Raw genomic sequence first — 41,545 nt, forward strand, 5'->3', positions numbered from 1 at the left:
GGCTGACGCCGCGGGGCCCGGNGCACCGTCGNCCGACGGTGCCNCNNCNCCCTGTTCGACGGTGCCGACCACGACCTTGCGCGTGCGCCGCATCGCGAAGGTCACCTCCTCGACCTCCTCGTACGACTGCTGCACGACGCGGGTCCCACCGCCTCCGCCGGGCAGCACGCGCGCCACGATGGGCGGCATCAGCGGCCGGACGAAGCCGGCGATCGTCCGCGCGGCGTCGTCGAGCACGGGCGGCACGAACGGGTTGGGCCTGCGCTCCACCTCGCGGGCCGGGATCGCCGGAGCCGCCTCGTCGACCCGGGCCGGCAGATTCGTCTCGTCGGGCACAGCGGCCTCCTCGGCGGGCTCGGGTTCGGTCGTCGTGAGCGGGATCTCGCCGGTCGGCGTGTCATCGGCGGGCGGCTGCCCCGCCGCGGCGAGGCTGGCGGCCTCCGCGGCNGCGGCGATGGGCAGGAAGTCGTCGTTCACGGCGGGGATCTCCTGTCGGTAGCGCCGGGCGGTCACCGCGACCGGCTCGAACCCGGCGGCCTCCAGCGCCGCCGCGCCCGCCGCGGCGCCGCCGAGGGCGGGCAGCAGCTCGGTGGGCCGGTCGTCCGCCATGGCGAGCTCGACGCGGCGCTCGTGATCGCGCCGCTCGATCGCGAGCTGCGCCGCCGCGGCGAGCCGCTCGCTCTCCAGGTCCCGACGGTGCCGGATGTCGCGGACGGTCTCGCCGCGCCACAGCCGCAGGAGCAGCGGCAGCAGGGCGAGCACCGCGCAGACCAGGTCCACCGCGATCCGGAGCGCGGCGGCGGGCAGCGAGTGCGCGGTGACGCCGTTCAGCGCGACCCAGCGGGCGCCGACGCCGTCGCCGGCGCCCGCGATGGCGTCCTGCCGGGCGACGGCGACCTCGGTCCGCGCCGTCGCGACGCGGGCGTCGCGGCCGGGCGCGTCCTTCGCCCGGGACGCGGTCGCGCGGTCGAGGTCGGTCTGCGCCGCGGCCAGCCGCTCGTTCGCGGTGCCGGCCTCCGGCCCCCGGCCGGGGACGCCGGTGATCGACGTCTGCGGGCACGCGGGGCCCGGCCGGTACTCGCAGCGGGCGACGACGAGCGCCTGGTCGCGCCGCGTCGCCGCTTCCGCGACCGCGCTGTCGAGGGCGGTCCGGTCCGCACGGGCGGCGTCGAGCTCGGCCTGCGCGGCGCGCACCGCGGGCGCCGTGCCCGCGGCGCGATCGGCGTCCGCCCGGAGGCGATCCTCGATCGCGCCGCCCAGCGCGAGCATGGACACGAGTTCACCTACGACGAGCCCGACGAGCACGGCGACGGCGAACCTGCTCGGGAGGGCGGCCCGCCGCCCGGGGCCGGCGATCGCGACGCAGATCGCGCCGCCCAGGACGGCCGCGAGCAACGCGAGGACGAGCACCGTCGTCATGTCGCCTCCTTCGCCGCGATAGAACTCGGTCGGTCTTCTCTCACACGAGAATCGCAGCCCGCCGCGCCTCGCGCCCAATCGTGTGGCGGCTCTCACAGCGCGAAGTACCCATCCCGAACGGGTAGTCCTACTCATCCGCAGCGCTGGCCCGGACGGCACGCTGAGTCCATGACCACGATCACACCGGCACCCAAGCCGACCGCCGCCTTCTTCGTCCAGTCCGCGATCGCGTTCGCCGTCTCCTCGGGCAGCCTGCTCGTCGGCGCGTTCTACCTGCCCATCGACACCTGGCAGCGGGGCTTCCTGCTCGTGGGAGCCCTGTTCCTCATCACCAGCACCTTCAACCTCGCGAAGGTCGTCCGCGACCAGCAGGAGGCGAACAGCGTCCGCGTGCGCGTCGACGAGGCCCGGATCGACAAGCTCATGGCCGAGCACGACCCGCTGCGCGCCGTCTGATCCGGACATCTCTAGCTGCTCCGGACATCTCTAGCTGATCTGGACATCTCTAGACCGCATGGTCTATGTTTAGACCATGCGGTCTAGAGAGACGTTCACCTCGGAGCAGCGGCGCGCCCAGCTGGTCGACGCCGCCATCGCCGTGATCGCCGAGAACGGCTACCCCGCGGCGTCGGTCGCCAAGATCGCCGAGCACGTCGGCATCGCGAAATCCGTCGCGCTCTATCACTTCCGCACGAAGGACGAGCTCGTCGCCGCCGTCACGACAGCGGTCTTCGCCGCCGCGGCCGGGTACATCGTCCCCGCGATCGCCGCGGCGGACACGGCAGCCGACAAGCTCACCGCGTACATCCGCAGCAACACCGCCTTCCTCGCCGAGCACCGCGCGGAGACGGTCGCGCTGCGCGAGATCGCGACGTCGTACCGCTCGGCCGCGGGCCGCCGGTTCGACGAGGCCGTCACCGAGGACGTCGCCGCGAACCCTCCCCAGGGGGACCTCGCCCTTCTCGACCCCGCCGCGATCTTCACCCTGGGCGTCGCGAGCGGCGAGTTCCGGCCCGACCTCGACCCCGTCCGGGCGGGGTCGGCGCTGCGGGGCGCGCTCGACGGCGCGGCGTCCGACCTCGCGCGCCTGGGAGCTATCGGCGTCGACTACGACCCCGTCGCATACGGCGAGACGCTGGTCGAGATCTTCACCCGCGGGGTGCGCGCATGAGGACCGCGATCCTGGCCTTCGGCACCCGCGGCGACGTCGTCCCGCTCACCGGACTGGCCCGTCGCCTGCGGTCGGGCGGCCTCGACGTCGTGCTCGCCGCGCAGGAGCCCTACCGCGCCGAGGTCACCGGCGCCGGCGTCGAGTACGCGCCGCTTCCCAAGGACATTCGCGCCGAGACCCTCGCCTCCCCGGCCGCGCAGGCCCTCGTCGACGGCCGGGCGATGCGGCCGTCGAAGGAGTCCTTGGAGGAGATGCGCGAGGGCCTGCGCGGCGTCGGCCAGGCGATGGCCGCCGCGGCCGAAGGCAGCGACGTGCTGTTGCTCGAAGGCCCCGTCGGCGCGCTGCTGGGGCGGCACGTCGCGGCCGCGCTGGGCGTGCCCAGCGCCGGCGTGATGTTCCAGCCCGCCTCCCCCACCGGCGATTTCAGCCCGCCGGCGCTCGGCGTCCGCTCGTACGGGCGCCTCGGCAACCGATTCGCCTGGTGGGCGGGCGGTTTCGCCGAACGCGTCTGTGCGCCCGTGATCGCCGAGCTGCGCCGCGACCTCGGCCTGCCCGTGAAAACCACACGCGCCGAACGGGCCCGGGACTGGCCGGTGCTCCACGCGTTCAGCGAGCACGTCCTCCCGCGGCCCGCCGACTGGCCCGCGCACGTGCGCGTCACCGGCTATCTCCGCCCCGAGCCGGTGGGCGCGGTGAGCCCGGACCTGCAGGCCTTCCTCGCCGACGGTCCGCCGCCCGTCGCCGTCACGCTCGGCAGCACCGCGACGGCGCAGGGCGACACGCTGTCCCGGATCATCACCGAGGCCACCGCGGCGGCCGGACTGCGCGCCGTCGTCCAGCGCGGGTGGGCCGGCCTGGCGCCGACGGGCGACCACATCAGGGTCGTTGACGAGGTACCGCACGCGCTGCTCTTCCCCCACTGCGCGGCGGTGATCCACCACTGCGGCGCCGGCACCACGGCTGCGGCGCTGCACGCGGGCGCACCGTCGGTCCCCGTGCCCGGAATCATGGACCAGCCCTTCTGGGCCCGCCGCCTGCACCGCCTGGGCGCGGGCACCGCCCCGCTCCCCCGGCACTCGCTCACCGCCGACGGGCTGACGGAGGCGCTCCGCACCGTCGGGCAGCACCGGCCGGCGGCCGAGCGCCTGGGTGCCGTCCTCCGCGCGGAGGACGGCGCCGCCTGCGCCGCCGCCGCGATCACCGACCTGTTCCACTCGAGTTAGGACGCTCTCGTCGTCTTCGCCACGCCGGTCTCCGCGGGCTGGTTCTGCGCCATGATGGAGCCATGACCTCCACGATGCGCGCGCAGCGGTTCCACGCCGAGACGAAGACCGTCACCGTCGAGGACGTGCCGATTCCGGAACCCGGCCCCGGTGAGGTGCTGGTGAAGGTGGCGTTCTGCGGCATCTGCCACTCGGACCTCAGCCTGATCAACGGCACGTTCCCGGCGATGCTGCCGGAGGTGACGCAGGGACACGAGGCGTCGGGCACCATCGCGAAGCTCGGCCCCGGCGTCACCGGATGGGCCGAGGGCGACCGGGTGATCGTCGCCGCCGGCCGGCCGTGCACGACCTGCCCCGACTGCCGGCGCGGGAACACCGCCGACTGCACGCAGGTCGAGATCATGGCGTTCGCCTACGACGGGGCGTGGGCGGAGTACACCGTCGCCCAGGCGGCCGGGCTGACGCGCGTCCCGGACAACGTCCCCCTCGAGCAGGCGGCGATCCTCGCCGACGCGGTCTCGACCCCGTACGGCGCCGTGGTGCGGACCGGGAAGGTCGGCATCGGGGAGTCCGTCGGCGTGTGGGGCCTCGGCGGGGTCGGCACGCACGTCGTGCAGCTGGCGCGCCTCGTCGGCGCGGCGCCGATCATCGCGGTCGACATCAACCCCGCGGTGCTCGAGCGGGCGCTGGACCTCGGCGCCGACCACGCCTTCGACTCCCGCGACGAGCAGCTCGGCGCGAAGATCGCGGAGGTCACCGGCGGCCGGGGGCTCGACGTCGCCTTCGACGCCGTCGGCCTCAAGGCGACGTTCGAACAGGCGCTGAGCCACCTCACCGTCGGCGGGCGCCTGATCTCCGTCGGGATGAGCGATCAGGAACCGACCGTCGGGTCCACGACGATGCTCGGGCTGACCAAGAAGCAGGTGCTCGGCCACCTCGGGTACAAGAACATCGACATCGAGACCCTCGCGACCCTGGTCTCGCTGGGACGCCTGGACCTGTCCCGCTCGATCAGCGGCATCGTGCCGCTGGAGGACATCGCCGCCGGGATCGAGCGGCTCGAACGCCACGAGGGCAACCCGATCCGCCTGCTCGTGCAGCCCTAGAGCACCCCGGCGAGGTCTCCGCGCAGCGAGTCCAGCGCGGGCGTGGCGCGCGGCGTCATCGCGCGCCACGCATCGAGGATCCGCAGGCTCTGGTCCGCGTGGCGGACGAAGTGGTTACCGGCGAACTTCGGGAAGTCGAAGGGCGCCGTCCGGCAGAGCTGCCGCAGCACCGCACGGACCACGACCGGGGGCGGCGCGAAGGCGGGCAATCCGACGTCCGCCCGCATCGCCTCCGCCATCGCGCGACCGGGACGGCGCAGCCGACGCAGGAAAGTCGGCCAGTCGCCGCCGACGATCGCCAGCTCCGCCGCGTACGGCACCATGAGCACGCCCACGGCGGCCGCGGCCTTCGCGGGCGCCCGCCCGATGACGGTCGGATACTGCGCGGCGAGGCGCTTGGGCAGGTCCCGCGAAGACCCCTCCACCGCGACCGCGGAGAGGGCGGGGGTCAGCGGCGGCACCCAGTACTCGGCGCGGGTCTCGATTCCCCGGGAGGTCGCGAAGGACAGCAGACCCGGTGCCAGCGTGACGACATCGGCCTCTGGAAAGGTCCGCTGGGCGATCGCCGCATCGCCGATGACGGGGCTCGTGACGCCGACGACCGTCGGGCGGGCCGCGATCAGCGCGCTCACCGTGGCAGAGTCGAGCTCGCCGGGCGCGGACGTCAGGATCGCCAGGTCGACGGTGCCCGGCTCGACGTCCGCGTAGCGCACCACCGGGACGTGCAGCACGTCGCCACCGGGGCCGACGGCGGTGAGGACGGCGCCGTCCCTCCGCGAGGCGGCGCGCACGTCGGCGCCGGTGCCCGCGAGCAGCGCGCCCGCCGCCGCGGCAACCGCCCCGGCACCCTGGATCAGGACCCGCCTGCTCTCACTCATACCCCAGTCATACCCCGGCGTCGCCCCGCAGGCCGCTCGCCCGCAACACCTGCCGCTCGACTCCCGCACGCAGCGCCTCCTCGCCGCCGACGAGCCGCACCCGCTGCCGGGCGCGGGTGATGGCGGTGTACAGCAGCTCGCGGGTGAGCAGCCGGGACTCGGCGGGCGGGATCACCACGGACACGGCCTCGTACTGGCTGCCCTGGCTGCGGTGGATCGTCATGGCGTAGACGGTGCGCACCGCGACCAGCTGATTCGGGTACAGCAGCGCCACATCGGCGCCGCGCGCGAACGCCGCCCGCAGGTCCGCGGGGTCGCCGTCGTGCGCGATCACCACGCCGACGTCGCCGTTGTAGACCTTGGTGTCGTAGTCGTTGGCGGTCACGAGCAGGGGTTGGCCCGCGTACCAACCGAAGCCGCCGCGCACGCCCGCCCACTCCTCCGCGAGCTGCGCCCACCGGGTCACGCCCGACGGGCCCTCCGAGTGCGCGCACAGCACCCGGTGCAGCTGCACGCCGGTGGCCGCCTCGGCCGCGACGCCGCGCTGGGCGGCGCCGACCGTCACCGCGCTCGCCCGCTCCACATCGGCCCGCAGGCCCGCGAGGTCGTCGGAGTCGCACCACTCGATGGCACCGTCTCCGCCCGCACGCGCCAGCTCGACCACGCGGTCGGCATCGCCGCGCCGCACCGCGTCCGCGAGGTCCCCGAGCGCACCCGCGAACCGGCGCCCACGCTGCAGCCGGACGACCCCGCGGGCGGCGTCCGCCAGCTCTCCGGCCTGGAGCGGCGCCTCGTGCTCTCCCGCGCGCCCGGCCTCGTCCGCGAGCAGCGTCTCGAGCTCGGGCGACGGTGCGGTGGTCACCCCGCGCGCGACGAGGTCGCCGAGCACCGCGCCCGCGTCGACGGAGGCCAGCTGGTCGGGGTCGCCGACGAGGATCAGCCGCGCCTCGGGCCGGAGCGCCTCCAGTAGCCGGCACATGATCGTCAGCGAGACCATCGAGGTCTCGTCGACCACCACGACGTCGTAGGGCAGGTGGTTGCCGGCGTCGTGCCGGAAGCGGCTGGCGTTGCCCGGTTTGAAGCCGAGCATCCGGTGGATGGTCTGCGCGGGGATGTCCCGCGGGAGCCCGAGCGCCGCTCCCTGCGTGCGGACCTCGCCCGCCAACTGGGCCGCGGCCCGGCCGGTGGGCGCGGCCAGCCCCACGCGCAGCTCCGGACCGTGCTGGTCGAAGAGCAGGGCCAGGATCCGTGCCACGGTGTAGGTCTTGCCCGTCCCGGGTCCACCGGCGAGCACCGTCGTCTGGCCGAGGACCGAGGCCGCCGCCGCGAGCCGCTGCCGGTCCGGCCCCGGTTCGGGGAAGCGCTCGAGCAGTCCGCGACGCAGCCGCGCGGCATCGACCCCGGGCGCGGCGCCGGCGCGGGCGTCCAGGATCGCGCGGACCGTCTCCTCCTGCCGGTGGTAGCGGTCGAGGTACAGCAGTTCGTCGCCGACGAGCCGCAGCGGGCGCAGCGGGCCCGACGCGGCGCCCACCACGAGCGGGCTGCGGCGCAGACCCGCCAGCACGGCGTCGTGCTCGGGCCACGGCAGCGCGGCCACGTCGATCTCGGCCTCCCCGTCGACCGCGACGTCGCGCAACCGGGAGAGTTCGAGGCACACGGACCCGAGCCGCACGGCGCGGGTGGCGAGCGCCGTCGCGAGCAGCACGGCCTGGTCGGCCTCGCCGCCCAGCCGGCCCACCGTGGCCGCGACGTGCACATCGGCGGGACCGAGCACGCCCGCCTCGGCGAAGGTCTCGAGGAGGGTCTTCTCGGGCGTACTCATGCCGCACCTCCCGCGAGTGCCTCGGAGACCGCGACGACGAGCGCCGCGGGCGGCTGCCACTCGAAGACGCCCGCGCCGGGGGGACTCTCGGGGCCGATCATGGCGCGGACGAAGTGGTACTGCACCACGCCGAGGTGCGTCTGCGGCGCGTAGCCGGGCACGCGCCAGGACAGGAAGCGGTGCAGCGCCACGGAGTACAGCAGCGCCTGCAACACGTAGTGCGAGGAGATCATCTCCCGCGCCATCGCCGCCGCGGTGTAGTCGGCGGTCGTCAGATCGCCGCGCGCGAGCCGGTTGGTCTTGTAGTCGACCACCGTGAACCGCGGGCCGTCCGGCGTCGCGACGCGCAGCACCGAGTCGATGCTGCCGGTGAGGTACCCGCGCAGCGCGGCGCCCGGCACCTCGCGCAGCCGCTCCGCGTACGGCGCCAGCGGATCGCCCGGGGGCAGGTGCTCGTCGAGCAGGTCGGCGATCGCGCCGAGCGTCGCGGCGCGGGCGTCGTCGTTCTCCGCCAGCGGCAGTTCGAAGTCCAGCTCGGCGAGGTGGTCCCCGGGCGCGACCTCCGCGAGGGTGAGGTGCGCGAGATCCCCGGTGCCGAGCGGGGTGTGCAGCACCGCGACGAGCGCGGCCGCGACCTCGGCGGGATCGTCCGGGGTGGCCCCGTACTCGGCCGCCTCGCGGCAGCGCGCGAGGACCTCCGCCGCGAGATCGGGCGCGCCGGTGTCGACGTGCTCGAGGATCTCGTGCACGAGGGTGCCGAAGACGGCGCCGCCCGACAGCCCGTTCATCAGCGACGACGGTGCGTCGCCGGGCGCGGCCGGTGCGTCCATGGGCTCCTCGGTCGGCTCGTCGTCGGTGACGGGCTCCTCCGGCTCGCTGCCGGTGTCGGGGGCGGCGTCCGCCGGTCCGTGGGCGGCGTCGGCGACGAGCGCCGAGTAGCTGGTGCGCCGCCACGTGGGGTCGATCCGGCGGGCGGCGCGGCCGAGTTCGAGGGCCGGGTACGCGCGGTCCTCGGGGCGCCACGGAGCCGGCTTCGGCGCCGCGAGGTCGACCGCCTCGATCGAGACCGCGGCCGCGACGGGCGCGGCCCACTCCCGCAGCCTCGGCCCCACGTCGGCATCGCGCGGGATCGGCGCCTGCGCGGCGGGCACCCGGCCGCCGCCGACATCGCCGGAGAACAGCAGCCGGTGCAGCGGGGAGCTGCGGGTGGTGGTGCCCGGCGCCCACCACAGCACGAGCCGCGACTGCGCGCGGGTGGCGCCCACGTAGAACAGGCGCAGTTCCTCGCCCGCCGCCTCCTTCTGGGACACGGCGTACCGGTCGGCGTAGCCCGGCGCGTACTCGCCGCCCACGTCGATGAGGCGCTCGCCCTTCTCGTCGTGGAAGACGAAGGTCTTCTTGCCGCCGAAGGACCCGTCGTCCCAGCCGAAGGGCAGGTACACCACCGGGAACTGCAGTCCCTTGCTCGCGTGCACGGTCATGAGCTGGACCGCGGCGGTATCGGTCGCGAGCCGCCGGGCGGGGTCGGCGGTGCCGCCGAGGCCCGGGTCGGCGATGCGGTCGGCCAGCCACCGGGTGGCCGCAGCCAGGCCGAGTCCGAGGGTGACGGTCGCGTGCTGCACGAGCTCGGCGACGTGCCGCAGATCGGTGAGCACCCGCTCGCCGCCGACCCGGCCGAGCAGCCGCTCGTCGAACCGCGAGCGCGTGGCGAGCGCGTCGAACATCGCCGCGAAGCCGGAGCGGGCGAAGATCCCGGCGAGCGTGCGGAGCCGGCCGCTGATGGCGGAGACCAGCTCGTCGCCGCGTTCGTCCAGGTCGCGGGCGGTGAACTCGAAGAGTGGGGTGAGCGCCGCGAGGCGGGCGCGGTCGCTCCGGCCGGGGTTCTCCAGGGCCTGCAGCACGCGCAGCCAGTCGACCGCGGCGGCCGTCGTGAAGACGCTGGCGCCGCCCGCTGCCACGGCGGGCACGCCGTGGTCCTGCAGCAGCGACTGCAGCTCGGCCACGTGGGCGTTCTTGCGCACGAGCACCGCGACGTCGCCGGGGCGGAGCGCGCGGCTCTCGCCGGGGGCCGTCTCCAGCTGCTCGCCCGCGGTGAGCGTGCGGGTGATGTCGGCGGCGGCGTCGCGCAGCACGGCGGGGCGGACGTTCCGGACGTACGGCGTGCCGGACTGGGTCTTCGGGCCGAGGCCGTTCGATCCGAGGTGCCGCAGCCGCAGCGGCGCTCCGCCGGGGAGCCGCGACGTCGCGCGGTGCGCCTCGACGGCGCCCGCGACGATGAGCGGATCCCCCAGCGCGACATCGCCGTACAGGTACTGCAGCGCGTCGACGAGCGGCGCGTCGGAGCGGTGGTTGACGGTGAGCGCCTGATGCCGGTCCGCGGCGGTGGCGGCGCTGAGGTAGCTGTAGACCTCCGCGCCGCGGAAGGCGTAGATCGCCTGCTTCGGGTCGCCGACCAGCACGAGGGTGCTCGTGCGGTGGAACGCCGCGTGCAGGATGTCCCACTGCACGGGGTCGGTGTCCTGGAACTCGTCCACGAGGACCACGGAGTAGAGCGCCTGCAGTCGGGTGCACGCGCGGTGCCCGTGCACCCGGTCGGTGAGCGCGTCGCGCAGCAGCCCCTGCAGGTCGTCGTAGTCGCGGAGCCGACCCATCCGCTTGCGGCGGTCCACTTCGCGGCGCACGATCCGCGCGTAGTCCACACGCAGCCCCGTTTCCGAGCCCGGCTCCGCGTCGGCGGGGGTGATGTCCGCCCGCGGGTTGGCGACCACGGTGCGGGCGTAGATCAGGGCATCGGCCAGTGGGAAGGGCGCGCGCTCGCGGCCGGCGAACATGCCGAGATAGACGTCCTCGGCGACCTCCTGGACGAGGTCGTCCACGTCCTCGACGAAGGTCGCACCCGGTTCGAGATCACCCGCGAGGCCGAGCGCGTCGAGCATGCGCTGGCAGAAGCCGTGCGTGGTGGTGATGGTGGCCGCGTCGAAGTCGGAGAGCGCGGTGACCAGCCGGCGGTGCCGGGCCGCGATCTCGGCGGGCTCGCCGGTCGCGAGGTGACGGATCAGCTCGTCGGCGGATCCCGCCGCCGCGCCGGGGTCGCGCAGGGCCCGCTCGACGGACAGCAGTCGGGCCCGGGCGCGCTCGCGCAGCTCCTGCGTCGCCGCGCGGGAGAAGGTGATGAGCAGCATCTCCCCCAGCTCCGCGACGCCCTCCGCGACGTACCGCGCCAGCAGCCCGACGATCGCGTACGTCTTGCCGGTGCCGGCGCTGGCCTCCAGGACCGTGGTCGTGGGCCCCGCGGGCAGCGGGCCCGTGAGCTCGAAGGGGACGGCGCCGAGCACCGGTTCGCGTGCACTCATCAGGTGGTCTCCTCACAGGCGAGGATCGGCACCCACAACCGGGCGGCGAGGGTGCCGAACCGGCTGCGCTCGAAGGAGAAGTCCATCTCCCCCTCGTGCGGCCGGCCCTGCGCGTCGGCGAAGGCGTTCTCCCCCAGGGCGAACCGGATCGAGCGGTCGGTCGTGTCGCCGAAGGCGTCGTCGAAGGCCCGCTGCGCGGCCTCGGTCGCGGCGGCCTGATCGTCGCCGTTCTGGCGCCGCTCCGCGTACAGCGCCGACGCCTGCGGGAACAGTGGCAGCGGCTCTCGCAGGCCGCGGTCCCGCAGGTCGACGAGCGCGCGCAGCACGGCCGTGGGGTCCGGCGGCACCTGCAGCCGCGAGGTGAGCACGCCGCGGAACCGGGCCCGCCCGATCGCGACGGCGGAGACCCCGTCGTTGCCGGCGCCCGCGAGCGCCAGCAGCGCGATCCACGCGGCGATCCGGTGCTTCGGCGCCAGCCGCGAGAACGAGGCGCGGACCACCCCGCCGGGCCGGACGGCCGGCACGGAGCCGACGAGCCTGCGCCCGTCGCCGACGTCGACCGTCACGTCGACGGTCGACGCGGCGCCGGTCATCAGCGGCCCGGCGACACGGGAGAGCTCCGCGACGGTGGCGCCGATGTCGCCCAGCACGGCCGAGCCGAGCGCGAAGGGCGGGAGCGTGCCGCGGCGCACCTCGGCGGCCGCGAACTTCTCCGGCGGCACGCCGGCCAGCGCCGACGCCAGCATCCGCTCCCCGATGTCCCACTTCTGCAGGCCGTCGGGCGCGATGGTCAGCGCCTCGGCCAGTTCCTCGTCGGCGTCGGGCACGGTGAAGCCGAGGCGCTGCCGCAGGAAGGCCTTCACGGGATGCTCGCAGAACCGCACCAGCGCATCGAGGTCCACGTCCTCGACCGCGGAGGCGAGCAGCGGCGCCGCCAGGAACGGTTCGGGTGGGGCCGGCGGCGCGAGGGCCGCGACGGCGCCCGCGTAGGCCGCGGGGTCGAAGGAGAACGGCGCGTGCAGCCCGAACGCCTCGGGCTCGAAGTTGACGGGATCGAAGGGCTGCAACGGATGCCGGAACTCCAGGCCCGCGGCCGCCGGGTCGGCGAGCAGCGCCTGCGCGGCGTCCCGCAGCTCCGAGGCGGGCACCGCGGGCGGCCGGCGGGTGCCCTTGACCGGGTCGGCGCCGGTGTAGAAGACGAGCAACCGGTCGCTCGCGCTGGTCACGGCGTCGAGGAAGAGCTCGCGATCCTCGGCGCGCGGATCCCGCTCCCCGACGCAGGGGGTGCGGCCCAGCACGTCGTCGCCCGAGTAGCGGGTCGAGCGCGGGAAGACCTCGTCGTCGAGGCCCAGCAGCACGACCACGCGGTGCGGCACTGACCGCATGGGCACCAGCGTGCACACCGTCAGCTCGCCGGTGCGGAAGTTCGCGCGGGTGGGCTTGGCCGAGAGCCGCGAGCCGAGCATCGCCCGGACCTCGGCGAGGGTGAGGTCGCGGTCGGCGCCGTCGCGCAGCGCCGCGGTGAGCTCGCGCCCGGCCTGCGTGACCTGCCAGGAGTCGGCGGCGGGCACCGCACCCACCTCGCCGAGCAGCCGCTGCAGGGACTCGGCCCAGGCCCGGGCCGAGCGCCGGCCGCGGCTGTCGGCGGCCGCCCGTGCGAGTACGGCCTGGAACTCGGCGAAGCGACCCACGAGGTCTATGTCGGTGGAGTCCACGTCGTCGAGCGGCAGGCCGAGGCCGAGCCACTCCCCCGCGGATTCGTCGGCGACCACGCCCAGCACGATGCGGTCGAGGGCGGTGGCGAGGGTGTTCTGCGGGAAGCCGCCGAGGCCGTAGCGCTCGCGGCCCGCGGCGTCGAGACCCCACCGGGCGCCCGACGGCCCGGCCCACGCCCGCAACCGCTCGATCTCGGAGTCGCCGAAGCGGTATCGGCGACGCACCGGCTCGGTGGCGGCGAGGTCGAGCACCTGGGCCACGGTGGCGCGGCCGTCGGCGATCTCCAGCACGGTCACCAGGGTGTCGAGCAACGGGTTGGTGAACCGCAGCGCGCGGTCCGCGAGGCGCACCCGCAGCCGCTGCGCCGGGTGCACCTGCTCGGCGCCCGACAGCGGCTCCGGGGCCGCGGCCCCGGCGACGGCCTGCCCGAACGCGGAGCGGATCAGCGGCGCGTAGGTCTCGATGTCCGGGCAGGTGACGAGCACGTCGCGGGGCTGGAGCGTGGGATCGTCCTCGAACAGCCGCACCAGCCGCTCCCGCAGGACCTCGATCATGCGGGCCGGGCCGTGGCAGGCGTGGAACTCGACGGAGCCGTCCGGCACGTGCGCCCCGGCCAGCGGAGCGTCGTCGGCGACCGACGCCTGCAGCGCACCCAGGAGCGTCGCGGGTCGGGCCGGCGCCGGGTGGTGCAGGTCGGCGTCCGCGAGCGGCGCGACGCGCTGCTGCAGCTCGCGGGCCTCCCGGCCGAGCGAGGCGAGCAGCGGGTTCGCCGCCGGCGCGGCCGCGATCCGGGGCACCGGGGCGGGCACCGGGCCGGNCGNGGCGGCACCGTCGGACGCGGCGGTCCAGAGCGCCGGGCTGGGGTGCGGGAGCCACAGGTGCACCTCGCGCCTCGCGGCGAGCGCGGACAGCACCGCGACCTGGTCCGACGGGAGCCGGGTGGGGCCGTACACCGACAGCCGGTCGGGTAGGCCGACGAGGCCGGGCTCGGCGCGCAGCCGGACGCAGGCGCCCTCGAGGCGCTCCGCGGGGCTGGGGACGCCCGCCAGGTCACGGACGCGGCGGAACAGCTCCGCCTGCCAGCGCAGGTCCTCGGGCAGCTCGGCGCCGAGGCCGTCGGTGTCCCGGCCGGCGGCCCAGTCTGCGAGCATGCCGGGGCGGTTCGCGCCGTAGGACCGGAGCAGGCCCGCGATCAGCTCGGCGGTCGGGTACCGGCGCCGCGGCCGGTGGCCGGGCTGATCCGCCCAGCCGCCCTCCCGCACCACGCCCAGGTGCCGGGCCAGCACCGCCCCGCCGGGCTCGAAGGCCATCGCGTCGATCGCGGCGAGCACGAGCCACAGCAGGCGTTCGCCGCGCCACGGGTCGTCGTCCGGCGCGATGCCCGAGGCGGCACCTACCGCGTCGGCGACGAGTGCTGCGGGCGTGGGGAAGTCGATGTTCGCGGCGATGCCCAGCCGGGAGGCGAGGCCCTGGACGATCCACCGCTCGACCCCGCGCGCGGGGACCGCGATCAGATCGGGGACGAAGGGATCGGCGCCGGGCACCGCGAGGACCTCGGCCAGCGCGTCCAGCAGGACGTCGCCGCGTTCGGAGCGGTGCACGGTGAGCATGGGGGCAGTTCTAACACGGACCACCGACAGCTCAGACCGCCCGGGTCAGGGCCGCCGGGAGCTCGGCGAGCGAGCGAATGGTCGGCGGCTCGCCTCCGGTGCCCCGCCCGGACCGGTCGAGCCACAGGCCCCGCAGCCCCGCGTTCCGCGCGGCCGCCACGTCGTTGGCGTAGTTGTCGCCCACCGCGACGCAGGCCTCGGGCGCCGCCCCGGCGAGCTCGCAGGCGTGGAGGAAGATGCTGGGGTCCGGCTTGCCGACGCCGAGCGTGTCCGTGGTGACGACGTGCTCGAACCGGTCCGAGACGCCGAGGACCTGCAGCTTCATCCGGGTCGCGGGCGACGACGAGTTGGTGAGCAGGACGACGGTGATCCCCCACCGCTCGGCGGCCTCGACCGCCGGCATCGCGTCCGGGAAGAGGTGCTGCGCCGCGGCGAAGGCCGGGTCGAAGCCGCTGCAGAACCGGCGGTACCGCCGGGCCTCCCAGAGCAGGCCGGACCGGTCGGCCGCGACGGCGATCCGCGCCTTGCGCATCTCGTGGAAGCGCAGCTCCCCCGCCGTGTAGCGCCCGAAGACGCCCTCGGGGTCGGACAGGAACAGTTCGGCGAAGCCGTCCCGGACCGTCGTGTTCGACGTGGGCCACACTTCGAGCGCGGCCGCCCGGGCCGCCGCCCGGAGGGCCGCGTCGGTGTCGACGAGCGTGTCGTCGACGTCGAGGATCAGGCCGTCACAGGGCCGCGGACCGTCGAATCCGGCGCGCTGCCGCAACCGGGCCATGGTGTGCGCACCCCAGCCGAGGCCGCCGCGGACCGCGGCACCGACCAGATCCGTGAGCTCCACGCGCCGCCCCTCCCGTACGCCGCTACTGCTCGTACATCCGCTTGTAGGTCGCGAGGGACTCCGCGATGTCGCCCTTGAGGGCCCGCGCCACCGTCGCGCCGATGGGACCGAACAGCGGCGCGCCACCCAGATCCGCGCGCAGCGAGATCGTCGAGCCGCTCCCCTTCGGGGCGATCGTCACGGTGAGCTTGTACTTCGTGCCCGCGACGCCCTTGCCGTCGAGCACCAGCGTGTGGGGCGGGTCGTACGCGGTGATGGTCCAGTCGACCCGGTTGCGGAAGTTCTTGACCTTCACCACGCACGCGATCTTCGCGCCCTTCGCGAGCTCGGGCAGGGGGCCGCGCCAGCCGTCGTGCAGGGTCACCCACTGCGGGAGCGTTTCCAGGTCCGCCGCCTTGGCCCACGCCTCCTCCGGGGGGAGTGCCACCTCGACGGTGCTCTCGACCTTCGCCACGATCACTCCTTCACAGTGCTCCACTGAAGAACTTGATGAAGAACTTAGCGTGCGTCGCGACGGCCGCCCGCCCGAGCGTAGATTTCACGCGTGTCCGCCACCGCCGGCTCGGTCGTGCTCGCCCTGATCGCCGCGTTCCTCTTCGCGTGCGGCTCAGCCGCGCAACAGGTGGAGGCGGCGAGCGTCGACGAGGGCGGCGCGCTCATCGCCGAACTCGTCCGGCGGCCCCGGTGGTGGCTCGGCCTCCTCGGTGATCTGGGCGGCTACGCCTTTCAGGCCTGGGCCCTGGCACTCGGCCCGGTGCTCGTGGTGCAGCCCCTGATCGTGGCCGCCCTGCTGTTCGCGCTCCCGGTCTCGGCGCTGCTCAACCACACCCGGGTCACCGGGCGCGAGTGGGCCTACGCCGCGGTGCTCGCCGCCGCGTTGGCGGTCTTCCTGATCGCGGGGCGGCCGACCGACGGCGTGCCCGACGCGCCGGGCGCCACCTGGCTCCCGGCCCTCGTCGTCGTGGGGCTGGTCGCGGCGGTCGCCACCGGGATCGGCCTCGTCCGTGCGCTGCCCGGGCGGACGCGCGCCCTCTCGTTCGGCGTCGCCACGGGCGTGCTGTTCGGCGTGGCGACCGTGCTGACCAAGCCGGTCCTCACCTCGTACGAGCACGCGGACTTCCTCACCAATACGATCCGCCTGCTCACCGACTGGCGGACGGCCGTCCTCGTCCTCAGTGGGCTCGGCGCGATGTACCTCCAGCAGCGCGCGTTCCAGCCCGCGCCGATCTCCGCCTCGCTGCCCGCGATCACCCTCGCCGAGCCGGTGTGCGCGGCGGCGCTCGGCGCCGTCGTGCTGGGCGAGACCGTGACGATGACCGGCGCGCACGGTGTCGCGGTCGTGGCCTCGGCGCTCGTCGGAGGGCTCGCCGCCGCCCGCCTCGCCGCCCGCTGACGGCGTACCGTCGGTCGGTATGACGGACCTCGCGGCGCTGGCGCACGCGCCCCTCACCTACGCCGAGGTCGGCGCGACCCGCGGCACCCCGCCGGCCGACGCGCACGTCGTGCGGGCGGAGCGCGTCGTCGGGCACGGACGGGACGACTTCGCCGCCGTGCGGGCGGCGATCCTGGCCTACGGCATGCAGCGCGGCGCGGGGCTGCGCGTGCGCGCGAGCACGCCGGCCGCCGAGGTCGGCACCGTCCTCGCGCTGACGACGCCGCTGTTCGGCCCGATCCGGATCCCGTGTCGTGTCGTCTACGTCCTCGACGAGCCGGACCGCGCCGGCTTCGCCTACGGCACGCTGCCCGGACATCCGGAGAGCGGTGAGGAGCTCTTCTCCGTGGAGCTCCGCCCCGACGGTGCGGTGGTCGCCGTGGTCGCGGCGTTCTCCCGTCCGGGGCGCTGGTACAGCCGCCTGGGCGGCCCCGTCGCCCGCGCACTGCAGTGGGTGATGACGCGGCGCTACCTGGCCGCGATGGTCCGCCGGGACTAGGCGGTGATGCGGCGCCGCCGGAAGGGCACCGGATCGCCGACCATCCCGGCGAGCTGCGTGCGCAGCTCCGCGGGCAGCGGCGCCGGGCGGCCGGCACCGTCGACCACGACCATGGAGGTCTCGGCGATCGCGGCGGCGGCGCCGTCGGACCCGATCACCTCGTAGCCCAGGTCGAATCCGGAGCGACCGATCCGCGTGACGCTCAAGAGGATCCGCACCGGTTCGGGCGAGTACAGCAGCGGCGTGAGGTAGTCGATCTCCTGATGCGCGACGAACATCGTCACCCTCCTGGTGTCGCCCGGCTGCTCCAGCGTCCGCGTGATGAAGCGGATCCGCGCCTCCTCCAGCAGCCGCAGCATCGCGACGTTGTTGATGTGCTGGAGCGCGTCCATGTCGGCCCAACGCATCGGGACCGCCACCTCGTGAGTTGCCATGGGGATAGTGTCGACCATCGGAAGCCGTCCACCGTCACCGGGAGTTGCCATGCGCGCCACACGTGCCCTGACCGCCGCTCTCCTCGTGGCGAGCGTGACCGCCTGCTCGACGTCGACGTCCCCCGAGACCTCGACGTCCTCGTCCGCGGGCTCCGGCACGGTGATCGTCTACGCCGCCGCCAGCCTGCAGGCGACGTTCGAGAAGCTGGGCGGTTCGTTCTCCGCGGCCAACCCCGGCACCACGGTGAAGTTCTCCTTCGGCGGCTCCTCGGGCCTGCTCGCCCAGCTCACCCAGGGCGCCCCGGCCGACGTCTTCGCGACCGCCGACACCCCCACCATGGACAAGGCCCGGACGGCGGGCCTCGTCGCCCGGGCCGAGCCCTTCGCCACCAACGTGCTCACCATCGCCACCGCGCCCGGCAACCCGAAGCGCATCGCCGGCCTCGCCGACCTCGCGAAACCCGGCGTCTCGGTCGTGGTGTGCGCGAAGCCCGTCCCGTGCGGCGCCGCGACCGCGAAGGTCACCGAGGCCGCCGGCGTCACCCTCGCCCCGGTCAGCGAGGAGGACTCCGTCTCCAGCGTGCTCGCCAAGGTCCGGCACGGCCAGGCCGACGCGGGGCTCGTCTACCGCACGGACGTCGAGGGGGCGAAGGGCGCCGTCGCGTCCGTCGACTTCCCGCAGGCCGACGGGGCGGTCAACGTCTATCCCATCGCGCCGCTGTCCGGCGCGAAGAACGCCGAGGGAGCGCGCCGGTTCGTGGACTTCGTCCGCGGCTCCGAGGGACGGGCGGCGTTGGCGGACGCCGGATTCGGGGCACCGAACTGACGCCGCGCACCCGCTCCGCGCCGATGCCGGGATACCCCCGCTGGGTCGCCGTCCCGGCCGCCCTCGGCGCCGCCTTCGTACTGATCCCACTGGTCGCGATCGTGGCGAAGGTCGACTGGCCGCGGTTCGGCGCGCTGGTCACCTCGGAGGACTCGCGCACCGCACTGGTGCTGTCGCTCCAGACGTCGCTCGCCGCGACCGTGGTGTGCATCGTGCTCGGCGTGCCGCTCGGCGTCATCCTGGCGCGCAGCCGGTCCCGTTTCGTGGGCGTGCTGCGCCCGCTGGTGCTGCTGCCGCTGGTGCTGCCGCCGGTGGTCGGGGGCATCGCGCTGCTGTACGCCTTCGGGCGACGCGGGCTGGTGGGCCAGTACGGCGGGATCGGCGGTCACGTTGCGTTCACGACGGTGGCCGTCGTGCTCGCGCAGGCCTTCGTGGCGCTGCCCTTCCTGGTGCTGGCCGTGGAGGGCGCGCTCCGCACGCTGGGAACGGATTTCGAACACGCGGCGGCGACGCTGGGCGCGCCGCCGTCGGTCGTGCTGCGCCGCGTCACGCTCCCGCTGGTGCTGCCGTCGATCGCGTCGGGCGTGGTGCTGACCTTCGCGCGGGCGCTCGGCGAGTTCGGCGCGACACTCACCTTCGCGGGATCCCTCGCCGGAACGACGCGCACACTGCCGCTGGAGATCTACCTGCGCAACGAGACCGATCCGCAGGCGGCGGTGGCACTGTCGCTGGTGCTGCTCGCGGTGGCCGCGGTCATCGTCTCCGGGGTGTACGGGGTGCGCGCATGGCGGAGGTGACGGGCGCCCCGGCGACCGCGGGGCTCGAGGTGGACGTCACCGTCGCCGACCGCGGCGTCGACGCCGTCTTCACGGTGCCGCAGGGGCGGACCCTGGCCCTGCTCGGGCCCAACGGCACGGGCAAGTCGACGGTGGCGGCCGCCGTGGCCGGCCTGGTGCGGCCCGGCGCGGGGCGGATCGCCGTCGGGGGCCGGACGGTCTTCGACGGCACGACGTGGGTACCGGCGCACCGTCGGCGGGTGGCGTTGCTGGGCCAGACGGCGCGCCTCTTCCCGCACCTGCGGGTGCGCGCGAACGTCGCCTTCGCGCCCCGCAGCGCGGGCGCGGACCGGCGGACCGCGTCCGCCGCGGCGGACCAGTGGCTCGCCGCCGTGGGCGTCGAGCACCTCGCGGACCGTCGGCCCACGGAACTGAGCGGCGGACAGGCGCAGCGCGTCGCGCTGGCCCGCGCCCTGGCCGCGGAGCCGGAGGTGCTCCTGCTCGACGAGCCCCTCTCGGCGCTCGACGTCTCGGCGCGGGCCGAGGTGCGGGCACTGCTCCGGGCGCTCCTGCGGGACCGGACGTGCGTCGTGATCACGCACGACGCCGCCGATGTCGTGGCCCTCGCGGACGAGGCCGCGGTGCTCGAGGACGGCCGCGTGGCCGATCACCGCCCCGCGACCGAGCTGCTGCTCTCCCCCGCGACGCCCTTCGCCGCCCGGCTGGCGGGGATGAACCTGCTGCCGGACGGCGACGGGGTGTGGGTCTTCCCGCCGGACGCGCTGCGCCTCGGCGGGCCGGACGGCGACGGGATGGCCGCGACCGTGGTCGAGGTGACGGTGGCGGGCGGGCACTGCCGCGTGACCGCGACCGTCGCGGACGGGACGGCGCTGGTCGCGGAGCTGCCGGCGGACCGCTACCGGGATCTGCATCCCGGCGACGCCGTCCGGCTGCGCCCCGACCCGGCGCGGGCCCAGCGGGCGGCTACTGCTCGTCCGGCTGCGCCGGATCCTCGGTAGCCGCGGCGGGGGGCGTGCGGTCCACCCCGGCGAGCAGCAGGTAGACCTGCTTGATCGCGTCGCCGAGGATGCCGTCGACGGCGGCCGTCTGCTCAGCGGTGCCGGTGCGGGCCACGCGGCGAGTGACCTCGTGGAGTTCGCGGAGCGTCTCGCGGAGATGGCCCCGCTCGGCCGAGCCGCCGTCGAATCCGGCGAACGGATCCGGTGCGTCGGCGAGGGCGGTGGCGATGTACTCGCGGCCCGCGTCGGTGAGTGTGGCGACCTTGCGACCGTTCTCCCGCTCGATGGTGATCAGCCCCTCGTCCTCGAGCTGGCTGAGCGTGGGGTAGATGGCGCCGGGGCTGGGCTTCCAGGCCCCGGCCGTGCGCTCCTCGATCGAGGAGACGAGCTGGTAGCCGTGCATGGGCTCGGCCTCCAGCAGCTTGAGGACCGCGATACGGACGTCGCCGCGCTGGACGCCGCGCCGCCCCCGGCCCCGGTGGCCGCCGCGTCCGTGTCCGCCGGGACCCCCGGGGCCCGGGCCGCCGGGCCCGAACGGACCGGGGCCGCCCGGGCCGAAGCCGGGCCCGCCCGGGAATCCGCCCTGGCGGAACCGGCCGTCGAAGCGGCCCTCGAACCGGTCGTCGCAGGGGCCGCCGCGGCCCTGGAATCGCTGATCATCGTGAGTGTGCCTACGCATGGTGGCACTCCTTTCGGTAGGGGGCCGCATGTTTCGCGACCCGATGCGTTCACGATATATCGCGATAGATTCTTTGGCAACCCCTCTTCGCGGACGACCTCCACCGACGAAGCCCCCGCCCGGATCTCCGGACGGGGGCTTCGAGGAACGTCTGTCTGTCGGTCAGGCCTTCTCGGCCCCGACGCGCGCGAGGACGGCCTGCGCGAACTTCTCCGCGCCGCCGTCGACCCGCTCGAGATGCAGATCGGGCTGCACGACCTGGACCTCGAGGATCACGGGCTCGCCGCCCGCGGTCCGGACCACGTCGATGCGCACGTACAGCGGCGGGTTGGCCGGGTCGATCGGCTTGAGCGCGGCCTCGGCGACGGCGCGCTCGGCGTCCGTGGGCTCCGCGTCGATGAGCACCTCGGCGGGGCGCCCGTCGCCGGGCTCGGCGTTGACCTCGGCGGCGAGGTCGCGGCCGAAGGCGTGGCTGTACTCGCCGCCGATGTAGACCAGCGAGACGCCGCCGGCCTCGACCGAGTACGGGAAGACCATGACACTGCTGCCGGAGGCCTTGATCTCCTCCAGCTTGGCGCGACTCGCGTCGTCGTCGCCGGGGCCGAACCGGAAGGACTGCGCAAGGCCGCCGCTGATCGACGGGCGCACCACGTGATCGGTGCCCAGGTAGTCGTGGTCGAGCGTCGCGTCGTGCACCGTGATGAACTGGGTCGGCACGATCGGGATGCCCTCGGACTCGTAGTCGCGCAGGTACCGCTTGTCGGCGTACCAGCGGACGAGCGGCTCCGGGTTCAGGACGAGCGTCTGCGCAGCGGCGCGCCAGGCCCACCCGAGGAAGTCGTCGTAGCGCTGCGCGTAGTCCCAGGCGCCGGCGATCACGACCGCGTCGAACTGCTCCCAGTCGACGGCGGAATCGGACCACACGGCGGCCTCGGCCTCGTGACCGGCGGCGCGCAGGGCGGCGAGGATCTCCTGGCCGCGGTCGTCGGTGTCCGGCTGCGCCGCGGAGGTGGCAAGAGCGATTCGGTACGTCACGCCGGACAGTATGGCAGCCATCGGCGCGCCACCGTCGCGACACCCGCGTGAACTGCGCCGTGATCGGGCCCCGAAACGATACGCTGAGCCCTGTGAGGGGTGATTTGCACATGCACATCGAGACGGCGCGCCTGCACCTCTCCCCTGCCGCCGTCGGCGCCGGCGAGTTCGACGGCCGCTTCCACATCGTCGATCGGCACAGCCGCCGCACCCTCGGCCGGATCGCGCTGCGCGCCTCCCGGCACAGTCGCGCCCGCGGGTTGGAGTTGAGCTACGCGGTCGCGGACACGCACCGTCGACGGGGTTTCTGCGCCGAGGCCGCGCACGCCCTGGTGGGCCACGCCTTCGAGCACGGCCTCACCGGGCGCGTCTACGCCTCCACCGCGTGGTCGAACCTCGCCTCGCGGCGCGTGCTCGCGGGACTGGGCATGCAGCAGTTGGACATCGCCATGCTCGACTGGGAGTCGCTCCAGGGCGATGTGGACCTCGACGACGAGGCCGCGGCCGATCTCACGCCCTACGCACGGGTGGAGTACGAACTCCATCGTGCGGATTGGTCTGCGCGACGGGCCGCGGAACGTCCGGCGTTCCGCTCCGTTCGCCCCGCTTGACGGCGATCACCCCCGCGACGATCGCCACGGCGCCGACGATCTGCACCGGGGTGAGCGCCTCGCCCAACATCACCCAGGCCACCACGCCCGACGCGATCACCTCGGAGAAGCCGAGGAACGACGCCAGCGTGGGGCCGACCATGTTGATGGCCAGGATCCCGGCGACGTACGCCAGCCCGGTGGCGACCGCGCCGATCACGACGGCCGGCACCCACCACGGCGTGGTGCCGAGCCCGCCCAGGACGACGGGCGCGGTCGAGATGCGCACGGGGGTCAGCCCGGCGAGCGAGGTCAGGGACAGCACGACCGCACCCACGAGCAGGCCGCCCACGGCGAGCGCGAGCTGGTCCACCGCGGGCTTGCCGCCCTCGATGCTCGCGACGTCGATGTCGTCGGCGCGCGTGCCGTCCTCCGCGAGCAGGAAGTACGCGGCGAGGCCGACGAGCGAGACGAAGGCCCAGGCCAGGCCGATGGGCGTGACCACGGCACCGCCGGAGGCCGCGCCGACGACCGCGACGAGCCCCGCGACCGCCAACGCCGCACCGAGCGTGGTGCGCAGCGTCGGACGCCGCCCGAATCGCGCCCACAGGTACACGAGTACCAGCAGCGGCGCCGAGAACTCGATGAGCAGCGCGACGGTGACCGACATGTGGGCGATGGCGTTGAAGTACGCGAGCTGCACACCGATCACGGCGAGCAGGCCGTACGCCAGGACGGTGAACGGCGCGCGCCGCAGGGTGGCCAGGCGGGCGCGCCCGACGACGAGCATCGGGATCAGCGTGACGATCGCCGCGATCCAGATGCGCACCAGCACGACCCCGGCCGGGCTCCACCCGGCGGCGAGCAGCGGCTTGCCGAACGGGCCGGACATCGCGAATGCGAAGCCCGACAGTAGTGCGATTGCGATGCCCCGACCCATGCGTCACCTCCGTGTATGCGCGATTCGTAAGGAGTCAAGTGAAGTACACTGGTGACAGTAGCGGCCGCCGCCGTAAGGAGTCAAATGAAATTCGCACATGACACCGAGCCGTCCCTCGTCATGGCCGCCGACCTGGTGAACACCGGCTACGGCGACGAGGAACGCCTCGGCACCCTCGGCGCGCTCAAGGAGTACCTGCGCCGGCACGAGTTCACCGGATGGAACAGCGCGCAGGCGCGCGACGTCGGCCCGATCCACGAGCTGCGCACCGAACTGGCGCGCGTGTTCGCCGCGCGGCACCCCGACGCCGTGGCCGCGATCGTCAACGAGATGCTCGCGGCCACCCCGCAGCAGCCCCGGCTGACCCGGCACGGCAACTGGGACTGGCACCTGCACTTCACCGACGACGACGCCCCGATCCCCGTGCGCGTCCGCGTGGAGTGCGCGATGGCCCTCGTCGACCTGGTGCGCAGCGGCAACGTCGACCGGCTCAAGACCTGCGCGGCGGAGGATTGTGACCGAGTTCTCGTGGACCTGTCGAAGAACCGCTCACGGCGCTTCTGCGCCGAGGGGAACTGCGGCAATCGGACGCACGTCGCCGCCTATCGGGAGCGTCGGGCCACGAGTTCCGGCACGCGACGCGACGAGATTTGAACGGCGGACTACGGTAGGACTGCACACGCCGGGGATCCCGGCTTCGACGCGAACCAGGAGCGACGAGAGTAATGAGCGAGGCAGCGCACCGCCACAAGGTGGTCGTCATCGGATCGGGGTTCGGCGGCCTCTTCGGCACGCGCGCCCTCAAGCGCACGGACGTCGACGTGACGATGATCGCGAAGACGACCCACCACCTGTTCCAGCCGCTGCTCTACCAGGTCGCGACCGGCATCCTCTCCGAGGGCGAGATCGCCCCCGCCACCCGCATGATCCTGCGCAAGCAGCGCAACGCCGAGGTCCTGCTGGGCGAGGTCACCGATATCGACCTCGAGAACCGCACGGTCACCAGCCACCTGCTCGAGCGCGTCACCGTGACCCCGTTCGACAGCCTCATCGTCGCCGCCGGCGCCGATCAGTCGTACTTCGGCAACGACCAGTTCGCCGAGTTCGCGCCCGGCATGAAGACCATCGACGACGCCCTCGAGCTGCGCGGCCGCATCCTCGGCGCCTTCGAGCAGGCCGAGCTGTCGCACGACCACGAGGAGCGCATGCGCCTGCTCACCTTCGTGGTGATCGGCGCCGGCCCCACGGGCGTCGAGCTCGCCGGGCAGATCGCCGAGATGTCGGACAACACGCTCAAGGGCGCGTTCCGCAACATCGATCCCACCGAGGCGCGCGTGATCCTCCTGGACGCCGCCCCCGCCGTGCTCCCGCCGATGGGCGAGAAGCTGGGCACCATGGCCGCGAAGCGGCTGGAGAAGATGGGCGTCGAGATCCAGCTCAACGCGATGGTCGTCGACGTCGACGCCGACGGCCTGGTCGTCAAGGAGAAGGACGGCACCGAGCGGCGCATCGAGGCGCAATGCAAGGTGTGGTCCGCCGGCGTCGCCGCCAGCAAGCTCGGCAAGATCCTGGCCGAGCAGTCCGGCGCCGAGACCGACCGCGCCGGCCGCGTGCGGGTGCTGCCCGACCTCACCATCCCGGGCAACCCGAACGTCTTCGTCGTCGGCGACATGATGCTGGTCGACGGTGTCCCGGGCATGGCGCAGGGCGCCATCCAGGGCGCGACGTACGCGGCCAAGGCGATCAAGGCCGGCCTCGAGGGCCAGTCCCCCGCCGACCGCAAGCCCTTCTCGTACTTCGACAAGGGCTCGATGGCCACCGTGTCGCGGGCCAGCGCGGTCGCGAAGGTCGGCAAGCTGGAGTTCGGCGGCTTCCTCGCCTGGCTCGGCTGGCTCGCGCTGCACCTCTGGTACATCGTGGGCTACCAGAACCGCGTCATCACGCTGACCTCGTGGGCGATCACGTTCCTCACCAACAAGCGCGGCCAGATGACGATCACCGAGCAGCAGGTGTACGCGCGCACCGCGCTCGACGCGCTGCAGACCGGCGCGAAGCCCGCCATCCCGCCGGTGCACACCAGCTCGCCGACGAAGGCACTGCCGAAGTCCGCGCCGAAGGCGGACGTCCAGGTGGAGGCCCCGGGCGCACCGTCGACCGCGAAGGACAAGGCCGAGAAGGCCGGCTGACACCGGCTCCGTACGACGACCGAGCGCGCCACCCGACCGGGTGGCGCGCTCGTCGCGTTTCCGGGCCGCTGCGGCTAGGCCTCGATGTTCTGCAGCCGCACCTGGCCGCGCGCGACGGCCTTGCCGTCCTCCGAGTCGATCTCGACGAGCCACAGCTGCTGCCGACGCCCGCGATGGATCGGGGTCGACCGGATGGACAGCACGCCGCTCGAGAGCGCGCGCAGGAAGTCGGTGTTGTTGTTCACGCCCACGACGTGCCCCGCGCCGCCGAGCCACACCACGCCCGAGACGCTGGCGACGGACTCGACGATCGCGCAGTACACGCCGCCATGGGTGATGCCGAAGGGCTGGTGCAGCTCCGGACGCAGGGTGAGCGTCGCCTCCACGCCGTCGGCGGTGACGGCCGTGTACTTCAGGCCGAGGATCGAATCGAAACCGGCGGTGCCGCCGGCGAGGATCTGGTCGATGGCCTGCTGCTGTCCGGGTGTCGGTTGCGTCATGGAGACACCCTAGAACCGGGCGCGGACGGCCCGTCCTCCGGGCCGGAAGATCCGGGCCGGAGTCCGGGAAGACCCCGATGCGGGATCCACCGTCGTGCAGGCACTGTGGAGACATGACCGAGAACTCGCCCTTCGCCCAGAACCCCTACCAGCCCGCCCCGCAGAAGCGCTTCGCCCGCGACGTCCAGAACAACTGGATCGGCGGCGTGTGCGCCGGCATCGCACGCTACTTCGGCATCGACGCGACGCTGGTCCGCGTGCTCTTCGTGGTGTCGTGCCTGCTGCCCGGCCCGCAGTTCCTGCTGTACCTGCTACTGTGGCTCGTGATGCCCAAGGACTGATCCGCGACGCGGAGAGGAAGAAGTCGGCGGGTCCGGGGGCTCAGCCATCCCCCGGACCCGCCGTGGCACAGACCGGCGGATTACTGCAGCCCTCAGTTCGCGTCACGGTCCGATGTGGTTTCGGTGTCGCTCTCGGCGACGAGACTCACTCTAGGACAGGCTGGCCTAACTTAGCAAGCCCTCATCGGTGTGGCGTGGATTACGACAGGTCGTCGTAGCGACGCGGACCATCCCGAGTAGAATCGGAGCAATGGCGGCATTGGGAGATCTGGAACGCGCGGTCATGGACCACCTGTGGGCGTCCACTGAACCGCAGACCGTGCGACAGGTGCACGAGTCGCTCGCCGCTGACCGCGAGCTGGCGTACACGACGGTGATGACGGTGCTGCAGCGACTCGCGAAGAAGAAGCTGGTGAGCCAGATCCGCACCGACCGGGCGCACCGTTACGCCGCGAGCTTCGGCCGCGACGAGCTCGTCGCCGACCTCATGTTCGACGCGCTGGCCCAGGCCGAGAGCTCCCGCGAGGCCGCGCTGGTGCACTTCGTGGAGCGCGTGGGTGCGGACGAGGCGCAGGCCCTGCGGCGCGCGCTCGCCAAGCTCGAGGCCGGCGAAGCCGCTCGTCGCGCCGAGTCCTGATCACCCAGTAGGCTCGTCCCCATGGCGGCCTTCATCTTCGGAGCGCTGGCCCTGCTGCTCGCGGGGCCGGTGCCCCTCTGGCTCTCCCGGGCGGCCTGGCCGCTGCGCGCGCCGCGCGCCGCACTCGTGTTGTGGCAGGCGATCGCCCTGGCCGCGGTGCTCTCCGCGTTCAGCGCGGGCCTCGTGATCGCGAGTCGCCTGCTCGTTCCCGGCCCCGACGGCCGGCCCACCACCAACCCCATCGACGAGATCCGCCAACTCGGCGTCGTCCCGTGGATCGTCGCCGTCGTGGCCTTCGCGCTCACCCTGCTGGTCGGTGCCCGGCTCATCACGTCCACCGTCCGGCTCGCGGTCCGCACCCGCCGGCGCCGGGCCCGGCACCGCACCGTCGTGGACATCCTGTCGCACGCGGTCGACGGCGACCACCCCGTCTCGAGCGCCGACCTGCGCGTCCTGGGCGTCGACCAGCCCCTCGCCTACTGCCTCCCCGGGCTGCGACACCGCGTGGTGCTCAGCGTCGGCACGATCAACCAGCTCAGCCACGAGGAGCTCACCGCGGTGCTCGCGCACGAGCGGGCGCACCTGCGGTCCCGGCACGACCTGGTGCTCGAGGCCTTCACCGCCGTCCACCACGCCTTTCCGAAGTTCGTCCGCTCGTCCGCGGCCCTCGATTCGGTGAAGCTGCTCGTGGAGCTGCTCGCCGACGACGAGGCCGTGGCCGCCGCCGGCCCGGTCCCGCTCGCCAACGCCCTGGTGACCTGCGCGCAGAGCCCCGCGCCGCGCGGCGCCCTCGCGGTCGGCGCGACGGGGACCGTCGTCCGGGTGGAGCGGCTGTCGATGCCCCCGGCCAGCAACCTTTTCAGCGCGTCGGTGTACCTGCTCGCGGGGCTGATCCTGGTGGTGCCGACTGTGGCCGTGGCAGTGCCCTGGCTCACCGAGCTCTCCCGCCTGCTCCAGCACTGACGGCGCGTCGGTACGCTGGGCGCCCCAGGGGGAATCGAGGGAGGACCACCATGACCGATCCGCAGCAGCCGTACGGCCAGCAGTACGGCCAGCAGTACGACCCGTACGCCCAGCAGGGCTACCAGCAGCAGCCGTACGGTCAGCCCGGGTACGGCCAGCCGCAGCCCGCGTTCGCGTACGGCCAGCCCTTCGGCGCCGATCCGGCCGCGCCGTACGGCCGTGACCCGCAGACCGGCGAGCCCTACTCGGACAAGTCGAAGCTCGCGGCCGGCCTGCTGCAGATCTTCCTCGGCGGGTGGGGCATCGGCCGGTTCTACCTGGGCTCCACATCGATCGCGGTGACGCAACTGGTGTTGACCGTGATCGGCCTCGTCACGTCGATCATCCTCATCGGCTTCGTCATCCTGGCCGGCGTCGGCATCTGGGCGCTCATCGACGGCATCATGATCCTCACCGGCGGCGTCCGGGATCCGCAGGGCCGCCCCCTGCGCCCCTGACACGCGCCCCGGGATGGTGCCGTCGGGTAGACTGCCCACACGTGCAGTTCCTTCCTGATAGCCGCCCGCAGTACGACCTGACCTACGACGACGTCTTCCTCGTCCCGAACCGGTCGGACGTGACCTCCCGCTTCGACGTCGATCTCTCCTCCGTCGACGGGACCGGCACCACCATTCCCCTCGTCGTCGCCAACATGACGGCCGTCGCCGGCCGTCGGATGGCGGAGACGGTCGCGCGCCGAGGCGGCATCGTCGTGCTCCCCCAGGACCTGCCGCTGCAGGCCGCGGCGGACACCATCGCGTACGTCAAGAGCCGCGATCTGGTGGCCGACACCCCGGTCACGCTCGGCGCCGAGGACTCCGTGAGCGACGCCGTCGCGCTGCTCCCCAAGCGCGCCCACGGCGCCGTCGTGGTCGTCGACGCGGAGAACCGGCCGGTCGGCCTGGTCACCTCGACGGCCTGCGAGGGCGTCGACCGCTTCGCCCGCCTGCGCGACGTCATGACCACCTCGTTCGTCTGCGCCGCCGCCGGGACCGCGCCCGAGGCCGTCTTCGACATGCTGGACAAGGACCATTCCGACCTCGCGGTGCTGGTCGACGGTGACGACCGCCTGCACGGCGTCCTCACCCGGACCGCCACCGTCCGCGCGGGGATCTACACCCCCGCGGTCGACGGTGCCGGCAAGCTCCGGATCGCCGCCGCCGTCGGCATCAACGGCGACGTGGCCGCGAAGGCCCGCGCCCTCGCCGAGGCCGGTGCCGACGTGCTGGTCGTGGACACCGCGCACGGCCACCAGGCCAAGATGTTCGACGCGCTCGAGGCCGTCGCCGCGCTGGACCTGGGCCTGCCCCTGGCCGCGGGCAACGTGGTCGCCGCCGCCGGCGCCCGCGACCTGGTCAACGCCGGCGCCACCATCGTCAAGGTGGGTGTGGGCCCCGGCGCGATGTGCACCACACGCATGATGACGGGCGTCGGTCGCCCGCAGTTCAGCGCCGTGCTCGACTGCGCCGCAGCGGCCCGCGACCTCGGCGCGCACGTGTGGGCCGACGGCGGCGTGCGGCACCCGCGCGACGTCGCGCTGGCGCTCGCCGCCGGCGCCTCCAACGTCATGGTCGGCTCCTGGTTCGCCGGCACCTACGAGTCGCCGGGCGACATGAAGTACGCGACCGACGGCTCCGCCTACAAGGAGAGCTTCGGCATGGCGTCCAAGCGCGCCGTCGCGGCCCGCACCGCCGGCGAGGGCGCCTTCGACCGCGCCCGCAAGTCGCTGTTCGAGGAGGGCATCTCCAGCTCGCGGATCCGGGTCGATCCCGACGCGCCCAGCGTCGAGGACCTGCTGGACCGGATCACCTCGGGCGTCCGCAGCTCCTTCACCTACGCCGGCGCCCGCACCGTGCCGGAGTTCCACGCGAAGGCGACCGTCGGCGTGCAGAGCGCCGCCGGCTTCGCCGAGGGCCGTCCGCTCCCCGGCGGTTGGTGAGAATCTCGACGGATCGTCGGTAGGATGCAGTGCATCCACCGACGATCCCCTGGGAAGGACCATGAAGTCCCGAAGACCCGGCAAACGCCGCCGACGACTGGCACCACCGACGCCGGGACGGGTGGTGTCCGTCGATGGCTAGCGCGCTGATCACCGTCGGCGCCATCGTCGGCTTCCTCGCACTCACCCTGGGCACCGCGCTCTTCGTGGCGGCGGAGTTCTCGCTGACCGCGCTGGAGAAGTCCACTGTCGACGCGGATGTGCGCGATCGCGGTGACCGCCGCTCCAAGCAGGTGCAGAACGCGCATCGCACGCTGTCCTTCCAGCTGTCCGGCGCCCAGCTGGGCATCACGATCACCACCCTGGTCACGGGTTACCTGGCCGAGCCGGTGCTCTCGAAGTTCCTGCGCCCCGCGCTCGAATGGACCGGCATGCCGCAGGTCTGGTCGACCGCGCTCACCCTGATCCTGGCCCTGATCATCGCGACCTCGCTGTCGATGGTGCTGGGCGAGTTGGCACCGAAGAATCTCGCGATCGCCCGGCCGCTGCAGACCGCGCGGCTCACCGCGGGCGCGCAGTCGCTGTTCTCCTCGACCTTCCGATTCGCGATCTCGTTCCTCAACCGCAGCGCGAACGCGTTGGTCCGTCGCCTGGGCATCGAGCCCGCGGAGGAGCTGAGCTCGGCCCGTTCGGCGCAGGAACTCAGTGCGCTGGTGCGCAATTCGGCGGCCCACGGCGCGATCGACGAGATGACGGCCGAGCTCGTGGGCCGCAGCCTCGAATTCGGCGAGCTCACCGCCGAGGAGCTGATGACCCCGCGGCAGCGGATCCACTCGCTGGACGCCGACGACACCGTGGCCGACCTGGTGGCGCTCTCGATCGAGTCCGGGCGGTCCCGATTCCCCGTGGTCCGCGGCGACCTGGACGACACGATCGGGCTGGTGCACGTGAAGCAGGCGCTGACGGTGCCCGCGGATCGTCGCGCGACGGTGACCGTCTCGGACATCGCGACCGTGGCGCCCGTCGTCCCCGCGACGCTGGACGGCGACGCCCTCATGGAGCAACTGCGGGCCAACGGCCTGCAGATGGCCCTCGTCGTCGACGAGTACGGCGGTTCCGCCGGCATCGTCACCGTCGAGGACCTGATCGAGGAGATCGTGGGCGACGTGCGCGACGAGCACGACGCGAACGAACCCGTCGACGTGCAGCGCACGGACGACGGGTTCCTGTGCTCGGGTCTGCTCCGCATCGACGAGCTGGAGCGGGACACCGGCTACCGCGCCCCGGAGGGCGATTACGACACGATCGGCGGCCTGGTGATGTTCCTGCTCGGCCGCATCCCCGCGGTCGGCGACCGCGTCCCGCTGCCCCACCACCCGTCCGTGGACGACGACGAGGTCGAGGCCCCGCAGTGGTCCGCGCGCGTGGCCCGGATGGACGGCCGCCGCGTCGACCTCGTGGAGGTGACCCATGAGTGATCTGCTGGGCGTGGCCCTGACCGTGCTGCTGCTGGCCGCGAACGCGTTCTTCGTCGCGGCCGAGTTCGCGCTGATCGCGGCCCGCCGCGACCGGCTCGAGGCCCTCGTCGAGCAGGGCCGGTCGAGCGCGAAGGCCGTGATCAAGGCCTCGGAGAACCTCTCCCTCATGTTGGCGGGCTGCCAGCTGGGCATCACGATCTGCTCGATCCTCCTCGGTAAGGTCGGCGAGCCGGCCATCGCGCATCTCCTGGAGAAGCCGCTGTCCTGGGCGAACGTGCCCGAGGCGCTGCTGCACCCCATCTCGTTCACGGTCTCGCTGGGCCTCGTCGTGGTGCTGCACATCCTGCTCGGCGAGATGGTGCCGAAGAACATCGCGCTCGCGGGCCCCGAGGCCGCGGCGATGCTGCTGGTGCCGCCGCACGTCGCGTTCGTGCGGCTGGTGCGGCCGCTCATCGCCGTCTACAACTGGCTGGCGATGCTGGTGCTGCGCGCGGGCGGCGTCGAGCCGCGCGACGAGCTGGACAGCACCGTCTCCGCCGGCGAGCTGAGCGTGCTCATCGCCGAATCGCACGACGAGGGCCTCATCGACGCCGAGGAGCGGGTGCGCCTGACGCGGGCGCTGCAGACCTCGCGTCGCACGGTCGCCGACGTCGCGATCCCGCTCACCGAGATCCGCGGGCTGCAGGCGAAGCAGGGCGTCAACGGCGTCTGGGGGCCGACCCTGGGCGACATCGAGACCGCCGTCGCCGAGACCGGCTACTCGCGGTACCCGGTGCGCAGCAGCGCCGGCGCGTTCACCGGCTACCTGCACGTCAAGGACGTGCTGCCGGACATCATGGACACCACCGTCGGCCCCGAGTCCGTGATCGGCGCGAGCCGCGTCCGCCCGCTGCCGGTGGTCGACGGGGGCCTGTCCCTGGACCAGGCGGCCGGCGACCTGCGCCGCCTCGGCGGGCATCTCGCCGCCGTCGCCGACGATCACGGCCGGACCATCGGCATCGTGGCGCTCGAGGACGTGGTCGAGGAGTTCGTCGGCACCGTCCGCGACGGGACGCACCGGGTGTGAGCAGCACCGGCTGCGGCCCCGGGACGCTGACCGACGGGCAGTGGGAGCCGCTCGCGGCCGCCCACCGCGCCCGCCTGGAGCCGTTCGTCGCCGCGCACCGGGACCGCGCGGCGCGCGGCGAGAAGCACCCCGTGTGGGACTTCCTGTTCACCTACTACGGGCACCGCCCCGCGCACCTGCTGCGCTGGCATCCCGGCATCGGCGTGACGCTCGACGGTCCGCGGGCGGCCGGCGAATTCGGCGGCAGCCGGGGCTACGTGGTCTCCGGGACGCGCGTGACCCAGGATCCCGCCGTGCTCGACAAGCGCGCGGGGACGGCCGCGTACGTGGCCCGGCTCCTGGAGGCCACTGCCGCGCGTCGGCCGGTGTTCGGCTGCTTCGGCCTGCACGAGTGGGCGATGGTCTACCGAGAAGCCGACCAGGCGCGCCATCCCGTGCCCCTGCGCCTCGGCCCGGCGGGCACCGACGAGGTGGTCCGCGCGGGACAGCTGACGTGCACCCACTACGACGCCTACCGCTTCTTCACCCCGGACGCGGCGCCCCGCAACGCCGCCCGGCTCACCCGCGAGACCCAGGTCGACTCGGAGCAGCCCGGCTGCCTGCACGCGGGGATGGACCTCTACAAGTGGGCCTTCAAGCTGACGCCCGGCGCACCGTCGGACCTGGTGGCGGACGCCTTCGACCTGGCCCGCGACGCCCGGGAACTGGACATGCGGGCGAGCCCGTACGACCTGGCCGATCTCGGCTTCGCGCCCATCGCCATCGAGACGGCCGACGGGCGGCGCGAGTACGTGCGGAGGCAGGCCGCCCTCGCCGAGCGGGCCGCGCCGATCCGCGAGCGGCTCCTCGCTGTGGTCCGCGCCTGGCCCGGGGACCGGCCCGCCGCCGATATGCCCGGCTCCCCCGCCTAGACTTCCCTCCCAGCGACGGTCCGTGGGCGCGAGCCCGCGGCGCAAGAGGGAACCCGGTGCGAATCCGGGGCTGCCCCGCAACGGTGTGCACGCGCAGCGCGTGCCAGCCCGATACCTGCCCTCGCGACCGCCCGGAGCCGGGCGGTGCTCACCGACCCGAGGGGAGTCGCGGAGTGCGAGTGGTCTCGTCGCGCCGTGTGGCAGTGCTGTTGGCCTGCCTGCTCATCGCGCTGATCGCCGCGATGTGGCTGGGCGTGCTCATGGGCACCGTCCGCATCCCCTGGCAGGACTCGACGCACTACGTCTGGGCGTTCCTCACCGGCGGCGTCGTCGACGCCGAGCACGCCACGCACTACCGGATCGTCGCCGACTCGCGGATCCCGCGGGTGCTCAGCGCCGCCGTCGTGGGCGCCGGTCTCAGCGGTATCGGCGTCGCGGTGCAGGCGATGGTGCGCAACGCCCTCGCGGACCCGTACGTGCTCGGCATCTCCTCGGGCGCGTCCGTCGGCGCGACGACGGTGGCGCTGTTCGGGGTGCTCGGCACGCTCGGCCTGTACGCGCTGCCGACCGCCGCGTTCCTCGGCGCGCTCGGCGCGACCGCGCTGGTCTACCTCATCGCCTACCGCGGCGGCGGGCTGACGCCCCTGCGGCTCGTCCTCACCGGAACCGCTCTCGCGTACGGCTTCTCGGCGGTCACCACCGTGCTGGTCTTCCTCGCGCCGCGCGGCGACGCCGCCCGCACGGTCATGTTCTGGCTGTTCGGCAGCCTCTCCCCCTCCACCTGGCGCACCACCGCACTGCTCGCGGTCACGGTCGCGGTGGGGCTGACGACGCTGCGGTACGGCGCGCGCAAGCTCAACGCGCTGGCCCTCGGAGACGAGGTGGCGATCTCCGTCGGGCTGTCGGCCTCCGGCTACCGGTCGGCGCTGTTCGTGCTCACCGCGGCGATGACCGGGATCATCGTGTCGGTGTGCGGCGCGATCGGCTTCGTGGGCCTCGTCGTGCCGCACGTCGCCCGGCTGCTCGTGGGCGCCGACCACCGCCGGGTCCTCGTGATCGCGCCGGCGCTCGGCGCGGTCTTCCTGGTGCTCGCGGACATCGCGGCCCGCACCGTCGCGCCGCCGCAGGAGCTGCCGCTCGGCGCGATCACCGCCGCCGTGGGGGTGCCGCTGTTCATCGCGCTCATGCGCCGCAGGCCGGTGGGCAGCGCATGATGCGGGCGACAGGTGCCGACTCCTCCCACGATCTCACCGTGGGCGGTGCGTGATGCGGGTCGACTACCACGGCGTCTCGGTCGAGCTGGGCGGGCGACGCATCATCGAGAACCTCAGCCTCACGGCGGAAGCCGGCGAGTTCATCGGCGTCGTGGGCCCCAACGGCAGCGGCAAGTCGACGCTCCTGCGGTGCGTCTACCGCGTGCTCACCCCCGCCACCGGGACGGTCACCGTCGACGGGCGGGACGTCACCGCCGTGAGCCTCGCCGAGAACGCGCGACAGGTGGCGGCGGTGATGCAGCACGCGCCCTTCGACATCGGCTTCACCGCGCGCGAGATCGTCGAGACCGGCCGCCTGCCGCACCGGCGCCGGGGCGTCCCGCTCGCGGCGCACCGCCGCGCGGTCGACGGTGCGCTCACCGCCGCCGGCGCGGCGGACCTGGCCCGGCGGGACTTCGGCACGCTCTCCGGCGGCGAGGCGCAGCGGGTGCTCATCGCCCGGGCCTTCGCGCAGGAGCCGCGGGTGCTGGTGCTCGACGAGCCGACGAACCACCTCGACGTCCGGCACCAGTTCGCGGTACTCAGCGCCGCCCGTGACCTCGACGTCACCGTCATCGCGGTGCTCCATGACCTCAACCTCGCGGCCCAGTACTGCGACCGGCTGTACGTGCTGTCCCAGGGGGCGCTGGCCTGCTCCGGCAGCCCGGCGGAGATCCTCACGCCGGCCGTGCTCCGGCGCTACTTCGACATCGGGGCGCACGTCGTGCCCCACCCCCGCCTGGGGGCGCCCCAGGTGATCTTCGACGAAGGACCATGACATGAAGCGACTGCCCCTGCTGCTGCTCAGCGGCGCCCTGCTCGCCGGCTGCGGCGCGACGGTCGAGGACGCGGCGCCGTCGAGCCCGTCCGGGGCGCCGGCCACCGTCATCAACTGCGGCGCCCCGCTGACGGTGCCGCACCCGCCGACGCGGGTCGTGGTCAACGACACCGGGACCGCGGAGATCCTGTTCGCGCTGGGCCTCACCGACCGCATCGCCGGGTACACCACCTACGACGGCAAGCACGTCGACTACACCACCTCGCCGTGGAGGGCGGACTTCGACCGCGCCCCGAGCCTCGGCACGGCCTTCACCCGCGAGACCATCCAGGCGGCCCGGCCCGACTTCGTCTTCGCGGGCTGGAACTACGGCTTCAAGGAGACCACCGGCGTGACGCCGGACTGGATCCGGGAGATCGGTGCGGTGCCCTACCAGCTCACCGAGGCGTGCCGCCAACCCGGCGGCACGAAGCGGGGCGTCATGCCCCCGCTCGACGCGCTGTTCCGCGACCTCACCGACCTGGGCACCCTGTTCGGGGTGCCGGAGCGCGCGGAACGGCTCGTCGCGGAGTACCGCGCCCGCGTCGAGAAGGTGCGCGCGGGCGCACCGTCGGGAAGGAGGGCGCGGGTCTTCCTGTTCGACAGCGCCTCCCCCGATCCGTTCACGTCGGGGCGCACCGGCACGCCGCAGGCGATCATCGAGAACGCGGGCGGCGAGAACGTCTTCGCGGACCTCGACGACTCGTGGACGACGGCCTCCTGGGAGGCCGCGGCGCAGCGGGACCCGCAGGTGATCGCGATCGTCGATTACGGGGTCGGGCCCGAGAACACGCCGGCGGCGAAGCTCGCGCAGCTGCGCTCGCAACCGCTCATGGCGAACACGACCGCCGTCCGCGAGGGCAACGTCGTCGTCATCCCGTACGCGGGCTGGGTCGAGGGCCCGCGCACGCCGGGCAGCGTCGAGACGCTCGGCCTGTACCTGCGCTCGAAGGGCTTCTGACAGCAGAGAGCCGGACCTCCCCCCGAAGGTCCGGCTCTTCGTGGAACTCTGCTACGTCGCGGGCTTCTCGATCTTCACGTCCTTGCCGAAGTCGGTGAGGTTCAGCGTGATCGGCAGTTCCTTCAGCTTGACCTCCATCCGCGTGACGTTCGGCTTGGGCTGCGGGTTCGCCGAGGCGTCGAAGACGATCCACAGGGTGATGGGCAGCGTGGCGCCCGCGTTGCCGCGGGTCGCGATGTCGGTGATCTGCGGCAGCAGCGGGTCCAGCACCTGCGTGGCCACGGTGCCGGTGACCTTGACGGTCTTGAGGCCGTTGGCGGTGTCCTTGCCGTCGACCTTCGGGTTCTGCACCGAGTCGAGGATCTTCGCCAGCCCCTTCTCCATGTCGAGGATGACCGCCGGGTCGTAGACGCCCTTCTCGCCCGTCTTGCCCATCGGCTGGTACTTGGCGCCGCCGAGGTTGGCGTACATCACGCCGTCGATCACGACGAACTTCGTCTGCACGTAGTTGTCCTGGAAGCGGACGTTGGCGTCGCCCTGCGCCGCCACGCGCTTGGTGTCCTTGAACGAGATGATGTCGCCGTTCACGCTGGTGACGGGCAGGCCCTGGATGCCCTTGTCGACGGCGAGCGTCAGGTGCTCGGAGTACGTCTCCCGGGTGGCCAGCGCCGCGTCCTGCACGATCTGGACGGTCGGCAGACCGCTCGCGTCGACCGAGGGCGCGGCCGTCGGCGAGCCCGAGGCGCCACTCGCGGCGGCGGCGGTGGTGGTCGTGCTGCCGCCGTCGTCGGTCTTCTTGTCAGCACAACCGGTGAGCACCAGCGCGCCGGCGGCGAGCAGCGCAACAGCCGCCCGCGATGCCTTGAGGTTCATGGGTTCCCCCCTGGAATCTGTCCGGGCGGAACCGCCCGGGGCCGAATGAAAGGGCGGAAGTCCCGCCCTCACGATGAAGTATGCATGAATTCCGGAGCCGATCGAAGCATTCTTCTGCGTCGTTTCCGGACAAATCGGACACTGGAAGGTAGCGGCAAGCGCACCTTCAGCGATCCATTAGCGTGACCGGAGACGGTCTACACAACCGCCGAATCCGGCAGTGTTCAGGAGGAACCAGAAGTGTCGATCAATTCCACCCCGCCACCGGCGCCGGCCGAGCGCGGCGCGGCCGACCCCGGCCCCCGCGATCTCGAGCGCGGCACCGACCCGGGGCGCGGAGGCGGCGCAGGTCAGGACGGCGCTTCCGGTCCCGACGGGCGCGATCCCGGGCGCCGTCCCGCCGGCCCCCGCGGCCGCGATTTCGATACCGAGGGCGGCGATCCCGGGCCCCGCGATCTGGGTCGGGAACCCGGCCCCGGCGGCGGACCGCAGTTGTCGAACGTGTGGGTCTACAAAGGCCGCGCCTACGATCTCTCGGAATGGATCAACAAGCACCCGGGCGGGGAATTCTTCATCGGGCGGTCCAAGAATCGTGACATCACGTCGATCATCGGCTCGTATCACGCGAATCCCGAGAAGATCGAGAAGATGCTCGAACGTTTCGCGCTCGACCGGGACGCCCGCGTCGAGGACGTGCACCCGAAGAACAATGCCCCGGCCTTCCTCTTCAAGGACGGATTCGACAGCTGGCGCGATACTCCGCGCTATCGGTTCGACGATCCGAAGGATCTGCTGCACGCCGTCAAGGCGCGACTGCGCGATCCGGCGATGAAAGCCCGCGTCAAGCGCATGGACCGCTGGTTCAACATCGTCGCCGCGGCGCTGGCCGTCGCGTACGTCGTGGTCATCGCGACCCGGCTCGGCGTCCCCTCGTGGATGCCGATCTGGCTGTTCGTGCTGCTCATGGTGATCCTGCGCAGCTCGCTGGCGGGCTTCGGCCACTACGCGATCCACCGCGCGCAGAAGGGCGCGACGAAGGTGCTGGTGAACGCCTTCGACATCAACTACGTGGCCCTCTCCTTCGTCACGGCAGACGGGCACGCGCTGCTGCACCACCCGCACACGCAGAGCGAGGTGGACATCAAGAAGAACGTCTTCACCATGATGATGGACATTCCGCGCTGGTACCGGATCCCGATCCACACGCTGCACAAGTTCGGGCACACTGCGACGGGGATGACGATGCGGCTGTTCGAGATCGTCAAGCTCACCCGCCAGGTGGGCGTCGCGGACATGTACGGCTCGCTGCGCGGCGCGCTCCCGCACTTCATCGGGGCCTTCGCGATGCGCGCGCTGCTCATCGGCGAGTTCTTCCTGTTCCTCTTCCTCGGGGACGTGTGGGCGTGGGTCGCGCAGTTCGCGGCAGTGCTCTGGGTGAGCACCTTCCTGGTGGTCGCGAGCCACGACTTCGAGACCGACGTCGACGAGCTCCCCGAGGTCGAGACCGAGGACTGGGCGGTGAACCAGCTCAATCAGGCCTACGACCTGTGGATCTCGGGCAACCGGTACGTCGACTGCTTCCTCTCGGCCGGCCTGTCGAGCCACCGCGTGCACCACGTGCTGCCGTATCAGCGCAGCGGCTTCGCCAACATCGCGACCGAGGAGCTGATGGCCGAGGAGGCGGCGAAGTTCGGCGTCGAGTGGCTGCCGCGCCGCAGCTTCTTCTTCGACCGCCTGCCGGACCAGGTCCGCACCTTCCTCGGCAGCAAGGCCCGGCCCGCGCAGGAGCAGGGCCACGGCTTCTTCCGCGAGCACTTCTCGCCCGAGGCGCTCAAGACCTCGGGCTCGTACGTCGTCGCCGGTTTCACCGGCGTCGGCACGGTGTAAGGAGATCACCCATGAACGTCCAGGAACAGAGCCGGGAGCACAGCCCCGTCGTCCCCCAGCCCGCCTGGCTGGGTGCGCCGCCCGCGCCGCCCACCTCCGTCGCGGTGATCGAATCGCTGGCGACGAGCTCGCCCGCGCAGACCTACGGGCAGGCCGAATCGGCCGACCGGGTCGCCGCGCGGTTCGACGACCCGCGGCAGGCGGAGCGCATCCGCCGTGTCTACGCGAAGACCCGCGTCACCGAGCGCCACCTGGCGATCGACCCGCTGACGCCGGAGTTCGCGGAGTTCAGCACCCGCCCGGACACCGTCCGCGAGCGTATGGACCTCTTCTACGAGCACGCCGCGCCGCTGGCGATCGAGACCGCCCGCCGCGCGCTCGGCGCCGGCACCGAGCACGCGATCGATCCCGCCGACATCGGCCAGCTGGTCTTCGTGACCAGCACCGGCTTCCTCGCGCCCGGCGTCGACGTCGCGGTGATCCGCGCGCTCGGCCTCGCGCCGCAGACCAGCCGCGTGGTCATCAACTTCATGGGCTGCGCCGCCGCGATGAACGCGCTCCGCGTGTCCACCGACTACGTACGGGCCCACCCGGACCGCAAGTCGCTCATGATCTGCCTGGAGCTGAGCTCGGTGAACGCCGTCTTCTCCGGCGACCCCAACGACGTGGTGATCTCCAGCCTCTTCGCCGACGGCTGCGGCGCCGCCGTCATCGGCGCCAGCGAGGTCGGGCACCCGCTGCCGAGCGGCCGGATCGTCGTGCGCGACACCTTCACCCACCTGCTCGACGGTGCCGAGGACGGGATCGTTCTCGGGGTCAACGCGAACGGCATCACGTGCGAGCTCGCCGAGTCGCTGCCGCAGTACATCGTGAACGGCGTCGCGCCCGTGGTCGACGCGGTGCTCGACCGCAACGGCCTGGGCCGGGAGGCCATCGCGCACTGGGCCATCCACCCCGGCGGGCCGAAGATCATCGAGTCCGCCGCCGCGGCGCTCGGCCTGCCCGAGGAGGCCTCGCGCACGAGCTGGGACGTGCTCGCCGAGCACGGCAACATGCTCAGCGTCTCGCTGCTGTTCGTCCTCGAGCGCCTCCTGGCGCAGGTGTCCGACGGTGCCGGGCGCCCCGCCCCCGGGGCCGACGGGGCGGCACCGTCGACGGGCATGGCCTTCTCCTTCGCACCCGGCGTGACCGTGGAGGGCTTCCTCTTCGACGTCGTGACCGCCGGCGAATGAGCACGCCATGAAGCTCTTCAAGTTCCTGCTCTCGATCTCGCCCGCGGCGATCGCCGCGGCGGTGGTCGCGGGCCTGATCGCCGGCGGCGCGAACGCCTACCTGCTCACTCTCATCAACGGTCTGGTCGCGCCGGGCCCGATGCCGACGGTCACGGTCACGCAGTTCGTCCTGACCGCCGTCGTCGTGGTGGTGGCGGGGGTGGCCTCGCAGCTGATCCTGCTGCACCTCGCGCAGGCCGCCGTGTACCGGCTGCGGGCGCGGCTGTCGCAGCGCGTCCTGGCGGCGCCGCTCGAGCACATCGAGCGGCTCGGCGACCACCGCCTCCTCGCGACCCTCACCGAGGACGTCCGCTCCCTGTCGATGGCGGTCTCGGGCATCCCCGGGCTCTGCATCGACCTCGCGACGATCATCGGCGCGCTGACCTACCTCGCGACCGTCTCGGGCACGCTGTTCGCGGTGTCCGTGGCCGGCACGCTCATCGGCATCGCCTGCGTGGAGACGGTGCTGCGGCGGGTCCGGGAGACCTACCGCCGGGCCCGCGAGCTCGACGACGCGCTCATCGGCTCGTTCCAGGAGGTCACGCACGGGATCAAGGAGCTCAAGCTCCACCGCGCACGGCGCACCGACTTCCTGGACCGCAAGCTGCTGGGCACCGCCGAGGACCTGCGCCGCAAGCACGTCGCCGCGGGCACCCGCTTCGCCGGCGGGCAGGCGCTGGGCCAGGTGCTGCAGCTGGGCACGATGGTGCTGATCCTGTTCGTCCTCGCCCGGGCGATGGAGCTGCCGCGCGAGACGATGATCGGCTACGTGCTGGTCACGACGTTCCTGTCGATGCCGATGCAGAGCCTGATGCACCGCATCCCCGACCTCCTGCGGGGCGACGTCGCGCTCGCGAAGATCCGCGGCCTCGACCTCTCGTTGGAGACCCCGCGCGACGAGTCGGCGCTCCCCTACGAGCCCCGGCCGCTGTCGGACGGCACCGTCGAACTGCGGGGTGTCGGCTACGAGTACCTCCCCGAGCCGCCGCCCNGCGCGCACGGCNCCGGCCGGCCGCCGCGCGGGGGCCCGGGAGGCCCCGGCGGCCCCCCGCCGCAC

The 41,545-nt window shown here is 73.3% G+C and carries 38 protein-coding genes, 2 pseudogenes and 1 riboswitch; of the genes and pseudogenes, 26 read left to right on the forward strand and 14 right to left on the reverse strand.

Annotation, left to right across the window (positions count from 1 at the left end; all coding sequences use genetic code 11):
* Window positions 1-448 precede the first annotated feature (448 nt).
* Window positions 449-1,554 (reverse strand): annotated as a pseudogene (locus tag ACNAYW_RS21505) (DUF4407 domain-containing protein); the annotation flags it as partial.
* 33 nt (window positions 1,555-1,587) lie between these two features.
* On the opposite strand from ACNAYW_RS21505, the gene ACNAYW_RS21510 reads away from it, so the two are divergent.
* From ACNAYW_RS21510 to ACNAYW_RS21525, 4 genes are all read left to right on the forward strand, one after another.
* A complete protein-coding gene (locus ACNAYW_RS21510) occupies window positions 1,588-1,875 on the forward strand; it encodes a YiaA/YiaB family inner membrane protein (protein ID WP_415851676.1) in 288 nt (95 codons plus the stop codon).
* Window positions 1,876-1,951: 76 nt separating this feature from the next.
* Window positions 1,952-2,590, forward strand: a complete 639-nt coding sequence (locus ACNAYW_RS21515) for a TetR/AcrR family transcriptional regulator (protein ID WP_415851677.1) — start codon at window positions 1,952-1,954, stop codon at window positions 2,588-2,590.
* Window positions 2,587-3,813 carry a glycosyltransferase gene (locus ACNAYW_RS21520; RefSeq protein ID WP_415851678.1) on the forward strand — a complete coding sequence of 409 codons (1,227 nt, stop codon included), beginning with the start codon at window positions 2,587-2,589 and terminating at the stop codon, window positions 3,811-3,813. The genes ACNAYW_RS21515 and ACNAYW_RS21520 overlap by 4 nt, the downstream gene beginning before the upstream one ends.
* Window positions 3,814-3,875: 62 nt before the next feature.
* Window positions 3,876-4,919 (forward strand): zinc-binding dehydrogenase, encoded by a 1,044-nt coding sequence (locus ACNAYW_RS21525; RefSeq protein WP_415851679.1) that lies wholly within the window; start codon window positions 3,876-3,878, stop codon window positions 4,917-4,919.
* On the opposite strand, the gene ACNAYW_RS21530 is transcribed toward ACNAYW_RS21525, so the two are convergent.
* The 7 genes and pseudogenes from ACNAYW_RS21530 to ACNAYW_RS21560 form a co-directional block, all read right to left on the reverse strand.
* Window positions 4,916-5,797 carry a hypothetical protein gene (locus ACNAYW_RS21530; RefSeq protein WP_415851680.1) on the reverse strand — a complete coding sequence of 294 codons (882 nt, stop codon included), beginning with the start codon at window positions 5,795-5,797 and terminating at the stop codon, window positions 4,916-4,918. The genes ACNAYW_RS21525 and ACNAYW_RS21530 overlap by 4 nt on opposite strands.
* A gap of 7 nt (window positions 5,798-5,804) precedes the next feature.
* Window positions 5,805-7,619 carry an exodeoxyribonuclease V subunit alpha gene (gene recD, locus ACNAYW_RS21535; RefSeq protein WP_415851681.1) on the reverse strand — a complete coding sequence of 605 codons (1,815 nt, stop codon included), beginning with the start codon at window positions 7,617-7,619 and terminating at the stop codon, window positions 5,805-5,807.
* Window positions 7,616-10,972: a UvrD-helicase domain-containing protein gene (locus ACNAYW_RS21540; protein ID WP_415851682.1), complete on the reverse strand. Its 3,357-nt coding sequence runs from the start codon at window positions 10,970-10,972 to the stop codon at window positions 7,616-7,618. Before ACNAYW_RS21540 ends, recD begins: the two co-directional genes overlap by 4 nt.
* Window positions 10,972-13,505 (reverse strand): exodeoxyribonuclease V subunit gamma (locus ACNAYW_RS21545; RefSeq protein ID WP_415851683.1); only part of this gene is annotated, 2,534 nt, incomplete at its 5' end. The genes ACNAYW_RS21545 and ACNAYW_RS21540, both read right to left, overlap by 1 nt.
* 4 nt (window positions 13,506-13,509) lie before the next feature.
* Window positions 13,510-14,298 (reverse strand): annotated as a pseudogene (locus ACNAYW_RS21550) (exodeoxyribonuclease V subunit gamma); the annotation flags it as partial.
* A 31-nt stretch (window positions 14,299-14,329) separates the two neighbouring features.
* Entirely contained in the window at window positions 14,330-15,136 is an 807-nt protein-coding gene (locus ACNAYW_RS21555; protein ID WP_415851684.1) for an HAD family hydrolase, read from the reverse strand.
* A gap of 22 nt (window positions 15,137-15,158) precedes the next feature.
* Window positions 15,159-15,590: a type II toxin-antitoxin system Rv0910 family toxin gene (locus tag ACNAYW_RS21560; RefSeq protein WP_415851685.1), complete on the reverse strand. Its 432-nt coding sequence runs from the start codon at window positions 15,588-15,590 to the stop codon at window positions 15,159-15,161.
* A gap of 90 nt (window positions 15,591-15,680) precedes the next feature.
* On the opposite strand from ACNAYW_RS21560, the gene ACNAYW_RS21565 reads away from it, so the two are divergent.
* Together ACNAYW_RS21565 and ACNAYW_RS21570 are read left to right on the forward strand one after the other, a co-directional pair.
* Window positions 15,681-16,529: a DMT family transporter gene (locus ACNAYW_RS21565; RefSeq protein ID WP_415851686.1), complete on the forward strand. Its 849-nt coding sequence runs from the start codon at window positions 15,681-15,683 to the stop codon at window positions 16,527-16,529.
* A 19-nt stretch (window positions 16,530-16,548) separates the two neighbouring features.
* Window positions 16,549-17,067, forward strand: coding sequence for a DUF1990 family protein (locus tag ACNAYW_RS21570; protein WP_415851687.1), 519 nt, complete (start codon window positions 16,549-16,551; stop codon window positions 17,065-17,067).
* Here the strand turns inward: ACNAYW_RS21570 and ACNAYW_RS21575 are convergent.
* Window positions 17,064-17,501 (reverse strand): acyl-CoA thioesterase, encoded by a 438-nt coding sequence (locus ACNAYW_RS21575; protein WP_415851688.1) that lies wholly within the window; start codon window positions 17,499-17,501, stop codon window positions 17,064-17,066. The genes ACNAYW_RS21570 and ACNAYW_RS21575 overlap by 4 nt on opposite strands.
* A 49-nt stretch (window positions 17,502-17,550) precedes the next feature.
* Between ACNAYW_RS21575 and modA the strand changes: the two genes are divergently transcribed.
* The 3 genes from modA to ACNAYW_RS21590 are packed head-to-tail and all read left to right on the forward strand — an operon-like array spanning window position 17,551 to window position 20,122.
* Entirely contained in the window at window positions 17,551-18,327 is a 777-nt protein-coding gene (gene modA / locus ACNAYW_RS21580) for a molybdate ABC transporter substrate-binding protein (RefSeq protein ID WP_415851689.1), read from the forward strand.
* Window positions 18,328-18,350: 23 nt separating this feature from the next.
* Window positions 18,351-19,124: an ABC transporter permease gene (locus ACNAYW_RS21585; RefSeq protein WP_415851690.1), complete on the forward strand. Its 774-nt coding sequence runs from the start codon at window positions 18,351-18,353 to the stop codon at window positions 19,122-19,124.
* Window positions 19,112-20,122, forward strand: coding sequence for a sulfate/molybdate ABC transporter ATP-binding protein (locus ACNAYW_RS21590; RefSeq protein WP_415851691.1), 1,011 nt, complete (start codon window positions 19,112-19,114; stop codon window positions 20,120-20,122). Before ACNAYW_RS21585 ends, ACNAYW_RS21590 begins: the two co-directional genes overlap by 13 nt.
* Here the strand turns inward: ACNAYW_RS21590 and ACNAYW_RS21595 are convergent.
* Together ACNAYW_RS21595 and ACNAYW_RS21600 are read right to left on the reverse strand one after the other, a co-directional pair.
* On the reverse strand, window positions 20,088-20,801 hold the full coding sequence (locus tag ACNAYW_RS21595) for a PadR family transcriptional regulator (RefSeq protein ID WP_415851692.1): 714 nt from the start codon (window positions 20,799-20,801) through the stop codon (window positions 20,088-20,090). The genes ACNAYW_RS21590 and ACNAYW_RS21595 overlap by 35 nt on opposite strands.
* 162 nt (window positions 20,802-20,963) lie before the next feature.
* Window positions 20,964-21,836 (reverse strand): ATP-grasp domain-containing protein, encoded by an 873-nt coding sequence (locus ACNAYW_RS21600; protein WP_415851693.1) that lies wholly within the window; start codon window positions 21,834-21,836, stop codon window positions 20,964-20,966.
* A 110-nt stretch (window positions 21,837-21,946) separates the two neighbouring features.
* On the opposite strand from ACNAYW_RS21600, the gene ACNAYW_RS21605 reads away from it, so the two are divergent.
* Entirely contained in the window at window positions 21,947-22,447 is a 501-nt protein-coding gene (locus tag ACNAYW_RS21605; RefSeq protein WP_415851694.1) for a GNAT family N-acetyltransferase, read from the forward strand.
* On the opposite strand, the gene ACNAYW_RS21610 is transcribed toward ACNAYW_RS21605, so the two are convergent.
* A complete protein-coding gene (locus ACNAYW_RS21610; RefSeq protein ID WP_415851695.1) occupies window positions 22,347-23,366 on the reverse strand; it encodes an EamA family transporter in 1,020 nt (339 codons plus the stop codon). The two genes, ACNAYW_RS21605 and ACNAYW_RS21610, sit on opposite strands and share 101 nt — an antisense overlap.
* A gap of 84 nt (window positions 23,367-23,450) precedes the next feature.
* On the opposite strand from ACNAYW_RS21610, the gene ACNAYW_RS21615 reads away from it, so the two are divergent.
* Together ACNAYW_RS21615 and ACNAYW_RS21620 are read left to right on the forward strand one after the other, a co-directional pair.
* Window positions 23,451-24,020, forward strand: coding sequence for a CGNR zinc finger domain-containing protein (locus ACNAYW_RS21615; protein WP_415851696.1), 570 nt, complete (start codon window positions 23,451-23,453; stop codon window positions 24,018-24,020).
* A gap of 71 nt (window positions 24,021-24,091) precedes the next feature.
* Window positions 24,092-25,552, forward strand: coding sequence for an NAD(P)/FAD-dependent oxidoreductase (locus tag ACNAYW_RS21620; protein WP_415851697.1), 1,461 nt, complete (start codon window positions 24,092-24,094; stop codon window positions 25,550-25,552).
* 74 nt (window positions 25,553-25,626) lie between these two features.
* Here ACNAYW_RS21620 and ACNAYW_RS21625 read toward each other — a convergent pair whose 3' ends face one another.
* Entirely contained in the window at window positions 25,627-26,052 is a 426-nt protein-coding gene (locus ACNAYW_RS21625; RefSeq protein WP_415851698.1) for a PaaI family thioesterase, read from the reverse strand.
* Window positions 26,053-26,165: 113 nt separating this feature from the next.
* On the opposite strand from ACNAYW_RS21625, the gene ACNAYW_RS21630 reads away from it, so the two are divergent.
* The 11 genes from ACNAYW_RS21630 to ACNAYW_RS21680 all read left to right on the forward strand — a co-directional run bounded on the left by ACNAYW_RS21630 (window position 26,166) and on the right by ACNAYW_RS21680 (window position 36,457).
* Window positions 26,166-26,393, forward strand: coding sequence for a PspC domain-containing protein (locus tag ACNAYW_RS21630; protein ID WP_415851699.1), 228 nt, complete (start codon window positions 26,166-26,168; stop codon window positions 26,391-26,393).
* A gap of 250 nt (window positions 26,394-26,643) precedes the next feature.
* Complete coding sequence (locus ACNAYW_RS21635; protein ID WP_415851700.1) at window positions 26,644-27,030, forward strand: BlaI/MecI/CopY family transcriptional regulator; 387 nt, start codon at window positions 26,644-26,646, stop codon at window positions 27,028-27,030.
* A gap of 21 nt (window positions 27,031-27,051) precedes the next feature.
* A complete protein-coding gene (locus tag ACNAYW_RS21640; protein ID WP_415851701.1) occupies window positions 27,052-27,993 on the forward strand; it encodes a M56 family metallopeptidase in 942 nt (313 codons plus the stop codon).
* 50 nt (window positions 27,994-28,043) lie between these two features.
* Complete coding sequence (locus ACNAYW_RS21645; RefSeq protein ID WP_415851702.1) at window positions 28,044-28,490, forward strand: TM2 domain-containing protein; 447 nt, start codon at window positions 28,044-28,046, stop codon at window positions 28,488-28,490.
* A gap of 41 nt (window positions 28,491-28,531) precedes the next feature.
* The gene (gene guaB1 / locus ACNAYW_RS21650) at window positions 28,532-29,971 is read left to right on the forward strand and encodes a GMP reductase (protein ID WP_415851703.1); all 1,440 of its coding nucleotides are present in this window, start codon (window positions 28,532-28,534) and stop codon (window positions 29,969-29,971) included.
* 134 nt (window positions 29,972-30,105) lie between these two features.
* On the forward strand, window positions 30,106-31,449 hold the full coding sequence (locus ACNAYW_RS21655; protein ID WP_415851704.1) for a hemolysin family protein: 1,344 nt from the start codon (window positions 30,106-30,108) through the stop codon (window positions 31,447-31,449).
* Window positions 31,442-32,515 carry a hemolysin family protein gene (locus tag ACNAYW_RS21660; RefSeq protein ID WP_415851705.1) on the forward strand — a complete coding sequence of 358 codons (1,074 nt, stop codon included), beginning with the start codon at window positions 31,442-31,444 and terminating at the stop codon, window positions 32,513-32,515. Before ACNAYW_RS21655 ends, ACNAYW_RS21660 begins: the two co-directional genes overlap by 8 nt.
* A complete protein-coding gene (locus tag ACNAYW_RS21665; protein ID WP_415851706.1) occupies window positions 32,512-33,426 on the forward strand; it encodes a 3-methyladenine DNA glycosylase in 915 nt (304 codons plus the stop codon). Before ACNAYW_RS21660 ends, ACNAYW_RS21665 begins: the two co-directional genes overlap by 4 nt.
* A riboswitch (cobalamin riboswitch) is annotated at window positions 33,426-33,563 on the forward strand. Its footprint overlaps the gene before it by 1 nt.
* Before the next feature lie 36 nt (window positions 33,564-33,599).
* Window positions 33,600-34,640 (forward strand): FecCD family ABC transporter permease, encoded by a 1,041-nt coding sequence (locus ACNAYW_RS21670; protein ID WP_458629863.1) that lies wholly within the window; start codon window positions 33,600-33,602, stop codon window positions 34,638-34,640.
* Between the two features lie 52 nt (window positions 34,641-34,692).
* Window positions 34,693-35,457 carry an ABC transporter ATP-binding protein gene (locus ACNAYW_RS21675; protein ID WP_415851712.1) on the forward strand — a complete coding sequence of 255 codons (765 nt, stop codon included), beginning with the start codon at window positions 34,693-34,695 and terminating at the stop codon, window positions 35,455-35,457.
* 1 nt (window position 35,458) lies between these two features.
* Window positions 35,459-36,457, forward strand: a complete 999-nt coding sequence (locus tag ACNAYW_RS21680) for an ABC transporter substrate-binding protein (protein WP_415851707.1) — start codon at window positions 35,459-35,461, stop codon at window positions 36,455-36,457.
* 51 nt (window positions 36,458-36,508) lie between these two features.
* Here ACNAYW_RS21680 and ACNAYW_RS21685 read toward each other — a convergent pair whose 3' ends face one another.
* Window positions 36,509-37,330: an LppX_LprAFG lipoprotein gene (locus ACNAYW_RS21685; protein ID WP_415851708.1), complete on the reverse strand. Its 822-nt coding sequence runs from the start codon at window positions 37,328-37,330 to the stop codon at window positions 36,509-36,511.
* Between the two features lie 456 nt (window positions 37,331-37,786).
* Here ACNAYW_RS21685 and ACNAYW_RS21690 point away from each other — a divergent pair, with 456 nt between their 5' ends.
* The 3 genes from ACNAYW_RS21690 to ACNAYW_RS21700 all read left to right on the forward strand — a co-directional run.
* Window positions 37,787-39,217 (forward strand): fatty acid desaturase, encoded by a 1,431-nt coding sequence (locus tag ACNAYW_RS21690; protein ID WP_415851713.1) that lies wholly within the window; start codon window positions 37,787-37,789, stop codon window positions 39,215-39,217.
* Window positions 39,218-39,228: 11 nt separating this feature from the next.
* Entirely contained in the window at window positions 39,229-40,449 is a 1,221-nt protein-coding gene (locus tag ACNAYW_RS21695; protein ID WP_415851709.1) for a type III polyketide synthase, read from the forward strand.
* 7 nt (window positions 40,450-40,456) lie between these two features.
* Window positions 40,457-41,479: ABC transporter transmembrane domain-containing protein (locus tag ACNAYW_RS21700; RefSeq protein ID WP_415851710.1), on the forward strand; the 1,023-nt coding region annotated here is incomplete at its 3' end.
* Between the last annotated feature and the right edge of the window lie 66 nt (window positions 41,480-41,545).

The sequence above is a fragment of the Tsukamurella ocularis genome, from assembly GCF_965138335.1.
Taxonomy (GTDB): Bacteria; Actinomycetota; Actinomycetes; order Mycobacteriales; family Mycobacteriaceae; genus Tsukamurella; species Tsukamurella ocularis_A.

Coding starts and splice junctions, on each gene's coding strand:
- recD (WP_415851681.1), bottom strand. CDS start 7,619: ATGAGTACGCCCGAGAAGACCCTCCTCGAGACCTTCGCCGAGGCGGGC.
- ACNAYW_RS21680 (WP_415851707.1), top strand. CDS start 35,459: ATGAAGCGACTGCCCCTGCTGCTGCTCAGCGGCGCCCTGCTCGCCGGC.
- ACNAYW_RS21635 (WP_415851700.1), top strand. CDS start 26,644: ATGGCGGCATTGGGAGATCTGGAACGCGCGGTCATGGACCACCTGTGG.
- ACNAYW_RS21645 (WP_415851702.1), top strand. CDS start 28,044: ATGACCGATCCGCAGCAGCCGTACGGCCAGCAGTACGGCCAGCAGTAC.
- ACNAYW_RS21520 (WP_415851678.1), top strand. CDS start 2,587: ATGAGGACCGCGATCCTGGCCTTCGGCACCCGCGGCGACGTCGTCCCG.
- ACNAYW_RS21615 (WP_415851696.1), top strand. CDS start 23,451: ATGAAATTCGCACATGACACCGAGCCGTCCCTCGTCATGGCCGCCGAC.
- ACNAYW_RS21655 (WP_415851704.1), top strand. CDS start 30,106: ATGGCTAGCGCGCTGATCACCGTCGGCGCCATCGTCGGCTTCCTCGCA.
- modA (WP_415851689.1), top strand. CDS start 17,551: ATGCGCGCCACACGTGCCCTGACCGCCGCTCTCCTCGTGGCGAGCGTG.
- ACNAYW_RS21620 (WP_415851697.1), top strand. CDS start 24,092: ATGAGCGAGGCAGCGCACCGCCACAAGGTGGTCGTCATCGGATCGGGG.
- ACNAYW_RS21515 (WP_415851677.1), top strand. CDS start 1,952: ATGCGGTCTAGAGAGACGTTCACCTCGGAGCAGCGGCGCGCCCAGCTG.
- ACNAYW_RS21695 (WP_415851709.1), top strand. CDS start 39,229: ATGAACGTCCAGGAACAGAGCCGGGAGCACAGCCCCGTCGTCCCCCAG.
- ACNAYW_RS21630 (WP_415851699.1), top strand. CDS start 26,166: ATGACCGAGAACTCGCCCTTCGCCCAGAACCCCTACCAGCCCGCCCCG.
- ACNAYW_RS21660 (WP_415851705.1), top strand. CDS start 31,442: ATGAGTGATCTGCTGGGCGTGGCCCTGACCGTGCTGCTGCTGGCCGCG.
- ACNAYW_RS21530 (WP_415851680.1), bottom strand. CDS start 5,797: ATGAGTGAGAGCAGGCGGGTCCTGATCCAGGGTGCCGGGGCGGTTGCC.
- ACNAYW_RS21570 (WP_415851687.1), top strand. CDS start 16,549: ATGACGGACCTCGCGGCGCTGGCGCACGCGCCCCTCACCTACGCCGAG.
- ACNAYW_RS21590 (WP_415851691.1), top strand. CDS start 19,112: ATGGCGGAGGTGACGGGCGCCCCGGCGACCGCGGGGCTCGAGGTGGAC.
- ACNAYW_RS21525 (WP_415851679.1), top strand. CDS start 3,876: ATGACCTCCACGATGCGCGCGCAGCGGTTCCACGCCGAGACGAAGACC.
- ACNAYW_RS21625 (WP_415851698.1), bottom strand. CDS start 26,052: ATGACGCAACCGACACCCGGACAGCAGCAGGCCATCGACCAGATCCTC.
- ACNAYW_RS21675 (WP_415851712.1), top strand. CDS start 34,693: ATGCGGGTCGACTACCACGGCGTCTCGGTCGAGCTGGGCGGGCGACGC.
- ACNAYW_RS21595 (WP_415851692.1), bottom strand. CDS start 20,801: ATGCGTAGGCACACTCACGATGATCAGCGATTCCAGGGCCGCGGCGGC.
- ACNAYW_RS21685 (WP_415851708.1), bottom strand. CDS start 37,330: ATGAACCTCAAGGCATCGCGGGCGGCTGTTGCGCTGCTCGCCGCCGGC.
- ACNAYW_RS21585 (WP_415851690.1), top strand. CDS start 18,351: ATGCCGGGATACCCCCGCTGGGTCGCCGTCCCGGCCGCCCTCGGCGCC.
- ACNAYW_RS21640 (WP_415851701.1), top strand. CDS start 27,052: ATGGCGGCCTTCATCTTCGGAGCGCTGGCCCTGCTGCTCGCGGGGCCG.
- ACNAYW_RS21540 (WP_415851682.1), bottom strand. CDS start 10,972: ATGAGTGCACGCGAACCGGTGCTCGGCGCCGTCCCCTTCGAGCTCACG.
- ACNAYW_RS21610 (WP_415851695.1), bottom strand. CDS start 23,366: ATGGGTCGGGGCATCGCAATCGCACTACTGTCGGGCTTCGCATTCGCG.
- ACNAYW_RS21605 (WP_415851694.1), top strand. CDS start 21,947: ATGCACATCGAGACGGCGCGCCTGCACCTCTCCCCTGCCGCCGTCGGC.
- ACNAYW_RS21510 (WP_415851676.1), top strand. CDS start 1,588: ATGACCACGATCACACCGGCACCCAAGCCGACCGCCGCCTTCTTCGTC.
- ACNAYW_RS21575 (WP_415851688.1), bottom strand. CDS start 17,501: ATGGCAACTCACGAGGTGGCGGTCCCGATGCGTTGGGCCGACATGGAC.